We start from the raw sequence: 55888 nt of genomic DNA, 5'->3' as shown, positions 1-55888 counted from the left end.
AACGTCTGTTCGATGTGGGCGTCGGAGAAACCCCGGCCGAGGGCGGCCGTGGTCATGGGATCGGGAGGCGGTCCCGCTTCGGCCGCTATCGCCAGGGCGGCGCCGAGCGCGGTGCCCGAATCACCCGCTGCCGGTTGCACCCAGATGTCGTCGAACGGACCCTGGTCGAACAGCGCGGTATTCGCCACGCAGTTCAGCGCGACACCTCCGGCCATCGTGAGCTTGTCCGCCGAGGTGGCCGCGTGCAACCACCGGCACAGGTCGAGCATCACCTCCTGCAGGACCTGCTGGACCGAGGCGGCGAGGTCGGCGTGTTCGGGCCACATCGGCTCGTTCGGGGCACGCTTCGGCGCGTAGGCGTCCCAGTTGATCGGCTGCGTGCGAAAACCCCCGTCACCGGTGCTGAAGACCTTGTCGCGCAACCAGTCCACGAAGCGGGGCTGTCCGTACGAGGCCAAGGCCATCACCTTGTACTCGTCGCTGGAACGCGCGAAACCCAGGTGGGCGGTCAGTTCCTCGTACATCAACCCCAGTGAATGCGGAAGTTGTTGCGTAGCAAGGATATCCAGCTTGCCGTTGCGGTATTCACCCGCGAGCATCGACGTCGACTCGCCGCGCCCGTCCAGCGTCAGCACAGCGGCGTCTCCGAACGGCGCGGCGAGTCCGCATGACGCGGCGTGCGCTACGTGGTGCCGCACGAAACGGACCTTGTCCGGGTCGAGCCCGGGAAGCTCGGTCGCCAACAGGTACGGAGCTCGCTCGGCGTATCGGGTGCGCAGCGGTTCCCAGCTCGGGTCGAGGCCGTCGACGCTTTCGTCCACCTGCGCCGGATCGTAGGAGTAGCCGACGGCGTCGAGATCCGCCGCGGTGAGGCCCGCCTGGTCCAGACACCAGGCCGCGGCCTGTGCGGGCTGTTCCCAGGCCGAGAACGGCACCGGCCGCTTGCCGTGCTTGCGCCTGCTGAATCGTTCCTCTTCGGCGGCCGCGACTATTTTGCCGTCGACGACCAGTGCCGCTGCCGAATCGTGAAATATCGCATTGATTCCGAGAACGCGCATCGAACACCTCCACAGGTGTCGCAAGGCTTGTGCCGGCGAACTACCCGGCGTGTGATGGCATAAACCGCGTCCGCGCCCGCCGCTGCGCGAACCACGCCAATGTCCGGCGCAAACCCTCCTCCGGCGAGACGGTGGGTTCCCAGCCGAGCAACGCACGCGCGGAACCGATATCGGGACACCGCCGTCGCGGATCGTCGACCGGCATGTCGACAAACCGGATCGGCGAGTGCCCGCCACCGAGCCGCTGGATCAGCGCCGCGATCTCGTTCACCGTCATCTCCCGCGGATTCCCGATGTTCACCGGACCCCGATGGCCGGACTCGGCTAGCGCGAGCAGCCCGCGCACGGTGTCGTCGACATAGCAGATCGAGCGGGTCTGCTCGCCGTCGCCGGCGATGGTGAGCGGTTCCCCGGCCAGCACCTGCTCGATGAACGCGGGCACCATCCGGCCGTCGTCGGCACGCATGCCCGGCCCGTAGGTGTTGAAGATGCGGGCGATCGCCACATCGGCCCCGCGGTCGCGGTGATAGGCGGTGACCAAGGCCTCGGCGTACCGCTTCGCCTCGTCGTACACACTCCGTGGGCCGACGGGATTGACGTTGCCCCAATATGTTTCGCGCTGCGGATGTTCGGCCGGGTCGCCGTAGACCTCGCTGGTAGAGGCCAGCAGCAGCCGCGCTCCGCGGCGATCCGCCAGGTCCAGCGCCGCCGCGGTACCGTCCGCGCCGGCCCGCAGCGTCTGCACGCCGAGCCGGGCATAGTGGATCGGCGACGCGGGCGAGGCCAGATGCGCGACCAGACCGACGGGCCCGATATCGGGCAGTCCCCGCGTGACGTCGTGGGCGAGGAATCGGAAACCCGGATACTTCTCCAATTTCGCGATGTTGTCCGGATCTCCGGTGGAGAAGTTGTCCACGCCCACGACCGCGGTGCCTCGTTCGAGCAGCGCCGCGCACAGGTGCGCGCCGATGAATCCGGCGCACCCGGTCACGGCTGCCCGGCGAAAACGCGGCGCGCTCGTCATCGTCAGCCCTCGAACCGGGCCCAGTATCGGACTTCCCGGCACCGGCCGAGGAAGTCGGCCACCGATGCGCCCGCCGCGAGATCCATGACGCCGGCATCGAGTTCGCCGGTCAGTCCCGCGGCCGCGAACAGCGCGCCGGCATTGCGGTGGGCGATGAATTTGCCGTGTGCGTAAGCGTCGCTGACGAAGTCGCGCGCCGGCGGCACGGTGGCGAGTTCGGCGGCTCCGGCCTCAGACGCGAGAATCACGACCGCGTCGTAGAGCACCGAGGGTCCGCCGTCGATCTTCTGGTCCGCTTCGACAGTCTTGCCGTCCTTGGTAGTGACACCGCCGACCTTCGGTGCGACGATCTCGAGGATCGCCTTCTCCGCCTGCACCGCCTCACGTACCTCGGCCAATGCCTCGGCATCGACCCCGTCGGTGACCAGCACGCCGATCTTGCGCCCCGCGATGCTGTCCGGACCGTTGCGCACGATACTCAGCGCGGGCGAGGGCGCCAGATCGGTGATCGGCTCGCGGGCACAGCGAGCCGGTTCCGGAAGCTCCGCGAGGCCGAGCCCGTCGGCGACCGCCGTGGCCAGATCCTCGTGAACGTTGCGCAGCGCGGCGACGACCCGGGCACGGATCTCGACTCGATCGCATTTGCTCAGCTCGAAGACGAACGCCTCGACGATGTGCTGCTGCTCGATACTCGTCTGGCTCACGTAGAACTGACGAGCCTGGCTGTAATGGTCGGCGAAGCTTTCCGCGCGCAGCCGGCGTGTGGGACCGGATACAGTCTCGGGAACCGTCGTGAAGCCCCGTTCGGGGTCCTCGCGCGGGCCCTTGATCGCGTCGGGCCACGAATTGGGCTCGTAATTGGCCCGGCCCTTCGGATTGACCATGGCCATGTGGCCGTCCTGCTGGAACGTCGCGAACGGGCACTTCGGCGCGTTCACCGGCAGATGGGTGAAGTTGGGGCCGCCGAGCCGCTTCAGTTGGGTGTCGAGATACGAGAAGTTGCGGCCCTGCAGCAGTGGGTCGTTCGTGAAATCGATGCCCGGGATGATGTTCTGCGTGCAGAACGCCACCTGCTCGGTTTCGGCGAAGAAATTGTCGACGACCCGGTTCAGCACCAGCTTGCCGACCGGGCGCACCGGCACTTCCTCCTCCGGGATGATCTTCGTCGGATCGAGGATGTCGAAGGCGAAGCGATCGGCGAAGTCGTCGTCGAACAGCTGCATGCCCAATTCCCATTCCGGATAGTCACCGGACTGAATGGCATCCCAGAGATCGCGGCGGTGGAAATCGGGATCGGCGCCGTTGATCTTCAGCGCCTCGTTCCACACCACCGACTGCATGCCCTGCTTCGGCTTCCAATGAAATTTGACGAACGTGGAGCGGCCCTCGGCGTTCACCAGCCGGAAGGTGTGGACACCGAATCCCTCCATGAACCGGAACGAGCGCGGAATCGCTCGGTCGGACATGATCCACAGCAGCATGTGGGTCGATTCGGGAGTGAGCGAGACGAAGTCCCAGAAATTGTCGTGGGCCGTCTGAGCCTGCGGAAAGCCACGATCGGGCTCCTGTTTGGCGGCGTGGACCATATCCGGGAACTTGATGGGGTCCTGAATGAAGAAGACCGGGATATTGTTCCCGACCAGATCCCAATTGCCCTCGCGCGTATAGAGTTTCACCGCGAAACCACGGACGTCGCGAGCCAGATCGAACGAACCCTTGTTACCGGCCACCGTGGAGAATCGGACGAATGCCTCGGTCCGGCGACCGGCCTCCTGGAACGGATCGGCCCGGGTCAGATCGGACAGCGAATCGTAGTTCTCGAAATAGCCGTGCACGCCGAAACCGCGGGCATGAACCACCCGCTCCGGAATCCGCTCGTGGTCGAAGTGGAAGATCTTCTCGCGGAAGTGGAAGTCCTCCAGCAGCGCGGGCCCGCGCTCCCCCGCCCGCAATGTGTTCTGATCGTCTCCGACAACCACACCCTGCTGGGTGGTCAGCCGCACGTCCTCACCGGTTGCCTCCTGGTGAGTTTCGCCGCCGTTGCCCGGCCGACCTGCCACATCGTCCGTCATCTCCCGACCTCCTGCCGCTGTACGCCGAACCGCTCGGTCACCGAGCCGATACCCGCCCGGTCCGGAGACAAACGTTCGCTCGGCTACCGAAAGGGCCGTGCGGCGAACTTCGACGAGCAGACCCTCCGGCCCGCGACGGCGAGCGAAAGTCGTTGCAGTCCTTGAGATCCCGATCGCTCAACCAACGGCACAGCTCGGGCCGGTCCCGAGCAGGACAGCTGCGGGCGGCCTCGGCGTTCGATCCCGGTCTTCGGACGCGTTTCCCCTCCCCATCACGCGCACTACCCGAGCCGATCGCGACTATTCCTCGGCAAGTGACCGAAGACCCTATGAACGGCCGGCATTCTGTCCGTAGAAAAGGCTGCAGCGACATCGCAGGCGGTAGGGAGGAGTGACGCCGAGGGCGCCATGACCGAGCAGATGAAGAGATCGATCACCGCAACCGCGCTGTTGGCCGGAGCCGTCGTCCTGGCGGCGCCGGCGGTGGCTCCCGCCGATTCGCCCGGTCGGGTGGTGGGGCCCGGCACCTCGCTCGGCCTCTGCACGATCACCGCGGCCGGACACGACGCAGCGGGCAACGCGGTGGCGCTCACCGCCGGTCACTGCATGTTCAGCCCCGGGCAGAGCGTCGTCGCCCCCGCCATCGGCAGGATCGGGCACTACGCCAGCTGGACATCGAAATGGGCGCTGCTGCAATCGGATTCCACCAGCGACTGGGCCGTCATCGCACTGCGCCCCGGCATCGGCATCTCGACCGTGGCCCCGAACGGCGCCGTGATCGATCACGTCGGTGCGGTCCCGGCCCCCGGCAGCCGCCTCGACAAATACGGCAGCACCACCCGCTCCACCAGCGGCCAGGTCGATTCGGTCACCGACAATGTGATCCACACCTCCGTCCCGGGCCTCAACGGCGACAGCGGCTCCCCCGCCTACCAGGGCACGGGTCTGGTGGGCATCGACTCGCAGATCAACCCCACGACACCGGCCGGCCCGTTCTGGTTCTCCGGCATCGATGGTGTGCTGGCCGAGATCAACTCCCGTCCGGGGATCGTCGGCTACGGCTTCCGGATCGGCTGATCCGATGCGCCGCTCAGACAGATCAACGTCTGCTGACCGGTCGCGATCAGTGTGCGCCGATCGTCGCGGACCCCGAACACCTCCAGCCTGCACACGGTCAGCGTGCGCCCCGATTTGAGGACGACACCGACCGCTTCGAGGTGATCCCCCTCGGCCGGGGCGAGCAGATTGATCTTGTACTCCACTGTCAGCACCGAGGAGTCGTCGGGGAACAGCGTGTATGCCGCATATCCGCCGGCGCTGTCCGCGATGGCGCTGGTGGCGCCGGCATGCACATACCCGTGCTGCTGCGTCACCTCGGGCCGGTGCGGCAGTTCGATGTGCACCCGACCCGGACCGATATGGGCGAGCCGGGCGCCCAGATGACGCATCAGCCCCTGCCGCTCGAAACTCTCCCGGATGCGCGCCTGCACAGCGGGACTCGCCTGCTCGTATGCCGCCTCGTCCATCGATCTCCTCGTGAGCCCGTTCGCGGCGCACATCGTATCCCCGCGCCCTGCGACCGCCCGGCGGTGAGGATCCCGAATCGGACGGCCGCGTTCGCCCAGGCCAGGGCTCTCAGAACGAGAACAGCCCCTGGTCTGTGGTACGTTCCCACAGGCCAGGGGCCGTTTTCTGCTCCCCCATCTGGACTCGAACCAGAAACCTGCCGATTAACAGTCGGCTGCTCTGCCAATTGAGCTATAGGGGATTGCTCCGGTCAGCCCGTGCGGGCCGGCCGAGCACAAACTTTAGCTTATGTCCGGTCGGCTCCCCAAATCGGCCCGGGAGCTGGGGAAATGCGGAACGCAGCGGCGTGTCGGGGGCGGGCGGCACGGCCCCGACCGCGGTCTCCAACCAAAGTGTGCCGGTGGGGAATTCGAGAGCCCGGCGGTAAGGATCGGAAATTGTCGGTGGGGTCTGGCAAGGTGGTGCCGGATCGACAGTCCGACTCGATGTCGGGCAGGATGTACGGCGCGGACAGCTACTGGGAGGAGCCCGAAAGAATGCTGCGGTTGATCATCGGCGTCGCAGCCGGTTATGTGCTGGGGGCCAAGGCGGGGCGGGCTCGCTACGAGCAGATCAGCAAGACCACCCGTGCTGTCGCCGCCAGCCCGGTCACCCGCAAGCTGGTTCAGGCCAGCCGCCAGAAGCTGTCGGACCGCCTCAATACCCAGCCGCGGCTCGAACCCATGGAGCCGATCGACGAGCGCACCACCGTCCTCGTCCCCCAGGACCAGCTCCGCCGCTGAGCCACGATCCCGGTGACATGTCGCCCGACGTTTCCACCTGGCAGCGTGTCACCGGATCGTCCAACTACCGGCCGAGCCGATTTTTCCCGGGCTCCGCTTCGGCCCGCGAGCCCGCGCGTACCGCCGCGGCGATGTGGCGGGCGAGCAGGTGCGGCGCCTGCGCGTGCGCCAGATGCCCCTGCCCCGGTAGCCGGTCGATGCGGGCCTGCGGTAGCGCGCCGGCGATGCGGTCGAATGCGGTGCCGTAGGGTGCGGCGTTCGCGTTGAGTTCGCCCAGCAGCAGGGTGACAGGGACGCTCAGGGCTCGATACCGCCGCAGGTCCACCCGGTAGGCCTCGATTGCCGCGAGTTCCGTCGGCAGCGGCGCCGCCAGCGGGCGCAGCACCGCCCACACCGGCGATTCCCGCAGGGCGGCAACATATTCCGTAGAGAAGCCCGATACATCGGTGTTGACCAGCCGGACGGCCGCATCCAGATCACCGCGGTCGACGGCGGCGCGCAGCGCGGGAATCGCGGCGGGGGCGAAGGGCGCCGATACCGGTTCGTAGGCGATCACCGACCGCAGATCCGACCGCTCACAGGCCGCCTCCAGGGCGATCAGTCCGCCGTAGCTCCATCCGAACAGCTTCACCGCCGCGCCGAGGGCGTCGAGGATGTGGTGCAAGTCGTCGATCTCGGTCCGTACGGAGTAGTCGGCTCCCAGCGGGCCGCTCGGCACCCGTCCGCGGCGATTGATCGTCACCACCGGATTGGACAGTCCGAGCCGCTCCACGACGGGCCGCCAGGTGGCGGCATCGGACATGACCCCCGGAACGATCACCAGCGGCGGGCCGTCACGGTCGACGATCTCGGCGGTCAGTTCGGTCCCGGAGCGATGGAAAGAGATCGACCTCATTCCGAATGGAACGATCAGGCCACGTTGAAATCATCCGAGTTGCCCATGGCCTGGGTGAGCAGGCTCTTGCGGTACTGCTCGAGGGCGACCAGATCGCCGAACAGGGCCATGTAGTCGTCCGGCTGTTCGGTCGATGAGACCCGCTGCAGTTTCGACTTGAGCGTGGCGACCTGGCGCCCGACCCACGCCTCCTGCACCCGCGCCAGCACGCCGGAGATGAACCGGGGGATGTCGTCCATCGATTTGACCGGGAGCGGCTCGGCGGCCAGTTCGGAGACCAGCGCGCGCAGCATCAGATCGTCGGTGTGATCGGCGACGCGCGAAACCCATTCCGCGCCACCGAGTCCCGCTGCCGTGCCACCGGCGGCGGCGAGGGCGGCGCGCACGGCGGTGTAAGCGGGGTGGGTGAACGCTTCGGGCTCGAGACTGTCGAAGATCGGTCCCGCGGTCGCCGGATACTGCAGGGCGGCGGCGAGTACTTGCCGCTGCGGCAGCAGCACCGGATCACCCGGATTCGGGCGGGCGGCGGCCGACTCCGCGACCGCTGTCTCGGCGGCCGCTTCGCGGCCGGGCACGCCCTTCACCGGCTTACCGCGGCGGGCGTGGTCACCGACCCGTCGCACCACCAGCTGGATGTCGTCCCAGCCGACCCACCCGGCCAGTTTCGTGGCGTACGCCTTGCGCAGCGCGTTGTCCTTGATCTGCGCCACCACGGGCACCGCGCGCCGCAGCGCCTCCACCTGCCCCTCGGGGGTGTCGAGGTTGTGGTCGGCGAGCAGGCCGCGAATCACGAACTCGTACAACGGGACCCGCCGGGCCACCAGATCGCGGACCGCACCGTCGCCGGAACGCTGACGCAATTCACACGGGTCCTGCCCGTCGGGGGCGACCGCGATATACGTCTGCCCGGCCAGTTTCTGGTCACCGGAAAAGGCCTTCAGCGCCGCTGCCTGGCCGGCGGCATCACCGTCGAAGGTGTAGATGATCTCACCGCGCCAGAAATTGTCGTCCATCAGCAACCGGCGCAGCATCGACAGGTGCTCGTCGCCGAAGGCGGTGCCACAGGAGGCGACCGCGGTCGTCACACCCGCCAGATGCATGGCCATCACATCGGTGTAGCCCTCGACGACCACCGCCTGGTGGCTCTTGGCGATCTCCCGCTTGGCGTGGTCGAGCCCGAACAGCACCTGAGACTTCTTGTACAACACCGTTTCCGGCGTATTGATGTACTTGGCGGTCATCTGGTCGTCGTCGAACAGGCGCCGGGCGCCGAATCCGATGACGTCGCCGCTCAGATTCCGGATCGGCCACAGCAGCCGACGGTGGAACCGGTCGATCGGGCCGCGCCGGCCGGGCTTGGACAGCCCCGCCGCCTCCAGCTCCTTGATGTCGAAACCCTTGCGCAGCAGGTATTTCGTCAGTGTGTCCCAACCGGCCGGGGCGTAACCGCAGCCGAAATGCCGCGCGGCGCCTGCATCGAAATTGCGGTCGGTGAGATACTTGCGAGCCACCTCCGCGCCCGGTTCGCGCAGTTGCGCCTGATAGAACTCGTGCGCGGCCGCATTGGCGGCGACCAGCCGGGAACGGGTGCCGCGGTCGCGCTGCACCGAGGTTCCGCCGCCCTCGTAATTGATCTTGTAGCCGATCCGGTCGGCCAGTTGCTCGACCGCCTCGACGAATCCGACGTGGTCGATCTTCTGCAGAAACGCGAACACGTCGCCGCTCTCGCCACACCCGAAGCAATGGAAGTGGCTGTGGTTCGGCCGCACGTGGAACGACGGCGACTTCTCGTCGTGGAAGGGGCACAAGCCCTTCAGCGAGTCCGCACCGGCCCGCTTGAGCGACACATATTCACCGACGACATCCTCGATGCGTACGCGTTCACGTATTGCCGCGATATCGCGATCCGGAAGTCGACCTGCCACGAAATGCGAGTCTAGCCGCGTACCGGTCGGCCCACGCCGACGACCGGGGTCAGTGGGCCGCGATCCGTTCCAGCCTGCTCTCGGTGTAGGAGGCGATCTGGTCGACGATCACGCGCACGCGGGCGGTGTCGTCGGTGGCCGCCTCCCACCACGGCAGCAGGATCGGGTCGAGGCCCTGGGGGGCGCCGGCCAGCAGGCGGTCGGCCACGAATCGGACGCGCTCGCGCTGTTCGGCCTGGCGTTTGTGATGTTCGGGGTCCGACATCACGTACCGCAGGGCGACCGTTTTCAACAGCGCGACCTCCGCGGCCACCACGGCCGGCACCTCGAGGTCGGCGGCGTAGCGGCACAGCGACTGCCCGGTCCATGCGGCACGGGTCGCCTCGACCGCCGCGGTCGCGAACCGGCCGACCAGATCACTGGTCAGCCGCTTGAGCGCGACCGAGGCGCGCAGGGTGCCGTCGTAGCCGGCGGCCTCGGCGATCACCTGCAGCTGCGAGAGCCGCTGACCGGCCGCGATCAGATCGTCGGCGGACAGGTCGCGGTGCTGGCGCTGGCCCAGTTCGGCGAGGGCGGCCTGTTCGGCCGGATCGGCGAGCGCCCGCAGATCGATCCGGCCCGCGATGACGCCGTCCTCGACATCGTGCACCGAGTACGCCACATCATCGGACCAGTCCATGACCTGCGATTCCAGCGACTGCCGCCGCTCGGGCGCACCCTTGCGGACCCAGCTCAGCCGGTCCAGATCGGCGTCGTAGGCGCCGAACTTCGCACCGGAAGCCGTTCTGCCCCACGGATATTTGACGGTGGCGTCGAGGGCGGCGCGGGTCAGGTTGAGGCCGTAACTCTCCCCCGCCGCATCGAAGACCTTCGGCTCCAATCTCGTCAGAATCCGCAGATTCTGGGCGTTGCCCTCGAACCCGCCGTAGGCGTCGGCGAATTCGTCGAGGGCGCGTTCGCCGTTGTGGCCGTACGGCGGATGGCCGATGTCGTGAGCCAGCCCGGCCAGATCGACCAGGTCCGCGTCACAGCCCAGCCCCTCGGCGATGCTGCGCCCGATCTGGGCGACCTCCAGCGAGTGGGTCAGCCGGGTGCGCGGTGTGTCGCCGTCGCGGGGACCCATCACCTGGGTTTTGTCGGCAAGTCGCCGCAACGCCGCCGAATGCAGCACCCGCGCCCGGTCCCGCGCGAAGTCGCTGCGCCTCGCCGGTGCGGGCGACCACCGCAACCCCGCCGTCGGCGAGGTCTCGGACACCATGCGCTCGTGATCGCTGTCGACATACGGGCATTCGGGCATCGCGTCGAAACTCATGGGAGATACCGCCTGGTACGTTTCTCACTGCTCCGCGGTGTATTTGAAATCCGCGGAGAAGTGAGTGAGCTGATACCACAGCAGCGCACCGGTTTCGCGGGCGATGCCGTGGAATTGGGACTCCCGGGTGTAGACCGCCGGGCCGGTGCGCGTCGGCGCGGTCCACGCGTCCAGACCGGCGTCGCGGGCCATGGTGCGGGTGCGCAGCGAATGCCACGGATCGCTGACCAGCACCGCCGAGGACAGGTCGCGAGCCCGCATCGCGGAGGCGACCGCCTCGATACTCTGCAGCGTGTCCGATCCGGTCTCCACGGCCACTACCCGGTCGGCAGGCACGCCGCGATTCTTCAGGTAGTTCTTACCGGAGGCGGCCTCGGTGTAGTTGTCGCCCACCTGTTTGCCGCCGACCGTGATCACCAGCGGCGCAACACCTTTGGTGTACAGGTGATAGGCCTGGCCGAGCCGGGCCTCGAAAACCGAGGACGGGGTGCCGTCGTATTGCGCGGCGCCCAGCACCACGATCGCGTCGGCGCGGCTGTAGTCGTCGATCCGAGCCACCTGCCAGACCCGGAAAGCGGTGCCGCCGACGAGCACGACCCCGATGAGGACGGTGCCGGCGATCACCCGGCGCACCCAGCGCGCGACCGCCGATCCGCGCGGACGGCGCGGCGCGACGGGCGTGCGGGTCGGGGCGGGATGGGTGAGGGCCGAGGGCATTCCCCGAGTGTGCCAGTGCTCGGTCACGCCACGATTGCGGAGCGCCGGATCCTCACCGCTGCCGGACACCGGAACCGCTCACCAACCGCGTTGCCGCCACTGCGCGAGCTGCGGACGCTCGGCACCCAGGGTGGTGTCGTCGCCGTGGCCCGGGTAGACGACCGTATCGTCGCCGAAGCGGTCGAACACCTTGGTGGTGACGTCGCTGTAGAGGGAATCGAAATCCTCCGGGGAAGTGGTGCGCCCGACACCCCCGGGGAACAGGCAGTCGCCGGTGAACAGATGAGTGCGCCCGGAGCCGTCGGTGAGCGCCAGCGCGACCGAACCCGGGGTGTGTCCGCGCAGGTGGACGACCTCGAACTCCAGTTCACCGATCGAGACGGTGTCGCCGTCGGCCAGCAGCCGGTCCGGCCGCACCGGAAGCGGTTCGGCATCCAGGGCGTGGGCGGCGGTCGGTACGCCGGTGTCGGCGACCACCGCGCTCAAGGCCTGCCAGTGGTCGAAATGCTGATGGGTGGTGACGATCAGCCGCAGCCGCCCGGGCACCTCCTGGTCCAGCAGGGCCTGGATGCGTTCGGATTCGTTGGCGGCGTCGATCAGCACCGCGTCACCGGTGGCGGTGTCTTGCACCAGATAGACGTTGTTGTCCATACCGCCGACCGACATCTTGACGATCCGGGCGCCCGGCACATCGCGCTGCTGCGGATTCGAACCCGGCGCGACGTGGCCCGTATAGGGGATATCCAGCGTGATCACCCTGCCGATGGTAATCATCGGTTCCGACACGGGTCGGCCGGATCAACGCCCTTTACGCCGTGTCGGCGGATACATTCGTGCTATGCCGCCGGACTCGCGTCTTCGCCGATCACAGCCGCCGACGCTGCTCGCGGTGCTGCTGTCGATCGTGTTCGGGTTCGTGCTCGGCTGCTGCGGCCCGGCCGTCGCCGACGAGCCGATGCGGCTCAACGAATACGTCACCGATTCCGCCCAGGTTCTCGACGGTCCGCAGCGCGACACCGTGCGCTCGTCGGTGGACGCGCTCTACACCGCGCACCGGGAGCGGCTGTGGGTGGTCTACGTCCGCGATTTCGGTGGCGTGGATCCGCAGACCTGGGGTCAGCGCACGGCGACCGCGTCCGGATTCGGCGAGCGCGATGTGCTGCTGTCGATCGCGACCAGCGACCGCTCCTATGCCTTCACCGGTGCGCTCCCGCCCTCGGTGAGCGATGCGGAACTGAATTCGCTGCTCACCGATCAGGTGGAGCCGCGGCTGCACAACGGCCAGTGGGCCGAGGCCGCGGTGGCCGCGGCCGACGGATTGTCCACTGCCATGGGCGATTCCGGTGGTGTCGGGATCTGGCCGCTGATCGTGATCACTTTGATCGTGCTGGGTGTGATCGGCCTGGTGCTGGGCTATTCGCAGTTGCGGCGGCGGGCACGGGGGCGCGCCGAGGCCGACGCCGCCCGGGCGGTCGACCCGACCGATACCGCCGCGCTGGCCGGGCTCCGCCCGGATCTGCTCGAGGCTCGCTCGGCGCAGGTGCTGGTCGACACCGACAACGCGATCCGGGCCAGCGCCGAGGAACTGCGCCTGGCCACCGACGAATTCGGCACCACCGCGACCGCCCCGTTCGCCGCCGCGCTCGAGTCCGCGAAACAGGCGATGGCGCATGCCTTTTCGATTCGCCAGCGGCTCGACGACGAAATCCCGGAAACTCCTGATCAACGCCGCGATCTGCTGGTCGAGCTGATCACCACCTGTGGGCGGGCCGATGCCGAACTCGACGACAAGGTGGCCGAATTCGACGCTATGCGCAATTTGCTGATCGACGCCCCACAACGGCTGGACGCGCTGACTCGCGATGTGGTCGATCTCACCGTGCGCCTGCCGCGCTCGGAGGAGACGCTGCGGCGGCTGCTGGCCGCACAACCGGAATCGGTCACCGCGCCGGTGCGCGACAACGTGACGATGGCGCGGGAGCGAATCGGGTTCGCCGAGAACACGATCGAACAGGGCAGGCAGGCCGCGGCCGAGCCGGTCGGACGCCAGGGTGGGGTGGTCGCGGCGATTCGCGGCGCGGAGGCCGCGGTGACCGCCGCCCGTACCCTGCTCGACGCCGTGGACACCGCCGAGACCGATATCACCCAGGCGCGAGCCGGTCTGCCGGCGGCGATCGACGAACTGGGCCGTGACCTCGAGACCGCGCGGGGTCTGACCGAACACGGCGGCCCGGAATTGGCGGACGCGATGTCCGGCGCCCGCACCGCATGGGAGGCGGCCCGGACCACCGGGGACCGCGACCCGCTCGGCACGTTCCACCGCGCGGTCGCGGCCGATACCGCACTGGATCGCGCGGTCGCGGCGGCCGGTGAGCGCAAACTCGCCGCCGAACAACTGCGGCGCCGCCTGGACCAGGCCGTGATCGCCGCGCAGAGCCAGGTCCGGGCGGCCGCCGACTTCATCGACACGCGCCGCGGCGGTATCGACGCCGCGCCCCGCACGCGCCTGGCCGAAGCCCAGCGGAATCTGGATCGGGCGCAGCAGCTTTCGACCACCGACCCGCAGGCGGCACTGGACAGTGCGCAACAGGCCGCCGATCTGGCCACCCGCGCACTGCACGCCGCCGAGGCCGATGTGCGGGAGTGGCAGGCGCACCGGCCGGTGTCGGGGACCTCGCAGGCCGGCGCCGTATTGGGCGGAATTCTGATCGACAGTCTGCTGCGCGGCGCGGGCAGCGGCTATCGCGGCCGTTCGATGGGCGGATCCGGCTGGGGCCCCGCCTCTTTCGGGGGATCCGACAGTTCCCGCCGGATCAGCCGGGGCGGGCGGTTCTGATCCGGTCGTCTCACCGTGCCGGTGGTACGGCGTCACCGGTGCGGGTCGCGAGCCACTGCTGGAGTTCGATCAGGTTGCCCTCGGGGTCGCGCAGATAGGCGCAGCGGAGACGGCCGTCGTATTCGACTGGTTCGCCCGAGATTTCGGCGCCGCGCGCGGTGATCTCGGCGAGATAGGCGTCCAGATCGTCGACCCGCAGCGACACCATCGCCGCGTCGGCGGGCGGGACCGGCGCCACGTCGCTGCCCGACGGCGATCGCGGGCCGGCCTCGGACCGCAAGGTATCGCCCAGCGCCGCGGCCAGATTCGCGCGCTCGTGCAGAGCGAGCGTGCTACCCAGCTCGGGTTTGAAGGCCGCGTAGGGCGGGCGCGGGGCGTCGGTTTGCGGTGTGAGTCCGAGAATGTCGCGATAGAACGTCACGCAGCGGTCGAATTCGGACACGATCAGGCGGATCTGCGTCAGGTGCACATCGGCGAATCTACGCCCGCGGCAACCTGGGCCGCTCACAACCAGCCGAGGCGTTCGGCGGCGCGGACGGCCTCGGCGCGGGTGCGGGTGCCGGTCTTGCCGATCGCGGCCGACAGATGGTTGCGGACGGTCCCCTCGGACAGATGCAGGCGGCCCGCGATGACCGCCGCCGTCGATCCGTCGGCCGCGGCGGCGAGCACCTCGCGCTCGCGTGCGGTGAGCGGTGAGGTTCCCGCGGTGAGGGTTTCGGTGGCCAGCGCCGGATCCACCACCCGCAGGCCCATGTGCACGCGCCGCACCGCATCCGCCAATTCCCGTGCGGGCGTGTCCTTGACGACGAATCCACCGGCTCCGGCGTCGATGGCGCGGCGCAGATAGCCGGGCCGGCCGAACGTGGTCACCATCAGAATCCGGATGTCCGGGAATTCCGCGTGCAGACGCGCCGCGACCGAAATACCGTCCATTCCGGGCATTTCCACATCGAGCAGGACCACATCCGGTGTGGTGCGCCGCACCGCGTCGACAACCTCGTCACCCCGGCCCACCTCGGCTACCACCTCGAGGTCGGACTCCAGCCCCAGCAGTGCCGCCAATGCGCCCCGCACCAGCGCTTGGTCGTCGGCGAGCAGCAACCGGATCACCGCCGTCGCCCCCGCCGTGATTCACCGACCGACATCATCCATCGCACACCTGCGACCCTAATCCGGACGGCAGGCTCGCCGCCGCCCGACCGGCCGAACCTCGGCCGCGGTGGTGAAGTCCACGGCGATCACGGTTCCCCCGGAGGGAGGTGTGTCGACCGTGAACACACCGCCCGCGTCGCGCACCCGGTCGCGTAAGCCGCTCAGTCCCGAGCCGAAGACACTGCCGGACAGCCCTTTTCCGTCGTCGAAGATGTCGATCCGCGATTCGCTCACCCGTACCCGGCAGTGGCGGGCGCCGCTGTGGCGCACCACGTTCGTCACCGCCTCGCGCAGGACCCATCCGAAGATCACCGCGTATCGCCCGGGGAGTTCGGCCGGGTCCGGGAGCTCCGCCTCGATACCGGCGGCGCGCAGGGCCGTACGCGCGTTGACCAGTTCACTCGCGAGCGACACCTCGCGCAGGCCGCCCACCGTATCGCGCACCCCGGCCAGCGCCTCCCGGGCGAGTCGCTCCACATCGGCCATCTCCTGCCGGGCCCGGGACGGATCCGAATCGAGCAGCCGTTGCGCCAATTCGGTTTTGACGGTGATGACGGTCAGCGAGTGCCCCAGGATGTCGTGCACGTCGCGCGCCACCCGGTTGCGTTCCTGCACGATCGCGAGCTCGCCCTGCTGGCGGCGAGTCAGTTCCCGCAACTGGCCACGCCGCCGGCCGATTTCGCGACCGGTCCACATCACCACCGGAATGAAGGCGAAATACAGCGGGGCGCTGCCGTAATGCAGCGACAGGCCGATCAGCAGCGCGGCCGTACCCGCCACCACCGCACCGGATTTCGCGGTCGGAAGGACGAAGACGGCGGCGGCCGCGACGTAGATGGCGGTGCCCAGGCCGGTGACACCCAGCAGTACGGTCATCGCGGCGGCGAGCGCCGCCAGCGCGCCCACCACGAGCCATCGCGGCCACTCGTACGAGACCGGCAGCACCGCCTGTGCGTGTCCCTCGTCCCAGTCCGGTTGCCGGAACGGACCGAAGCACGAGGCCGTCAGCATCCAGAAGACCGCGAGGCATACCGCCGCCGCGACGGCCCGCATCCGGTGCCCGTCCTGCCATTGCGAGACGATCGGCGCGATCAGATAGAGCAGCCAGATCAATGCCAGCACCGCGCCGAAGAACAGGCGTCGATGCTGGATGGCGGTATGCGGGGCGGGTTCGCGGTCCATCCTGCGAACGATCCGGTCCAGCGCTCCGGATATCGGCCGGTCGACCGGAGGTACCCGCATCCGCACCCTCCGTCTCCTGCCCTGGCCGCCGCCGGATTCCGACGCTACCGCACCGTCCACCGAGGCGGACGGTGCGACGCGGCGGTCAGCGAGCGGTGTCACGCCGGAACAGAACCGCGGCTCCCAGGGCGAATACCGACGCCCACACCGCGATATTCAGCACGGCCAGTGCGGCGGAACCGGCACCGGTGTCGCCGAGCGGCAATCGGGCCAGGGTCGCGACGCCGTTGGTCGGGAAGACCTTCGACACCGTCTCGAACCAGCCGTGCAGCGGCATGAACAAGCCACCGGCGAACGACAGCAGCGCCAGGACCGGGCCGAGGATCTGCATCACATTCTCCGAGGGCAGCACATAGCCCATGAACAATCCGAAGGCCGCGAAGACCACCGAGGTCAGCCAGGCGATCAGGAAGCAGCCCACCCAGGCCGCCGTGGTCAGATGCGCGCCGGTCACCGCGCCGGCGACGAAAACGACGACGACCGAACACAATCCGAGCACCATCGCGCCGGCCACTTTGGTGGCGACGTAGGCGGCCGGGCGCAGCGGCGTGAGACGGAGTTGGCGTACCCAGCCGGCGGCGCGCTCCACCGCGACCATGGCGCCGCCGCTGGTGGTGGCCAGCATCGCCCCGTAGACGGCCATCGACACCATCACGTAGGCCGTGACATTCGCCGAGCCGTAGGTTTCGTTGCGGGAGGAGTTCTGGGCGCCGAAGATCACGAAGAACACCACGGGCATCACCAGCGCGAAGATGACGGTGCGGCGGTTGCGCAGCATGCGGCGCAGTTCGAGCAGCAGGAATCCCCAGCTGAATCCGCCGGCGCCCGGGCGGGCGGCATGCGATGCGGGCACGATCGTCGTAGTCATCTCAGTGGTCTCCGGTCAGTGCGAGGAAGGCGTCTTCGAGATTGCGGCCGGTGATTTCGATGTCGACGGCCGGTGTCCTGGTCAGCAGATAGCGGGCGACCGCGTCGGAGTCGTTGCCGTGCACCAGCACTCGATCACCGCGCTGTTCGACCCGGTCCACGCCGGCGAGGGCGAGCAGGCTCGCCGGATCGGCGTCGGGCAGCGTCGCCGAGACGGTGCGGCCGGAGGCCAGATTCTTCACCGACGCGGCACTGCCGTCGGCCACGACCCGCCCGCCACGCACCAGCACGATCCGGTCGGCGTAGGCGTCGGCCTCGTCGAGATAGTGGGTGGCGAAGACGACGGTGCGGCCGAGATCCGCGTCGGCGCGAATGGCGTTCCAGAAATCGCGGCGGCCCTCGACGTCCATACCGGTGGTCGGCTCGTCGAGGACCAGCAGATCCGGATCGGGCAGCAGCGCGAGCGCGAACCGCAGGCGCTGCTGCTGACCGCCGGAGCATTTGCCCACCATGCGGTCGGCGATGCCGTCGATTCCGGCACGGACGAGCACCTCCCGGGCGGGGCGCGGATTCCGATGCAGGGCCGCGACGACCCGCACCGTTTCGCCGACGGTGAGATCCGGGAGCAGACCACCCGACTGCAGAACGGCCGAAATCCGGCCCGCCGCAACCGCTTCCGCCGGCGTTGCGCCCAGCATGCGGACGGTTCCGGCGTCGGGCCGCAGCAGGCCGAGCATCATGTCGATACTGGTGGACTTCCCGGCACCGTTGGGTCCCAGGAAGGCGACCACCTCACCCGCGGTGACGGTCAGATCGAGTCCGTCGACCGCGCGGACGGGCCCGGCGGAGCTGCGGAAGGTTTTGGTCAATCCGCGAAGCTCGATCACCGGTGCGGCGGCGACCCGTTCCGCCGAACCGGATGTCATTGCTGATGTCATGGTTCCACTGTCGCGGGGAACCCGGCGCCGTACCTGGCCCGAGCGTCACGACTGTGCCATGACAGATGTCATGGCAGCAGGACGATCTTGCCCCGGGTGTGGCCGCGCTCGAGTTCGGTGAACGCCGCGCGCACCTCGCCGAGCGGATAGGTGGCGGCGATCGGAATCCGGACGGTCCCCGCGGCGGCCAGTTCGGCCAGTTGGGCGAGCACGTCGATGGTGTCGGCGGCCGCATTGCCCTCCGCCTTGACGCCGTACTTCTCCACGGCGGCGAAATCGATGATCGTATCGATGCGCTCGGGCTTCACGCCGAGATCGAGGGCGAGTTCGACGTAGCCGTTGCCGTGCGTATCGATGAAGGCGTCGATACCGCCCGGCGCCGCCTCCCGGATGCGCTCGGCGAGACCGTCACCGTATTCCACCGCGACCGCCCCCAGCTCGCGCAGATAGTCCTGGTTGTCCGGCCCGGCGATGCCGATCACCGTCACCTCGCGGGCCCGAAGCAGTTGCACCACAATGGATCCGACTCCACCGGCCGCGCCGGACACCGCGATGGTGTCGCCGGCCTCCGGACTCACGGCCCGCACGGCGGCGAAGGCGGTGGTGCCCGCGACGTACAGCGATCCGGCCACCTCCCACGACAGGCCCACCGGCTTGGGGGTGACCTGCTGGGCCGGCACCACCACCCGGGTGGCGTGGCTGGACCGCTTGTCGCTGAATCCGAGCACCTCGTCGCCGACGGCGATCCCGCTCACCCCGTCGCCGAGCGCGACGATGCGCCCGGCGAAATCGGTGCCCTCCCCCTCGGGAAAAGTGGCCGGCCACAGCTCGTGCAGCGAGCCGTTGCGGATCTTGGCCTCGCCCGGATTGATGCCCGCGGCCACCACCTCGACCGCGACCTGGCCGGGTCCGGGCTGCGGATCCGGCACCTCACGAACCTCGAGTACATCGATATCGCCGTAACGATCGAACTTGACCGCCTGCGCCATGATCAGGACCTTTCGTCGCACCGGTGGGCCGGGCCCGGCCGGACCGCACTCGGCCCGCCGAATCCCGGATTCTCAGTGCCCGGAACGACTCGGACCACCGCGTTATTTCCGCCGCTCCCACTTTTGCGCGCGATCAGCCCCGATGACGCCCGGGTCTTCGGTTATGTCCGAATTCGGTATACCCGGGCGCGGTGAACTCAGGCGCCGAGCAGGCGCTGGGCCAGGTAACCCTCCACCTGGTCGAGCGCGATCCGCTCCTGTGTCATCGAGTCCCGCTCGCGCACGGTGACCGCCTGATCCTCGAGCGTGTCGAAGTCGACGGTGATGCAGAACGGGGTGCCGATCTCGTCCTGGCGGCGGTAGCGGCGGCCGATCGCACCGGCGTCGTCGAAGTCGACGTTCCAGTTCTTCCGCAGTTGCGCGGCAAGGTCTTTCGCCTTCGGCGACAGATCGGCGTTGCGCGACAACGGAAGTACGGCGGCCTTCACCGGCGCGAGCCGGCGATCCAGGCGCAGCACGGTCCGCTTCTCCATGACGCCCTTGGCATTCGGCGCCTCGTCCTCGGTGTAGGCGTCGATCAGGAAGGCCATCAGCGAGCGGGTCAGGCCGGCCGCCGGTTCGATCACGTACGGCGTGTAGCGCTCGTTGGTGTTCTGGTCGAAGTAGCTCAGATCGGTGCCGGAATGCTTGGAGTGGGTCGACAGGTCGAAGTCGGTGCGGTTGGCGACACCCTCGAGCTCACCCCATTCGCTGCCCTGGAAGTGGAAGCGGTACTCGATATCGACCGTGCGGGTCGAATAGTGCGAGAGCTTCTCCTTCGGGTGCTCGTAGAGCCGCAGATTCTCCGGGTCGATGCCGAGGTCGGTGTACCAGGCCAACCGGGTGTCGATCCAGTACTGGTGCCACTGCTCGTCCTCACCCGGCTTGACGAAGAATTCCATCTCCATCTGCTCGAATTCGCGGGTGCGGAAGATGAAGTTGCCGGGGGTGATCTCGTTGCGGAAGCTCTTGCCGATCTGCGCGATACCGAACGGCGGCTTCTTGCGCGCGGTGGTCATCACGTTCGCGAAATTCACGAAGATGCCCTGCGCGGTCTCCGGGCGCAGGTAGTGCAGGCCCTCCTCGGACTCGATCGGCCCGAGGTAGGTCTTGAGCATCATGTTGAAATCGCGCGGTTCGGTCCACTTGCCGACCGTGCCGCAGTCCGGGCAGCCGACCAGATCCATGGACACCGAGTCCGGATCGTCGATCTTGTGCTTCTCGGCGTACGCCTCCTGCAGATGGTCCTGCCGGTGCCGCTTGTGGCAGTTCAGGCATTCGACCAGCGGGTCGTTGAAGACGCTGACGTGTCCGGAGGCCACCCACACCGGCCGCGGCAGGATGATCGCGGAGTCCAGGCCGACCACATCGTCGCGGCTGGTGACCATGGACCGCCACCACTGCTTCTTGATGTTCTCCTTGAGCTCCACGCCCAGCGGGCCGTAATCCCACGCCGACCGGGTCCCTCCGTAGATCTCGCCGCTGGGGTATACCAAGCCACGACGCTTGGCGAGGTTCGCGACGGTGTCGATCTTCGACTTGGGTGCCACGGTACGAGCTCTCCCTCTGGATGATGGGTGGAACGATTCGCCCCAGCCTAGCGACACCCCCGGGCGCACCGCGAAGCAGTATCGACGGCCCGCCTCCTTGACATGCGCACTTATGCATATCAATAATGGCATCGGTTTCCAATAAGGAGTTGGTTCGATGACCGCCGACAGCGGTGTCCCCGCGCGTCGAAGCCGCGTCGCCGTCGAGGCGCCCGCGCCGATCCCGCACGACCCGTATCCCTATCGCGCCCCGACCGCCCCCGCGGTCCCCGCCCGCACCACCCTCGACAACGCGGGTGAACTGCTGCGCGCGCTGGCCGCGCCGGTGCGGATCGCGATCGTGCTGCAGCTGCGGGAATCGCCGCGCTGTGTGCACGAGCTGGTCGACACGCTGGGCGTCACACAGCCCCTGGTCAGCCAGCATCTGCGCATTCTGAAGTCCGCGGGCGTGGTGCGCGGTGAACGCACCGGCCGTGAGGTGATCTACGAACTGGTCGACGACCATCTGGCACGCATCGTCGTCGACGCCGTCGCACACGCCGAGGAAGGATGACCGTGCCGGAGAAGACGGGCACCGCCGAGAAGACTGTCGGAATTCGCAGCACCCGCCAGCGCAGTGCGATCACCGCCCTGCTGGGCGATATCGAGGAATTCCGTTCGGCCCAGGAGCTGCACGACGAACTACGCCGCCGCGGGGAGGGCATCGGCCTGACCACCGTGTATCGCACGCTGCAGTCGCTCGCCGACGCCGGCAAGGTCGACGTATTGCGCACGGACACAGGCGAATCCGTGTACCGGCAGTGCTCCAAGGGCCACCATCACCACCTGGTCTGCCGCCAGTGCGGACGCACCGTCGAGGTGGAGGGTCCCACCGTGGAGGCCTGGGCCGCGGCCATCGCGGGCGAGCACGGCTTCACCGACATCAGCCACACCATGGAGGTGTTCGGCACCTGCCGCGACTGCGCCCACATCGGGCGCTGATCCGGTCGCCCCGCCGGTCAGGGCACCAGGCCCTGGCGGGCGCGGCCCGCGCCGGAGAGGACCAGCAGCAGCATCGTCGCCAGCGCGTCGTCGTCGAGGCCCGCCGCGGGGAAGGTGTAGCGCAGCAGCACGTCGGCCAGTTTTTCGTGGGCGATGATGGTCAGCGAGCCGAACTGCAGCGCGTTGTTGCGATCGGCTACCCGCTTGTGCAGTTGCGGCTTCAAGGGACGATCCCAGGCGAGGACGCAGGTCAGCGTGAGAACGTCCAGGCCGGGCGCCAGTGTGACACCGCGCAGCGAGCACAGCGCGCCCTCGAATTCGAAGCCGAGGGCGCCGCCGTCCTCCTCCCGCACGGCGACATCGCATTTCCGCAGGCAGGCGGCGGCTTGGGCCTGCAATTCCCGGGCGACGGTCAGATCGTTGCTCACTTCACGCCACCGAACCGGCGATCGCGCTTGGCGTACTCCACACAGGCCTCCCACAGGTCGCGGCGGTCGAAGTCGGGGAACAGGGTGTGCTGGAAGACGAATTCCGCATAGGCGGACTGCCAGATCAGAAAGTTCGAGCTGCGCAGCTCACCGGATGGCCGCAGGAACAGATCCACATCCGGCATATCCGGTTCGTCGAGATACTTCGCGAAGGTCGATTCGGTGATCTTCTCCGGATCCAGCTGTCCGGCCGCGACCTTCCGCGCGATTTCCCGTGCCGCGTCGGCGATTTCGGCGCGGCCGCCGTAGTTGACGCACATGGTCAGCGTCATCACGGTGTTGTCCTTGGTGAGCTCCTCGGCGATCTCCAACTCCTTGATCACGCTGCGCCACAGGCGCGGGCGGCGGCCCGCCCAGCGAACCCGCACCCCCATCTCGTGCATCTCGTCGCGGCGGCGCCGGATCACGTCGCGGTTGAAGCCCATCAGGAACTTGACCTCGTCCGGGCTGCGCCGCCAGTTCTCGGTCGAAAAGGCATAGGCGGAAAGCCATTTCACGCCGATCTCGATACACCCCTCGACGGTGTCCATCAGCACCGCCTCGCCGCGCTCGTGCCCGGCGGTGCGCGGCAGCCCCCGATCCTGGGCCCACCGGCCGTTGCCGTCCATCACCAGCGCCACATGCCGGGGCACGAATTCCAGCGGCAGCGCGGGCGGGGTGGCGCCCGACGGGTGCGGTGACGGCGGACGAATCGTGCGGGTGGTCTGGGAGCGGTTACCGATCACGCCACCTATCCTGCATCACCGCGCGCCGCCCGTGACCGGTGCCGTGGGAATTCAGCGCTTGACGCCGACCGCGGCCCAGATGCCGAACGCCTCGTCGGCCCACGCGAGCCGCTCCTCCGGGATGTAGAAGTCCGGATTCGGCTGCCAGCGATGCATCGGAACCACGCCGGGCTCGACGATCTCCAGTCCGTCGAAGAAGCGGGTGACCTCGGCCTTGTTGCGCAGGGCGACCTTCATTCCGGCCTGGGCGTAGACCGCCGCCACCTTCGCGAGCCGTTCCGGATTCACATCGCTGGAGGCGTGGGTGATGCTGAGGTACGACCCGGGCGCGAACGCGTCCATATAGGTGCGCACGATGTCGTAGGCGCCCTCCTCGTCGGTGACGAAATGCATGATCGCGGCCAGGTTGAGCGCCACCGGCCGAGACAGATCGATCACCGCGCGGAATGCCTCGGAGCCGAGGATCACGTCCGGATCGCGCACATCGGAGGGAATGTATTCGGTACGTCCCTCCTCCGAGCCGATCATCAGCGCGCGGGCATGCGCCAGCACCAGCGGGTCGTGGTCGACGTACACCACGCGACAGTGCGGGTCGACCGCCTGCACGGCGTTGTGCAGATTCGGTTCTGTCGGAATTCCGGTACCGATGTCGAGGAATTGCCGCACGCCGTTGCGCGCCGCGAAACGCGCTGCCCGATGGACGAATTCGCGATTGGCGCGTGCCGCCTGCGCGGTCTCGGGAAATACCTCCATCACCTTCGACGCGGCCTCGCGATCGGCCGGATAGTTGTCCTTGCCGCCGAGGTAGTAGTCGTACATCCGCGCCGAATGCGCCTTCTCCGTATCGAACTCGACCAGTTCGTGAGACATCGAAGCTTTCTCCGTAAGGTTGGGTGGGACCTCCGAGTGAAGTTACCTCGTCCGAGCCGCACGTAGGGCCCGCATTCCGGGAAACCTCTTGACCTGGAGTGCGCTCCAGGGCATAGCGTTCTCCCTCGGGAAGTCAGTCACTGACGAGGAGAACTCCATGGAGCTCGGGTTTCACATTCCTATCTTCGATATCGACGGCGGCACCCCCGCGATCGCGGGTGAGCTGGCGCGAGTAGGGCAGGCCGCGGAGGCGGCGGGCGCCACCTGGTTGTCGTTCATGGATCACTACTTCCAGATCGAGCCGACCGGCCTACCGGCCGAGGCGAACATGCTGGAGGGATACACCACGCTGGGATACCTTGCGGCACATACCAGCTCGATCGACCTCGGGCTGCTGGTCACCGGCGTGACCTATCGGCATCCGGGTCTGCTCGCCAAGATCGTCACCACCCTCGACGTGCTGTCGGGCGGCCGGGCCACGCTGGGTATCGGCGCCGCCTGGTTCGAGCGGGAGCATCGCGGGCTCGGGGTCGAGTTCCCGCCGCTGGCCGAACGGTTCGAGCGGCTGGAGGAGACGCTGCGGATCTGCGCGCAGATGTGGGATCCGGACAACAACGGGCCGTTCGAGGGCAAGTACTACCAGCTGGCCGAGACGCTGTGCTCACCGCAGCCGATCCATCGCCCGAACGTGCTGATCGGTGGCGGCGGCGAGAAGAAGACGCTGCGATTGGTCGCACAGTACGGCGACGCCTGCAATCTGTTCGGTACATCGCCGGAGGATGTGGCCCACAAGCTGGACGTGCTGCGCCGCCACTGCGACGATGTCGGCCGCGATTTCGACACCATCCGCACCACGATCATGGCCAACAATCCGCGCCCGAATCCGGATGTTCGCGATGAATTCGTCCGCAGCATGGCCGATTACGCGAAAGTGGGCATCGACGCGGTGCTGATCACCCCGACCACGAGCTCGCCGGCGGCATGGATCGAGGGCATGGCGCCGGCGGTCCCGCAGCTGGCCGACCTCGGGTAGGCGGCCGGGTTATCCCACCCGCGAGGCCGGCGGCTCCGCCGCTTCGTGCGGACGAGAGCGCTCGATCAACGGCAAGGTCCGCAGCTGCCGTTCCAGATGCCACTGCAGATGGGCGGCGGTGAGCCCGCTGGCCTGGCGGCGGACGGACTCGGCGACCGCGTCGAGTCCGGTCCAGTCCCCGCGATTGAGCGCACTCATCAATTCCAGGACCCCGACCGAGGGCGTGGCCGAGCCGGGCGGGCGGCAGTGGACGCAGACCGCTCCCCCGGCGGCCACGTGGAAGGCGCGGTGCGGGCCGGGGGTCGCGCACCGGGCACATTCGTCGAGGGCGGGCGCCCAGCCCGCGAAACCCATGGCGCGCAACAGGAATGCGTCGAGAATCAGTTCGTGCGGGCGCCGGCCGGCGGCGATCGCGCGCAGGGCGCCGGCGGTCAGGGTGTGCAGGCGGGGCGCGGGGGCGCGCTCCTCGCCGGCGAGGCGTTCGGCGGTTTCCAGCACCGCGCAGGCGGTGGTGTAGCGACCGTAGTCGGCGACGATATCGGCGGCGAACGCCTCCACGGTATGCACCTGCGTCACGGTGTCGAGGTTGCGTCCGGGATACAGCTGCACGTCGATATAGGCGAACGGTTCCAGCCGGGCGCCGAACTTCGACCGGGTGCGGCGCACACCCTTCGCCACCGCCCGGACCAGCCCGTGCTGACGGGTGAGCAGCGTGACGATGCGATCGGCCTCACCCAGTTTGTGCTGGCGCAGCACAATCGCCTGGTCCCGATACAACAACACGTTCACAGTCTCCCACGCCACCCCGACGTGGCCGCGCCCCCACGCCACTCGACCCGATCGGGCGATACGTTCCCGCCCCGGCCGAATGTAGCCGGCCACCGATTCGCCGGGCATCCGTCCCGCTCGGGTACACCAGGTCTGCGCGGCCTCTACACGCTGCGCGGCAGTCCCTCGGCATACAGCTGCGCGATGCGAGGCGCGTGAATTGTGCGCAGCATCAACGTGGTCCAGCCGGTGCGGATCGGGTCGATCGCGCCGCGGTCGGCCTCGACGAGCATGCGCTCGGGCCCCTGCAGTTCCATGGTGACGGCGGGGTGACCCAGCCAGACGTCGACCAACGCCTCCTGATTTCCCCAGATGACGAGGCGTTTTCTGCTCATCCCGATGGTTCCGCCGACGATGTTCTCCCAACTGGAGGAACCGTAGTGCAGTGGCGTCCGATAATTACGTCTGGCCAGCGATCCACTCACCGGGCCGAATACGACGATCCCTTCCGATTCCAGATCCGAACGCACTTGTGGCGGCAGCTCTTTCGAGCCGAACGCCCGGGACATCCACTTCACGCCAGGATCGTAGGCCCGTCTCACAATGTGCGTGCGCACACAGTTCGCCCGCTCCTGCGGAAATACCGGAATCGCACATTACAATTCGACTACGGCCGACCTGGGACTCCGATATGGACGGGTGACCAGCTTCGCGCCGGGTTTCGCGCGCGCCCCCGAGACGGAGATCACAGATGACGACGTCATCGATCGGAGCCGCACCGGTCGGACCGATCCCTCGTGGGAACGACGATCAGAATCCCAGCTTGCGCAGCTGTTTGGGGTCGCGCTGCCAGTCCTTGGCGACCTTCACGTGCAGATGCAGATAGATCCGGGTGCCCAGGATGTGCTCGATCTGCTTGCGCGCCGCGGTGCCGACCTCTTTGAGCCGGGCGCCGCGCTTGCCGATGATGATCGCCTTCTGACTCGGCCGCTCCACGTACAGCAGGGCATGCACGTCGAGCATGTCCTCGTGTTCCTCGCGCGGCATGATCTCCTCGATCACCACCGCCAGCGAATGCGGCAGTTCGTCGCGCACACCCTCCAGCGCCGCCTCGCGAATGAGTTCGGCCATCAGGGTTTCCTCGGGCTCGTCGGTCAGCTCCCCGTCGGGGTAGAACGCCGGGCCCTCCGGCATCTTGGAGGCGATCACATCGACGAGCAGTTCGACCTGCTCACCCTTGGCCGCCGACACCGGAACCACCTCGGCCTCGGGGCCCAGCAGTTGCGAGACCGCGAGCAGTTGCTCGGCGACCTGCGGCTTGTCCACCTTGTCGATCTTGGTGACCACGCCGAGCAGCGTCGTCTTCGGCGCCATCTGCTTGACCTGCTGGACGATCCAGCGGTCACCCGGGCCGATCTTCTCGTCGGCCGGAATGCACAGCGCGATCACGTCGACCTCGGAGTAGGTGTCGCGCACCAGATCGTTGAGGCGCTGCCCCAGCAGGGTGCGCGGCCGGTGCAGTCCGGGAGTGTCGACCAGGATCAGCTGGGCGTGGTCGCGGTGGACGATGCCGCGGATGGTGTGGCGGGTGGTCTGCGGCCGCGAAGACGTGATCGCGATCTTCTGGCCGACCACGGCGTTGGTGAGCGTGGATTTGCCGGTGTTGGGCCGGCCCACGAAACATACGAAGCCGGAACGGAATTCGCCCTCGCCGGGCTGCTGGACGCTCATCGCGCCGACTCGGTTCCGGCGGCGACGGTGCGGTAGCCGGCGCCCTTGCGATCGGTGACGATGACGACCGCCGACGCGCTCACCTCACGCACCGCGGCCACCCCCGGATCGGAATCCTGACCACCGACCAGCACCGCCGCCTCGAACCCCTCCGCACCGCTGGAGATCGCGGCCGCGACCGCCGCCTGCAGCGCGGACAGCGACAGCGCGTTCAGCTCCACCGTGCCCGCGGCGTAGGTGCGGCCGTCGGTATCGCGGACCGCCGCGCCCGCCACCCCGCCGGTGCGTCCCATCGCACCGCGCGCCAGCACCAGCAGTTTGCCGTCCTCGGCGTTCAAATCGGCGGTGTTCACATCGGCGGTTTCACCCTCGGTCATCGCCATCTCCGTTCTCGTATCTCGACGTCTCTTCCCGCCCCTGACGGTCGCCGCGCACAGCATCCGCGAGCGCGCCCGACATTTCGTCCGGTTCCTCCGCGCGGCGCGCGACGACGGTGTGCACCCGCACCCGGCCGCGGGTATCGGCGCCGCCCTCCCCCTGCAGCAGCAGCCCGTGCACGACGACCTCCGATCCCGGCAGCGGCACCCGGCCCAGCGTGTGGGCCAGCATGCCGCCGACGGTGTCGACGTCCTCCTCCTCGATCTCCAGGCCGAACAGCTCGCCCAGATCCTCGACCGGCAGCCGGGTGGAGACGCGGTAGACGCCCTCGCCCAACTCCTCCACCGGCGCGATCTCGTCGGTGTCGTATTCGTCGGCGATCTCACCGACGATCTCCTCGAGCACATCCTCGATGGTGACCAGCCCGGCGATTCCGCCGTATTCGTCGACCAGCAGCGCCATATGGTTACGGCGACGCTGCATCTCGTCGAGCAAGGCGTCGAGCGGTTTCGAATCGGGCACGAACACGGCCGGCCGCATCACCGCCCGCACCTGCACGCTGCGGCCCCGATCCGCATACGGCACAAGATCTTTCAGATAGACCACGCCGAGGATGTCGTCGACGTTCTCACCGATCACGGGAATGCGCGAGTGCCCGGACCGCACGGCCAGCGACATCGCCTGCGCCACCGCCTTGTCCGCCTCGATCCACACCATCTCGGTGCGCGGCACCATCACCGCGCGGGCCGCGGTGTCGCCGAGTTCGAACACCGACTGGATCATGCGGCGTTCCTCGGAGTCGACCACACCGCTCTGCTGCGCCATATCGACGATTTCACGCAGTTCCACTTCGGAAGCGAAGGGGCCGTTGCGAAATCCGCGACCGGGGGTGATGGCGTTACCGATCATGATCAGCAACCGGCTCACCGGTCCGAGCAGCGCCCCGATCGCCTGCAGCGGCAGCGCGGCCGCCAGCGAGATCGAATACGCGTGCTGGCGGCCCAGGGTGCGCGGGCCGACACCGATGACGACATAGTCGACGACGACCATGATCACCGCGGTCACGGCCAGCGCCCACCCCCAGCTGAGCACCTCGCTCAGCGCGGCGGCCAGCAGGACCGTCGCCGCGATCTCACAGGTCAGCCGCAGCAACACCATGAGGTTCACATAGCGCGGCCGGTCGATCGTGATCCGGGCCAGCCGGCGGGCGCCCGGACGGTCGGCGCGGACCAGATCGTCGACCCGCGCCGGCGAAACGGTCATCAACGCGGAATCGATCGCCGCGAAGACACCGCCGACCGGCACCAGCAGAATCGCCAGCAACAGTGGGATCAGCCAGTTCACGCTCTGCCCTCGGCCGCATGAGCTCGGGCCTGCGTGGTGACGCTGCGCTGCCGCCTCCGGCCCTGACCGCTCATGCTGTGTTCAACCGCCGCATGAGCTCGGGCCTGCGTGGTGACGCTGCGCTGCCGCCTCCGGCCCTGACCGCTCATGCGGGGTCCAGGGGGTCGCCCGGGGCTGTGAAACCGGTCTTCCCCAGCAGGCGGCGGTCGCGTTCGGCCAGTTCGGCGCGGCGGGCGGCCTCGCGCAGGCTTTCGTACCATTCGGCGAGCAGGCGGTTCTGCAGGCCGAACATCACCTTCTCCTCTTCCGGCTCGGCGTGGTCGTAGCCGAGCAGATGCAGCACCCCGTGGACGGTGAGCAGCGCCAGTTCGTGGTCGAGGGAATGGCCGGCCTTACCGGCCTGGGCGGCGGCGAATTCCGGGCAGAGCACGATGTCGCCGAGCATCGAGGGGCCCGGTTCGGCGCCGTCGGGACGGCCACCGGGTTCGAGTTCATCCATCGGGAACGACATCACGTCGGTGGGACCCGGCAGGTCCATCCACCGCATGTGCAGGTCGGCCATGGTGTCGAGATCGACGAGCACCATCGACAATTCGGCCGCCGGATGCACGTCCATCCGCTCGATCGCGAACCGCGCGACGCTGACCAGATCCGGTTCCGATACGTCGATGCCCGACTCGTTGGCGATCTCGATACTCACCCTGCCAGCCTAATGGGGGCCGCGCACGGCCTCACCACCACACCAGCGGCGAGCCGCTCAGGCAACTCAGCGGCGAGCCGCTCGGGCAACTCAGCGGCGAGCCGCCTTGTCCGCCGCGCGGCGCTGGGCTCGGTTGCCGCCCGGGTAGTGCCGCGCCACCTGCGGCCGGGCGTCGGACTCGTAGCGGTCGTAGGCGTCGACGATGTCCGAGACCAGCCGGTGGCGCACCACGTCGCTGGAGGTGAGCTCCGCGAAATGGATGTCGTCGATATCGGTGAGGATGTCGCTGACCACCCGCAGCCCGGATCGGGTGCCACCCGGCAGGTCGACCTGGGTGACGTCGCCGGTGACGACGATCTTCGAGCCGAAACCGAGCCGGGTCAGGAACATCTTCATCTGTTCCGGCGTGGTGTTCTGCGCCTCGTCCAGGATGATGAACGAGTCGTTGAGACTGCGTCCGCGCATATACGCCAGCGGCGCGACCTCGATCACTCCGGACGCCATCAGCTTCGGAATCGCCTCGGGGTCCATCATGTCGTGCAGGGCGTCGTAGAGCGGACGCAGATACGGGTCGATCTTCTCGTTCAGCGTGCCCGGCAGAAATCCCAGCCGCTCTCCTGCCTCCACCGCCGGACGGGTGAGGATGATGCGGGTGACCTGCTTGCTCTGCAGCGCCTGCACGGCCTTGGCGACCGCCAGATAGGTCTTACCGGTACCGGCCGGGCCGATGCCGAAGACGATCGTGTGCTCGTCGATGGCGTCGACATAGCGCTTCTGGTTCAGCGTCTTCGGGCGGATGGTCTTGCCGCGCCGGGCGATGATGTCCAGACTCAGCACCTCGGCCGGGGAATCGGAGGATCCCTCGGTCAGCATGGACACCGTATGCCGGACCGCTTCCGGGGTGACGACGCGATTGTGCGCGGTCAACGCTACGAGCTGCTCGACCACCCGCTCGGCCAGCGCCACGTCGGCGGCCTTACCGGTGAGGGTGACCGAATTCCCGCGCACGTGGATGTCGGCATCGAGCAGACCTTCGAGTTCACGCAGGTTCGCATCGGCGGAACCGAGGAATCCGAATACGGACTCCGGGGCCAGTTCGATGCTGGACCGCACCGTCCGGGCCGCTGGACCCGAACCGTTACCATTGCCGGGGGCGCCGGCTCCGATGCCGGTCGTGGGTGTTGTCGGGTCGCCGATATCGCCTGATGTTCGCAAAAGGGGCTATGGCCTGCTTTCCGGTCTCGAACGGATCCTCTCCTTTCCTCAAAGTCTATCGCGCGGCACCGACACCGCCCACTTATTTGATCTCCAGCCCCAGCTCAGAGGCCGCTCACCCGGAAGATGAGCGGTCGTCCCCGTTCGTTCACCGCCCGCTCCCGCGCGACCATTCGACGGCGAACTCGCGAAAGGTGCGCACCGCATCGCCCGGCACCGCGTCCGCCGACCAGATCAATCCGACCGCGCGGGCGGCACCCGGATCCGACAGCGGAACCAGCACCGGCCCGGGCTGCGGCCCCCGCACCGCGGGCTCCTCCAACGGCAGCAGCGCCACTCCGAGCCCCGCCGCCACCAGACCCGACACGGTCACCAGATCACTGGACTCCAGCGCGATCCGTGGCCGGAAATCCGCTGCGGCACAGAGCTCGTCGAGAATTCTGCGCATCCCGTAGCCGGTGGGCATGGCGATGAATTCGGCCTCCGCGGCCTCCGCCAGCCGAATCTGCCGCCGGCCCGCCAAGCGATGATCGACCGGAACCCCGAGGGCGAGGCGCTGCCGGAACAGCGTGCGCCAGCCCAGCCCGGGCAGCGCCGGTTCGGGCGAGGTCAGACCGAGATCCGCCGTACCGTCGAGCACCTCGGCGGCCACCACGTTGGCAGGTCCCTGATCGAGCCGGAACGTGATCCGCCCCGACACGCGCCGGAAGCCGGCGATCAGCTCCGGCACGACCCGCCCGCCGAAGGAATGGACGAACGCCAGCCGCACCGACCCCCGGGCCGGATTCGCCAGATCCGCGAGCGCCCGGCTCGCGGCGTCCAGTTCGGCCTGGGCGCGGCGGGCGTGTTCGTAGAAGATGCGCCCGGATTCGTTGAGCGTCAGCCGCTTACCGTGCCGATCGAACAACTGCGTGCCGAGTCGCTGTTCCAGCCGGGCGAGCATGCGCGACAGCGTGGGCTGGGCCAGATGCAGCCGATCGGCCGCCGCACCCACGCGTTCGAGTTCGGCGAGGGTCAGAAACCAGTGCAAATCGTCACTCGCCATCGGCAGGCTCCCCGCGCTCAGCTCAACTAATGCCTCAATTGCATCAACTTACCGATCATTATGCATTTCCTTTTCCAGCTGTGTGGAGCCACGGTGGAGGCATGACCAGCGCGACCGTGACCACCGCTCCCGTCCGGACGGCCGAGGAGGCGCGGCGCGAGCGGCGGATCACCCTCGCGCTGTTCGCGGCCGGCCTCACCACCTTCGGGTCGATGTACAGCGCGCAGGCGCTGCTGCCGAGCCTGTCGACGGCCTTCGGCGCCACGCCCGCGCACGCCGCACTGGCGGTATCGCTGACGACGGGTCTGCTGGCGGTGGCGATCGTGCCGGTGAGCGTGCTGTCGGGGCGGTACGGCCGCACCCGGGTGATGATCGCGTCCGCGGTGGCGACCAGCGTCATCGGTCTGCTGTTGCCCTTCAGCCCGAATCTGGACCTGATGCTGGCGGGGCGGGCCGTGCAGGGCATCGCCGTGGCCGGCGTGCCCGCGGTCGCGATGGCATATCTCGCCGAGGAGATCGGTTCGGCCGGATTGGGCACCGCGATGGGCATCTACGTCTCGGGCACCACCATCGGCGGCCTGGCCGGCCGGCTGATTCCCGCCTTCACCTTGGAGGTGGCGTCCTGGCGTTGGGGCGCAGCGATTTTCGCGGTGGGCGCCGCGCTGTGCACGGTGTGGTTCGTGCGGATGCTGCCACCCTCCCGATACTTCGTCGCGCGGCCCCTCGGCGTCGGCGCGCTGCTCGGCGACCTCGCCACGCATCTGCGCAACCGCGCGCTGCTGCCGCTGTTCGGGTTGGCCTTCCTGCTGATGGGCGGATTCGTCTCGGTGTACAACTTCCTCGGCTACCGGCTCATCCAGTCGCCGTTCGGTTTGTCCGCGGCCACCGCGGGTGCGGTCTTCCTGATGTATCTGTCGGGCACGGTCTCGTCGACCGCCGCGGGCCGGTTCGCCGATCGGCTCGGACGTTTCCCGGTGGTGGCGATCTCTCTCGCGACGATGAGTATCGGCCTGCTGCTGACCATTCCGGATCATCTGGCGATCCTGTTGCCGGGTCTGCTGTTGTTCACCGCGGGCTTCTTCGGCGCGCACGCCGTGGCCAGCGCGTGGGTCGGCGCCACGGCGACGGGTAATCGCGCGGCCGCGTCCTCGCTGTACCTGTTCGCCTATTACGTCGGCAGTTCGATCGTCGGCGCGTTGGCCGGGCTGGCCTACAGCTGGCACGGGTGGGCCGGATTGGCGCTGTACGTGGGAGTGCTGATCGTCGTGGCGGCGGGTCTGGTGGCGTGCCTCGGATTGCGGTTGCGAGCCGAGAGCTTCCGGTCCCGGCCCACCGCCGGCCCGTCCGAGATCGGAACTTCTGGCCCCGCCTGACGACCGCGCCGCACCGTGGAGCGCGGACGCCGGCCGGATCCGGGACCTACCAGCGCGGAGTCAAAGCCCCCAGCGCACCGAGCGCGACCGCCGCGGCGGTGGAGGTGCGCAACACCGTCGGCCCCAGGAGCGCGACGGTGGCACCCGCCGCGGTGAGCGCATCCAATTCCGAGTCGTCCAGACCGCCTTCGGGGCCCACGATCAGCACGATCGGCGCGGTCCGCGGGAACGCCAGCTCGGCGAATCGCGCCGTCGCGGATTCGTGCAGCGCGATCGCTATGCCGTTGTCCGCGACGGTTTTCCGGACCAGCTCGGCCACATCCGCGGTGCGATGCAGATCGGCGACCTCGGGGATGTAGGCCCGCCGCGACTGCCGGGCCGCCGTCCGGGCCGCCGCACGCCACTTGTCGACGCCCTTGCGCGCCTTGGCTTCCCAGTTCGCGACACACCGGGCGGCCTGCCACGGGACGATCGCGTCGGCGCCCGCCTCGGTCATCAATTCGACCGCGAGTTCGGAACGATCCGATTTGGGCAATGCCTGCACGACCGTCACCGCCGGCGACACGGACGGGGCGACCAGGCGGTCGAGCACCTTCAGATCCAGGCGATCCCGCCCGGTGGCCACGACCTCGGATTCGGCGAGCAGTCCCGCACCGTCGGAGAGCGTGATCGGCTCGCCGACCCGGATGCGGCGCACGGTCGCGGCGTGCCGGCCCTCGGGACCGTCGAGCACCGCGACCGCGCCGACCGGCGGTATCTCGTCGAGATAGAAAACCGTTGCGGCCACGGCGTTTTCAGCGACCGCTGAAGGAGGCCCGCAACCGTGCGAACAATCCGCTGTTGTGTTCGGATTGGGCCGAGAGCACCTCGGTGTGTTCGCCGTTGCGCATCGCCTGGTACTTGCGCAGCAGGTCGAACTGCTTGTTGTCCAGTTTGGTCGGGATCACGATGTCCAGGTGCGCGACCAGATCACCGCGCGCACTGGAACGCAGCTTGGGCATGCCGTGGGCGCGCAGCACCGACACCTCACCCGGCTGGGTGCCCGGCGGAATGGTCAGTTCGGTGGGCCCGTCCAGGATGGTGTCGATGACCACCGTGGTGCCGAGCGCGGCATCGACCATCGGTACCCGGATCGTGCAGTGCAGATCGTCGCCGTCGCGGACGAAGGTGTCGTGCGGCTGCTCCACGATCTCGACGTACAGATCACCGGCCGGTCCGCCGCCGGGGCCGATCTCGCCCTGTGCGGCCAGCCGCACCCGCATGCCGTTGGCCACACCCGCCGGAATCGGCGCGGCGATCTCGCGGCGGGCACGCACCCGGCCGTCGCCACCGCATTTGCGGCAGGGGTCGGGAATGGTCTCGCCCGTACCGCGACAGGTCGGGCACGGCCGAGACGTCATCACCTGTCCCAGGAAAGACCGCTGCACGGTCTGCACCTCACCCGCGCCGCCACAGGTTTCACAGCGCACCGGCTTGGAATTGCCGTTGGTGCCCGAGCCCTGGCACAGATCACAGAGCACCGCGGTGTCGACGGTGAGGTGTTTGGTGACACCGACCGCGCATTCGGCCAGCGACAACCGGGTCCGCAGCAGCGAATCCGCGCCCGGCTGCACCCGGCCGCGGGGTTTGCGCGAACTGGTGGCGTTCATACCGCCGAAGAAGGCCTCGAACACATCGCCCAGACCACCGAAACCGGCGCCGGAGAAGCCGCCGCCCGCGCCCGCCGATTCCATCGGGTCGCCGCCCATATCGACGATGCGGCGCTTCTCGGAGTCGGTGAGAACCTCGTAAGCGGTGGATACCTCGCGGAACCGCTCCTGCGCGTCCGGATCCGGGTTGACGTCGGGGTGCAGTTCCCGGGCCAGCTTGCGGTAGGCGCGTTTGATCTCCTGGTCGGACGCGTTGCGCCCGACGCCGAGGATTCCGTAGTAGTCCCGTGCCACTTGAGTCTCTAGTCCTGTTCCGAATGGGTGTCGTCCAGCATCCCTGCTCACAGCCGATGCTGCCATGTTCACTGTGGCCGACCGGCGAACCAGGTTGCCGGCCGGCGCGGATCCCGGTTACCGGGGCGGGCTCATCGTTCCGCGAGCACCTCACCGATATAACGGGCGACCGCGGCGACCGAGGCGATCGTGCCGGGGTAGTCCATCCGGGTCGGGCCGACCACTCCCATACCTCCCAGCACGGTACCCGGCATACCGTACCCGGTGGATACCACCGAGGTGCCGCGCATCTGCTCGACGCGGGTCTCCTCGCCGATCTGCACCGTCACCATGCCGGGCTGCTGCGCGGCGGCCAGAAGTTTCAACACCACCACCTGCTCCTCGAGCGCCTCGAGCACGGCACGCAGCGAACCCGGGAAACCGAAATCGCCGGCATTGCGGGTCAGGTTGGCCGTGCCGCCCAGCACCAGCCGCTCCTCCGGATGCTCCACCAGGGTTTCGACCAGAACGGTCGACACCCGGACCAGAACGTCGCGTAGCCGGGCGGGGGCGTTCTCCGGCAGCGCCGCGACGGCGCTCGAGGCAGCGGACAGACGCTTACCGTCCATCGCCTTGCCGAGCATGCCGCGCAGTGCGGCGAGATCCTCCTCGTCGATCACCGCACCCAGATCGACGAGCCGCTGATCGACCCGCCCGGTATCGGTGATCACGACCAGCAGCAGCCGGGCCGGATTGAGCGCCACGACCTCCAGGTGACGCACGGTCGACGCCGAGACCGTCGGGTACTGCACCATCGCGACCTGCCGGGTCAGCTGCGCCAGCAGCCGCACCCCGCGTCGCAGGACGTCGTCGAGATCGACGCCGCTTTCCAGGAATTCCATGATCGCGCGGCGCTCGGCATTGGACAGCGGCTTGACCTCGGCGATGTTGTCCACGAACTGGCGATAGCCCTTGTCGGTCGGGATGCGACCGGAGCTCGTGTGCGGCTGAGTGATGTATCCCTCGGCCTCGAGGACCGCCATGTCATTGCGCACGGTTGCGCTGGAGACGCCCAGATTGTGCTTGTCCACCAGCGTTTTCGACCCGATCGGCTCCTTGGTCGCGATGTAGTCCGCGACGATCGCGCGCAGGACCTCCAGCCGCCGCTTCTCGGTGCTCGACATCGGCCCCACCTCCTCGTTCGCCTTCGGGGTCCACGCGGCCGCACACGGGCAGCATCGACCACGCGGATTCCCGGTTGATCCGACACCAGTTTAGTTCCTGTGCTCACGAGTTCCCGCGTGTGAGGTCGCACAGTGATGCCGGGCCGGCGCCGGGGACCCGGTCGCGCAGCGGAACGGAGGTGGAGCCACGGAAGGCGCGGGCGAAGATGTCCGTCTCGCGCCCGCGGCGCGAACTCAGTCCGATTCGGCGACGAGTTTGCCTGCCGCCGCATCCAATCCGAGCATCGTCAGCAGCGACTGGCAGTCGTCGACTCCGGTCGAATGACTGGCCACCGCCCGGGCGGCGAGCGCGCCGCGCCGTGCGGCCTCGGCCTTCTCTGCGGCACGCGTTTCGGCGAACTCGCTCTGCTCGTGGACAAGTGTGATGTGGCGTGCCTGTGACATGGATCTCCTCAAGTTGCCTCGAACCCTACGCTGTCCGGACTCCCGCCCGGGCCGCAGCGCCGAATTCGGGGCGAAATAGACCGATTCACCGGGCCGCTACCGACCGACAGCCGGTCAGCCCAGCAGATCGCGGACCACTCCGTCGGCGAGCAGACGCCCACGGTCGGTCAACACCAACCGATCACGGTCGACAACGGCCAGTCCGTCGGCGACCACACGCTCACATGCCGCGCGGCCGTCGGTATCCAATTCCTCGACCGGGAGTCCGGAGCGCAGGCGTACGCCGAGCATCACGCGCTCGGTGTACCGCTCCGCGTCGGTCAGCGCCTCCCAGCCCGCGGCGGGCAGTCCGGCGCGGGCCGCGACGCGCTCGGCGTAGCGGCCCGGATGCTTCACGTTCCACCAGCGCACGCCGCCGAGGTGGCTGTGCGCGCCGGGGCCGGCGCCGAGCCAGTCGCCGCCGTCCCAGTAGCCGAGGTTGTGCCGGCAGCGCGCGGAAGACGTTGTGGCCCAGTTGGATACCTCGTACCAGCCGAATCCCGCGGCGGCAAGGCGGGCGTCGATGCGTTCGTAGCGGGCGGCGAGGGTGTCTTCGTCGGGGGCGGGGAGTTCGCCGCGGCGGACCTTGCGGGCCATGGCGGTGCCGTCCTCGACGATCAGGGAGTAGGCGGAGACGTGGTCGACGCCGGCGGAGAGGACCGCGTCCAGGCTGGCGTCGAGGTCGGCGTCGGATTCACCGGGCGTGCCGTAGATGAGGTCGAGGTTGACGTGGTCGAAACCGGCTGCCCGGGCCTCGCGGGCGGCCGCTACGGCACGTCCGGGGGTGTGGGTGCGGTCGAGAATGCGCAGAACGTGGCTCGCGGCCGATTGCATGCCGAGGGAGACGCGGGTGTAGCCGGCGGTTCGGATGCGCTCGAAGAACTGCGGGGAGGTGGACTCCGGATTCGATTCCGTGGTCACCTCCGCATCGGCGGCGAGGGAGAACTCGGCACGGATGGCGTCGAGGACATCGGCCAGGCCGTCGCCGCCCAGCAGCGACGGGGTGCCGCCGCCGACGAAGACCGTCGACACCGGCGGTTGCGCGCTCGGTAGTTCCGCGAAAGCCGCTGCCGCGGTGGTCAATTCGCCACGCAGGGCGTCGAGCCACGACTCCGGCGAGGCGGAGGAACCCAGCTCGCCCGCCGTATACGTGTTGAAATCGCAGTAGCCGCAGCGCGTCGCGCAGAACGGGACGTGCACGTAGATCCCGAACGGCCCGCCGCCGAAATCGCGCAGCGTCGGCGCGGCGGTGGTGTGTTCGGGAGCGGGTGCGGTCACCCCACCAGTGTGCCCGGTGCGGCGCAGTGACCGGCGGCACACCGGCTAGTCGATCGCTTCCGGCGCCGGTAGCCCGCGAGTTCGGTGCGAACGGGCGTAATTTCCGGGAGTGGTGCCGACGATTTCGGCGAACGCCGCGATGAAGCCGCTCGGATTCGCCCACCCGCAGGCGTGCGCGACATATGTCGCGTCGTGCCCCTCGGCGAGCAGGACGAGCGCGTGCGAGATGCGCAGTTGGGTGCGCCACTCGTAGAAGGTCATGCCGAGCTCGTCGTGGAACAGCCGGCTCAGCGTTCGCGCTCCCGCGCCGACCCTGCGCCCGAGTTCGGCCAGCGCGGTGTTGTCGCCGGGGTCGTCGTACAGAATCCGCGCGAGGGCCCGCAATCGGTCGTCGCGGGGTTGCGGCAGTTGCAGCGGCTGCTCGTGCGCTTCCCGCAGTTCGTCGACGAGCACCCGATGCAGCCGGGCGCGCGCACCGCGGTCGTGGTCGCGGGGCCCGGTGAGAGTGAGGAACACCTCGCGGGCCAGATCGGTGGCCCCGAATACCGCGGGGCGGTCCGGTAGCAGCCGGGCCGGGGCCGCCGGGAGAAAGACGATCCGCATGTCGGTTCGCCCGTGGGCGCGGTGCTGGTGCGTGAATCCGGCTGGGGTCCAGCCGATTCGGCTGGCCGGCACGATCGACGTCCCGCGTTCGGTGTGCACCGAGAGCACCCCGCGGGCGGCATACACCAGATGCCCGCGCGCATGCGCGTGGACCGAACTCGACGCTCCCGGCGCCCACTCGTGAACGCCCCCGGACGGCCACAGCCGCGACGGAGAAGCCGTCGCGGCAGGTTGGCGGTGAACGGGCATGAATCAGCATTCTATCGGTGGTCGGCCGCCCCGGTCGCCCACGACAGTGAACGCATGAGTGAGACGACGATGCGCACGGCGCGCTGGCGGCCTCGGGCGTCCTGTCCGGGGTGCGGCAGCGCGCGGCGCGGCTGCTGATTCGGGGCGGGACCTCGTCGGTGGGCATGGCGGCGATCGCCATCGCGGCAGCCGAGGGTATGGAGACCGCGGCCACGACCCGGCAGCCCGCGAAGGTGGACGCGGTCATCGCCGCCGTAGTCGCGGCCCACCGCCGGATGCAGAACGACGAGGCGACCGGAAAGCTCGTCATCGTGCCCTAGCCGACCCGTCGGCGTCCCGTGGGAAGGCCCCTGCGGCATCGCGATCGGCGAATCCGCTTGATCTATGACGCATCTCACAAATTAGGACGGCCGTCCAGGGAATTTCCCGCTTTTTTGCGGAGAATATGACCCACCGGTCGGAAAGACCCACCTGACATGGCACAATAACTTCCATGACCGGACTTGGAGTACGACTCGTGGCGCGCCGCCATGTCGACTTCAAGCGCGTCTGCAGCGCCAGTTGTCTGCCGGATCGCCTCCGGTAGCTCGGCCTCCCCTCTCCCCGGTTCCCGGCATCCGTCGCGATGCCCATCGGTCCGATTCGCTGAACTCCGAAGGCGCGAGCCAGCCCCTCCCGCCTGCCGCAAGGCCTGATCCATCTTCTTCAGGAGCGACCCTATGACGTCGAGTACCGACGCCGGTCCCAGCCCCGAGTCCGTTCGCGCGGATCGTGAACGCCTCGCCCGTGAGCGTCGTGCCCGGCCCCGCCCGGAGGCTTCCGGCCCGCGCGAACGCACCGGCAAGCCGGTCCGCCGCAAGTCCGAGGGCCAGTGGGCCCTCGGTTACCGGGAACCGCTGAACGCGAACGAGCAGAGCAAGAAGGACGACAATCCGCTCAACGTCCGTGCGCGCATCGAGAACATCTACGCCAAGGGCGGATTCGACTCGATCGACAAGAGCGATCTGCGCGGCCGCTTCCGCTGGTGGGGCCTCTACACCCAGCGTGAGCAGGGCTACGACGGCACCTGGACCGGTGACGAGAACATCGACCTGCTCGAGGCCAAGTACTTCATGATGCGCATCCGCTGCGATGGCGGCGCGCTCAACGTCGAGCAGGTGCGCACCCTCGGCCAGATCTCCACCGAGTTCGCCCGGGACACCGCCGATCTGTCCGACCGCGAGAATCTGCAGTACCACTGGATCGAGATCGAGAACGTCCCGGAGATCTGGCGGCGCATCGAGGCGGTCGGATTGCAGACCACCGAGGCCTGCGGCGACTGCCCGCGCGTGGTCCTCGGCTCCCCCCTGGCCGGTGAGTCGCTGGCCGAGGTCGTCGACGGCAGCTGGGCGGTCGAGGAGATCACCCGGCGCTACATCGGCAAGAAGGAGTACTCGAACCTCCCCCGCAAGTTCAAGACGGCGATCTCCGGCCAGCAGGATGTGGTCCACGAGATCAACGACGTGGCGTTCGTCGGCGTCGAACATCCCGAGCACGGCCCCGGTTTCGACCTGTGGGTCGGCGGCGGCCTGTCCACCAACCCCATGCTCGCGCAGCGAGTCGGTGCGTGGGTGCCGCTGGAGGAGGTGCCGGATGTGTGGGAAGCCGTCGTCTCGCTGTTCCGTGACTACGGTTACCGCCGACTGCGGACCAAGGCGCGGTTGAAGTTCCTCATCAAGGACTGGGGCATCGAGAAATTCAGAGAAGTTCTCGAGGAGAAGTACCTGCAGCGCAAGCTCATCGACGGTCCCGCGCCCGAGAAGCCGGCCCGGCCCATCGACCATGTGGGCGTGCAGCGGCTGCGCAACGGCCTCAACGCGATCGGCTTCTCCCCGATCGCCGGCCGTGTCTCGGGGACGATCCTGACCCAGGTCGCCGACGCCGTCGAACGGGTCGGCGCGGACCGGATCCGGTTCACTCCGTACCAGAAGGTCGTCGTACTCGACGTCCCCGACGACAAGGTCGAGGAACTGATCGCCGAACTGGAGCCGCTGGGCCTGCAGGCCCGGCCGTCGGCCTGGCGGCGAAACCTGCTGGCCTGCAGTGGTATCGAGTTCTGCAAACTCTCGTTCGTGGAGACGCGCAAGCGTTCGCAGGTCCTCGCGCCCGAACTCGACCAGCGCCTGGCCGATATCAACGCCCAGTTGGACGTGCCGGTCACGATCAACATCAACGGCTGCCCCAACTCCTGCGGCCGTTCGCAGATCGCCGATATCGGTTTCAAGGGCCAGCTCGTCGACGACGGCGACGGGAATCAGGTGGAGGGCTATCAGGTTCACCTCGGTGGCAGCCTCGGGCTCGACAGTGGCTTCGGCCGCAAGCTGCGCCAGCACAAGGTGACCAGCGAGGAGCTCGGCGACTACATCGAGCGTGTCGTCCGCAATTTCGTCAAGAACCGCAACGACGGTGAGCGGTTCGCGCAATGGGCTGTCCGCGCCGACGAGGCCGACCTTCGGTAACGGGAGATTCAGTATGGCAACCACTTTGGAAAAGCTGAGCGAAGCCGAGCTGCGCAGGATCGCCGAGGACGGCGCGGCGCAGCTGGGTCCGGACGCCTCGGCCACCGAGCTGCTGCAGTGGACCGAGGACACCTTCGGCTCGAGCTACATCGTCGCCTCGAATATGCAGGATGCGGTGCTGGTGCAACTGGCCGCGCAGGTGCGGCCCGGCGTCGAGGTCCTGTTCCTCGACACCGGCTACCACTTCGCCGAAACCATCGGCACCCGGGACGCGGTCGAAACCGTCTACGGCGTGAACATCCTCAACGTGCGGCCCGAACACACTGTCGCCGAACAGGATCAACTGCTGGGCAAGGATCTGTTCGCGCGCGACGCGGGTGAATGCTGCCGGCTGCGCAAGGTGGTGCCGCTGCAGAATTCGCTGGCCCCCTACAACGCGTGGGTGACCGGCATCCGGCGCGTGGAGGCCCCCACCCGGGCCAACGCCTCCCTGATCTCCTTCGACGAGGGCTTCGGCCTGGTGAAGATCAATCCGATCGCCGCCTGGTCCGACGACGAGATGGCCGCGTATATCGACCAGCACGGCATTCTCGTCAATCCCCTTGTCGAGGAGGGATATCCGTCCATCGGTTGCGCTCCGTGCACGCGGAAGCCGGAACCGGGATCCGATCCGCGAAGCGGCCGCTGGGCCGGCCTCGCCAAGACCGAATGCGGGTTGCACGCCTCATGACTTCAACGGTGACCGAGACACAATTCGATACCCTTGCCGCCCTCGAGAGCGAAGCCATCCACATTTTCCGTGAGGTGGCAGGCGAATTCGAGCGTCCGGTGATCCTGTTCTCCGGCGGGAAGGACTCCACGGTCCTGCTGCATCTGGCGCTCAAGGCCTTCTGGCCCGCGCCGCTGCCGTTCTCGCTGCTGCACGTGGACACCGGCCACAACCTCGACGAGGTGCTGGCCTTCCGCGACCACGTGGTCGAGAAGTACGGGCTGCGGCTGCACGTCGCCAGCGTCGAGGAGTATCTGGCCGACGGCCGGCTCACCGAGCGGCCCGACGGTATCCGCAACCCGCTGCAGACCGTGCCGCTGCTGGACGCCATCACCGAGAACCGCTTCGACGCGGTCTTCGGCGGCGGGCGGCGCGACGAGGAGCGGTCGCGGGCCAAGGAGCGGATCTTCTCGCTGCGCGACGCCTTCGGCCGCTGGGACCCGAAGCGGCAGCGCCCGGAACTGTGGAACCTGTACAACGGCCGGCACGCGCCCGGTGAGCACGTCCGGGTGTTCCCGCTGAGCAACTGGACCGAACTCGACATCTGGCGCTACATCGCGCGCGAGAACGTCGAACTCGCGACCATCTACTACGCGCACGAGCGGCCCGTGTATCAGCGCGACGGCATGTGGATGACCCCGGGCTCCTGGGGTGGTCCGCGTGAGGACGAGGAGCTGGTCGTCAAGTCGGTGCGTTACCGCACCGTCGGTGACGGATCCACCACCGGCGCAATACTTTCCGATGCCGCGACCAACGACGACATCCTCGCCGAGGTCGCCGCGTCGCGACTCACCGAACGTGGCGCGACCCGCGGCGACGACCGCGTCTCCGAGGCCGCCATGGAAGACCGCAAGCGAGAGGGTTACTTCTGATGAGCGAGTGGAGCTTGCGGAACGAGCAGACAACGCAGCCCGATCTCCTCCGTCTCGCCACCGCCGGCAGTGTCGACGACGGCAAGTCCACACTGGTCGGACGCCTGCTCTACGACACGAAATCGGTACTGGCCGACCAGATCGACGCCGTCACCCGGGCCTCGGTCGACAAGGGCCTGGCCACCCCCGATCTCTCGCTGCTGGTCGACGGGCTGCGCGCCGAACGCGAACAGGGCATCACCATCGATGTGGCCTACCGGTACTTCGCGACGCCGAAGCGGTCCTTCGTGCTCGCCGACACCCCGGGCCATGTGCAGTACACCCGCAACACCGTCTCGGGCGCGTCGACGGCACAGTTGGTGATCCTGCTGGTCGATGCCCGCAAGGGCGTCATCGAGCAGACCCGGCGCCACGCCGCCGTGATGGCGCTGCTGGGTGTGCCGAAGCTGGTGCTGGCGGTGAACAAGATCGATCTGGTCGACGACGCGGAAGCGGTGTTCGCGCAGATCGTGGCCGAGTTCACCGAGCTCACGAGCAAACTCGGCTGGGCCCCCGAGGACATCGTCGAGATCCCGGTCTCGGCGCTGCACGGTGACAACATCGCGTCGCGTTCGGAGAACACCCCGTTCTACGACGGTCCCTCCCTGATCGAGCATCTGGAGTCGGTGCCGGTCGATGCCGACAGCACCGGCCGCCATCAGGTCGGCCTGCGCTTCCCGGTCCAGTACGTGATCCGCCCGCGGACCGCGGAGTACCCGGACTACCGCGGGTATGCCGGACAGGTCGCCGCGGGCGTGGTGTCGAAGGGTGACGAGGTCGTGGTGCTGCCCTCCGGTATCCGGACCACGGTCGAGCGCATCGACACCGCCGACGGCGAACTGCCCTCCGCCCAGCCCGGTCGCAGTGTGACCCTGCTGCTCACCGATGATGTCGACATCTCCCGCGGCGACACCATCGTCGCGGCGGCCGACGCTCCCGAACCGATCGATGCGTTCGACGCCACCGTCTGCTGGCTCGGCGACAAGCCGCTGCGGCCCGGCGCCCGCCTGCTGCTCAAGCACGGCACCCGGACCACGCAGGCCATCGTCGGCGCGCTGATCGAGCGGTTCGACGAGCAGAACCTGGCCGCCGATCCGAATCCGGAGTCGTTGGCGCTCAACGATATCGGCCGCATCTCGGTGCGCGTCGCGGAGCCGATCGCGGCCGACGACTATCGGGTCAACCGGTACACGGGCAGCTTCCTGCTCATCGACCCGGCGGGCGGTAACACGCTGGCCGCGGGCCTGGTGGGCGACGTACTGACCTCGGTCGAGGTCGGCAGCTGAGATGGGTTCGGCCGGTGGGATGTTCGTGAACGGCGAGCGGTCGCTCGCCGGTGTCACCACCGGCCGCGCCCCGGCATTGATCGCGGTCGCACACGGCAGCCGTGATCCGCGATCCGCCGCGACGATGTCGGCCGTGGTCGCCGAGATCGCCGGACAACGTCCGGATGTCGACGTGCGCCTGGCATTCCTGGACCTGAACACGCCTTCGGTGGAACAGGTCATCGATGCCGTTGCGGCACAGGGACATACCGAGGCCGTTGTCGTCCCGTTGCTGCTGGGCAGCGCGTTTCACGCCCGGGTGGATCTGCCCGGCATGCTCGCGGCTGCCCGCCGTCGGCATCCGCTGCTGCGGATCACGCAGGCCGATGTGCTCGGAACCGACGAACGACTGGTGGCGGCGCTGCGGGACCGAGCGCTGCACGCGGGCGCCGACCGCGACGATGCCGAGCTGGGTATCGCGGTCGCAGCCGTCGGATCCTCGTCCGCGGCCGCCAACCGGATCACGGCCGAGGTCGCGGTGGCGCTCACGCACGGCACCCGCTGGCGGTCCGCGATCTGCTTCGCGACCACGCAGCCGTCGCTGAGCCGAGCGGTCTCGGATCTGCGCAGCCGGGGAGCCCGCCGGGTGATGGTCGCCCCGTGGTTCCTGGCCCCGGGCTTGCTCATCGATCGTCTCGCCGTCGCCGAACCCGGCCTCGTGCACGCACCTGCGATCGGGCCGCACCGGTTCCTCACCGAGGTCGCGCTCGAGCGTTATCGGGCCGCCGACCGGATGTCCCTCGATCTCACGGCCTGATTCCGCCTGCCCTTCCGGCAGTCTCGGTCACCCTGGTCCCGCCCGGTCCGGACCCACGTGGGTCGTGCCGGCTTCGCGGTTCATCCCGCGAACCAGCGCTCCAGCACCAGGGCCGCCCCGTCCTCACTGATATCGGCGGTCGTTTCGTCGGCGAGCTCGCGGATCGGGGGCACCGCGTTGCCCATGGCGACGGAATGCCCTGCCCAGGTCAGCATGTCGATATCGTTGTAGCCGTCGCCGATGGCCAGGGTCTGCTCGAGCGGGATGTCGAGGGCCAGGCGAAGTTGTTCCAGCGCCCAGCCTTTGGACACCCCCTGTTTGGAGGCCACCAGCCACGGTTCGTCCTCGCCGTGCACCCAACCGGCGCCGGGGAGGTCGAGTTCGCCGACGGCGTCGATCATTTCGTCGAGGCTGCCGCCGGGCCACCAGCCGTTCAGCCGCGTGGTGGGCTCCAGGCTCAGTTCGGCATCGTCGACGAAGCGGAATTCGCCGAGCCGGAAGCTGCCGGGGTAGTAGCCGGTGGCCCAGGTGCCCACCCCCACCTTCTCCACCGACAGCACCATATCGGGCAGCAGTGAACGCAGTGTCGCGACCGCGGGTTCCGGATCGAAGGTATGGACCGCCAATGGTTCCCAGTTCGAAATGTCCACGTGCACAGCGCCGTTCGAGCACAGCGCCTGGCCCTCCTCGAGTCCCAGCTCCTCCATCACGAGCCGGGTGGCGAGCAGGGTGCGGCCGGTCGTGATCACCACATGGGCGCCCGCGTCGACCGCGGCACGCACCGCCGCACGCACCCGCGGGCTCATCGGCGCGCCCGCCTGCAGGATGGTCCCGTCCACATCCAGGGCAATCAGTCGAGGACTGTTCACCCGGTCATTGTCACCGATCGTGCATCTGCGCTTACAGCCCCGCCGCCGTTACCCGGCGGTATGCCACTCCGACGACTAGATGACACATCAACTACAGGTCCGAATCCCGCCAGCTTTGCCGGTTTCGCGCGACTTGACTGGCACCTGTCACGAGATCGCGTGGCAGACAACGGATATGGAGAGGGCAGCAGAGATGGACACGACAGTGCACCACCGCTTCGAATCGAAGGTCGTACTGATCACCGGCGCCAGCAGCGGGGTCGGCGCGGCCGTGGCCCGGCGAGTGGCGGCGGAGGGCGCCGCGGTGGTGCTGGGCGCCCGGGGCAAGGAGGCCGGGGACCGGATCGCCGCGGATATCCGCGCCCAGGGCGGCCGGGCCGTCTTCGTCCCGACCGACGTCACCGTGGCCGAGGACGTGGATCGGCTCACCCACGCCGCGATCGACGAATTCGGCCGGCTGGACGCGGCCTTCAACAACGCCGGCGCGGTCAACTCCTTCGGCCCGGTGCAGGACATCGACGAAGCCGGTTGGCGCGCAGATCTGGAACTCAACCTCACCGGCGTGTACTTCGGCCTGCGGTCCCAGGTGCCGGCGCTGCTGGAGTCCGGCGGCGGGGCGATCCTCAACAACGCCTCCAACCTCGGTGTGGTCGGTATGGGCTCGGTCGCCCCCTACGTCGCTGCCAAACACGGCGTGGTCGGCCTGACCCGCGCGGTCGCGCTGGAGACGGCCACCGCGGGTGTGCGGGTCAACGCGCTGGTTTCGGGCGCGGTGGATACCCCGGCGTTCCGCGCGTCGATGGGTGCGACACCCGAAGGCGAGGCGGCGATCGCGGCGCTGCACCCGCTCGGCCGAATCGCCCACGCGGAGGAAATCGCCTCGCTGTGCGCCTACCTCCTCTCCGACGAGGCGAGCTTCGTCACCGGCGCGGCGGTCGCGGTCGACGGCGGGTTCACCGCTCGGTAACGCGGATCAGCGGTAGATGGCGGTGAGCTCGGCCGCCAGCGCGGCCAGCTCGCGCCGAATCGATTCGGGGGCAACGACTTCGAGGCGTCCCCCGAATCCGGCGAGCTGTTCGGCGATCGCGCGCGGCAGATGGGCGCTGATCCGCAGCCGCACCCGGCCGCCGTCGACCGGACCGTCCTCGGCGCAGTGCCGGCCCAGCCGATCGCGCAGGACCGGCACGATCTCGGGATCGGCGTGCACGATCGCCGACACCTCGCCGCGGCGATGTTCCATCTGTTCGACGATCTCCGACCACGCCTGCGCCAGATCGAAATCCGCCGGGACGTCGGCGACGCCGTCCCCGACGGTCACCTCGCTCATCCGGTCGACGCGATAGGTCCGGCGCCCCCGGTCGGTCCCGGCGATCAGATACCACACAGCGTCCTTGTCGACGACGCCCCAGGGATCGACGGCTCGCTCACGACCGGCCGGGCCGTAGCGAAATCGGACCGTCCGTCGCCGCGCGACGGCCTGTTGCAGCAACTCGACCTCCGCCGGTTCGGATCGCGGCCGCCGGCCCCAGCCGACCGGATCGATCAGCGTCGCACCCGAGGCGGCCAGGGCTTGTTCGCGGAACGTCTCCGGCAAGGCTCGCAGCAACTTTCGCAGCGCCGAGCGGGTGGCGGGCGAGCCCGAGGCCGCCGGACCGAGCAGCAGGAACAGCGCCCGCGCCTCGTCGGCCGTCATTCCGCTGAGGTCGGTCCGGGCACCACCGATCAGCGCCCAGCCCCCGCCCCGGCCGGGCTGCGGGTAGACGGGAACGCCTGCCGACGACAGCGCCTCGAGGTCGCGGCGTGCGGTCGCCACGGATACCTCGAGTTCCCTGGCGAGCTCGGCGGCGGTCACCCGGCCCCTCGCCTGCATGAGGAGCAGCGTGGCAATCAGACGGTCGGCGCGCATACGGCAATTCTGCCGAACAAAGTGCTCATTCGGTGAGCACTTTGACCGCGAGGATCGTATCGAAGACCGCAACGACCGAGGAGAGACCGATGCTGCGCGGAATGACGACCGTGTCCTACTATGCCGACGACCTGGCGGCCGCCAAGCGCTGGTACGGCGAATTGCTCGATACCACACCGTATTTCGAGGTTCCCGGCTATATCGAGTTCCGGATCGGCGACTACCGGCACGAACTCGGCATCATCGATCGCCGCTACTGCCCGGACCCCGCCCACGAACCCGGCGGCGCACTGCTGTACTGGCACGTCGACGATCTCGACGCCGCACTGCAGCGGCTCCGCGAACTCGGCGCGGCCGAACACCAACCTGTCACCGAACGCGGTCCGGGCTTCGTCACCGCCTCGGTGGTCGACCCCTTCGGCAATCTGCTCGGCATCATGTCCAACCAGCACTACCTCGACGTCCTGGACAGCCGTCGGGACTCGTCATCGCCGACTCGGCGCGATATCGGGGCCGAACCCTGTCGGTGAACCCGGTCAGTGCCCGAAACCGCCGAAACCACCGCTGTGGAAGCCGCCGCCCAGGCCACCCCCATGGAAGCCGCCACCGGGGGTGGCGCCGAGGCCGGGGTGGCTCGGCGCGACGGCTCCGGGGTGGGCGGGGGCGACCGGTGCGGGGTTCGTCCCGCCGGGGCGGGTAGCGCCGCCGGGAGGTGTGGCCGTGCTGCCCCCGAGGCCGGGAGTACGGGCGGTTCCGGCACCCGGGGCGGTATCGGAAGACGTTGTGCCCGGGGCAGACTGGGCGCCACCGGTCGGTGCGGAATCGGTGCCACCACCGGCGGGGGCGGAGGTGCCGGGCTTCGCGTTGTCCCCGGCGTTCGCAGTGCCGTTCGAATTGGCAGTGCCGTTCGAATTCGCGGAGTCGCTCGAATTCGCGGAGTCGCCCGAGTGGGAACCGTCGCCCGAATTCGTCGTACCACCGGCATCGGGTCCGGTGTCGGAGTTCGTGGCGTCGCCGGAGTGCGCCGGGCCCGAGTTCGCCGTCCCCGGTTTCGCCGGATCCGATTTCGTACCACTGGAGTTCGCGGAGTCGTCGGCGTGCGAGCCGTGCGTATCGGCGCTGTCGGAGTCCGAGCCCTGGGAGGATGCACTCGACCCCCCGGTCGCACCGGCCGAATTCGACTCGGCGGACGTGGTATCCGAGCCGTCACCGCTGTCCGCGGTGCCGCTCGAGTGCCCGGGCCGCGGAGTGGACGCGGCATCGCCGGTATGCGAATTCCCGGACGACGCATCGGGAGTCGCGGTCGTCTTGTCGGCGGGGACGGGGTTCGTGCCGGATGCGGGTGTACTCGAACCGTCCGGTTTCGGCGCCGGATTTCCGGGCTTCGACGAGTCCCCGGGTGTGGAGCCCCCGCCGGGCGGGGTGCCCTGATCACCGGATCCCGGCTGATCCGGATGTCCCGTGCCGGGCAGGTTGCCGGCCGCGGCGCCGGCGGCCAGGAGCGCCGCCGCGCCCGAGTTCACGAACGGCATGGGGTTGGTGAAACGCGCCGGATCGGAGTAGGTCCGGGCGCGAGGCGGCACGCAGGGCGTGACGGCGCCGTAGTCGCGCAGCGCGTTCTCGACCCGATCGGTCATGGCATGCGAAAAGTCGTGCGCCGCACCGGCGTAGCCGCGCATTCCGGGCAGCGAGGTGCCCATCAAAGTGTCGGCGCGGGCCGCCAGCGCAGCGAATCCGACACCGAAGCCGGCTGTCTGCGGCAGGTCGCCGACCTGTTCGCGCAACGCATCCACCGGGCCGGCCAGCGCGGGGGCGAATTCCATGATCGGGCCGTCGGTACCGAGCGGGCCACCGCCGATCATGGTCGCCGCCGACATGGCGAGAGCGGACACGACCGCGGCGGAGGATACGACCGCGGCGCCCCGGGCGTATCGCCCGGCGTTGCTGTTGCTCGTGGCGAATCGAGCCGAGGCGATGGCGGCTCCGGTCGCGACCGTATGCGCCGGATCCGGCGGGACGATCACCGGAGGACCCAACTCTGCCAGCACCTCCGCCACCTCGACCGGTCGCGCGGCGCCACCGATCAGTAGCACGCGATCGACGTCGTCGATGGTCACCCGCGCACGTTGCAGGCAATCGCGCACCACCCGAAGCGAATTGCGGACATGCCAGGCGCGCAGGCGGCGGGTGTCCTCGGCCGGCACCACCGTCGACACCGGTGCCGGCACGTCCGGAGCCAGCGTCCGTGCGTAGCGCGCCAGGACGGCGCCCAGCGGCCGGCCGCCGAAGGCATCGGATCGCAGGGCCGAGCCGAGCACTCCGCGCTGATTCCATTCGGCCTCGGTCCGGACCACCGCGACGTCCAGGTTGTTGGCGCCCAGGTCGTAGACGAGCGTGGAACAGCTTGCGGAAACACCGTATTCGCCGTCCAGCCATTCCACCGCGGCCACGGGTTCGGGCATCAGAATCACGTCGAAGGCGCCGCAGCGGTGCAGTGCGTACTGCAGCGAGGCGATCTGCCGGTCGGTGTAGCAGGCGGGATAGGTGAGGACCGGCCCGGCTTCGGGATCGCTGCCCTCGATCAGGCAGGTGGCGACCGAGGCGACCAGGTCGGCCGAGGACCGGATCCGGCCGCCCAGCGATACCGGCTCGCGCACGCGGGTGAGGTCGGCGAAATCCGTGACCACCGGCGCGAATCGAGGCACTCCGCCGACTCGGACATCGCCGGAGCGGTCGAAGGTGACCGCGGTGCGACGCACGCGGACCGCCGGCCGGCCGCGATCACCGGCAGTTGCCGCCCACACGGAATTCACTGTGCCGATGCTCATGCCGAAGCCAACCGTCATTGCCATCCCGTCAACGCACCGAGACCACGGCCCCAGGTGGTTCAACCATGTGGTCGCGGTCGTTTACCAAATAGCGAACACAGGTTAGCTGGTCGGTCTCGATCACGGAAACCGAATGGGCGGAAAAGCTTTCACACCCACCGCTCGATCGAGCAAAACACCTGATAGGCCGCAATATTCGGCAAAGTCGGAAGTTCGAATTCGGCTGCCGCACGAGAATAGCTGGCAAAACTGGCCATTTCACAGTTGATCGCGCGGAATACCGACCGGTTTTCTATGGAATTGCCGCAATGACATTCACGAGACCGAAATCCGTCCGGCCGTTCCGAATGACTGGATGGTTGCCGAAACGACGAATGCCCCGATCCGGGCGGATCGGGGCATTCGGTCGAAAGATCCGGCTCAGGCGCGAGCGAGCAGCTTTCGCTTCCACCACGGCTGGGCCGTGGCGCCGCCGCGCACCGCATCGGGGCGGCGGCGCTGGACCAGCCGATCGAAATCGGTGGCGTCGGCGGTGGGCCGGCGCAGACGCCCGGCGTTGAAGTCGTCGACCAACTGTCGCACCGTCTGCTGCGCGCAGGACTTGTTGGTGCCGATGAAGCCCGTCGGACCGCGCTTGATCCAGCCGGTCACATAGGTTCCCGGAACCACCGCGCCGCCGGCGGATTCGAGCACCCGGCCGTCGGCGTTCGGGATGACACCGGCGCGCTCGTCGAACGGCACCCCCGGCACGGCCACGCCGCGGTAACCCACCGAAGCCAGAACCAGTGCGGTATCCAGGGTTTCGGTGTCGTCTGTCGCGACAGCGCGGGTGATACCGGCCTCGTCGGTCACGAGTTCGTTGCGCACCAGCTCGATTCCGGTCACGCGGTCGGTGCCGACCAGCGCCACGGGCGAGGAGAGATAGCGGAAGACGATGCGCTTGCGCGCGCCCACCGGACGGTCGGCCACGCTGCGCAGCAGCTTCAGTTTCTGCTCGACCTTCTGCGGCATATCCGGAGTCGGTTCCGGCACATCACCTTCCACGACGATGTCGAGGTCGGATCCGAGCAGGCCCACGAATTCGGGGACGGTGAAGGCGGATTCGGCGGGACCGCGGCGGCCCACGATCACCACTTCCTCGATCTTGCTGTGCCGCAGTGCCGCCAGCGCCGCCGGCGACACCTCGGTGGCATCGAGCAGTTCGGGATCCATGGTGAGAATCCGGGCCACGTCGAGCGCGACATTGCCGTTGCCGACGATCACCGCGCGCCGCTGCGACAGATCGAAACTGCGCTGCGCGAAGTCGGGATGACCGTTGTACCACGCCACGAACTCGGTCGCGGACAGGCTGCCGGGCAGACCCTCGCCGGGGATACCGAGCTTGCGGTCGGAGGAGGCGCCCACGGCGTAGATCACCGCATCGAAATGGTCCAGCAGTTCGGCGTGCGAGATGTCCGCGCCCACCGCCACATTCAGGTACGACCCGAATCCGGGCTGCGCGGAGATCACATCGAACAACCGGCTCACCTGCCGGGTCCGGGTGTGGTCGGGCGCGACGCCGTGGCGTGCCAGGCCGTAGGGCACCGGCAACCGGTCGAAGACCGTCACCGCCACCTCGGGCTGGGTGAGCAGCTCGTCGGCGGCGTACATCGCCGAGGGACCCGAACCCACGATCGCGACGCGCATCGGGCCGCGATCGGTGTCCACCTCGGCGGCCGGCACCGGCTTGGCCAGCAGTGGACGCGGCCGCGCCTGGCGATAGAAATCGGCGTTGATCTCGATGAACGGCTTCTGCTCCGCGGTGAGCTTCTTCGAGGAGGTGATGGCGTCCACCGGACAGGCCGTGGCACAGGCGCCGCAGTCCACGCATGCCGCGGGGTCGACGTACAGCATCTCCGCCGTCAGAAAATCCGGTTCGTCGGGCGTGGGATGGATGCAGTTGACCGGGCATGCGTAGACGCAGGAGGCGTCGCTGCAGCACGACTGGGTGACTACATACGGCACTGTATGGCTACCCTTCAGGCGGCTTTGGTCTTGGCGCGCTGCGGCTCGGAGCGGTACCGGCTGGCCGGGCCGTCGATCTTCAGCAGCTTCCAGACGTTCTTCGAGATCGGGTTCATCAGGCCCAGCTCCTTGGCCAGGGCCCGCACGTCGATGAAGTAGTCGGCGAAGGTCTGCTGCGCCTCGGCGGAGCCGTAGAACAGTTCCTTGCGCACGTCCTCGGGAATGTCGAATTCCTTGAAGAAGGACTTCGGCGGGGTCGCGATGGACCGGCCGAGGATCCACATCACGATCGGCATGGCCAGCGACAGCACGAACTTCGCGGCCGGATTCGACTCCGGCACATGCTTCTTCAAGAATTCGTGCGCGAAGGAGATGTGGCGCGCCTCCTCGGCGACGTGAATCGCCATGACGCCGCGCATGATCGGATGCACTTCCTCGCCGGAGCGCAGGATCTGCTTCTGGATGTGGTCGATCGGCTCCTCACCGGCGAGCACCGCCATGAAGAACAGATTCGGGAACCGGGCGGCGACCGGCGCGGCGATGTAGCGAAACTTACGGACCAGCGGGCCCATCCCCGGCACATCGATGCCGATCCGGTTGACCATCTCCTGGAACATCAGGGTGTGGTTGTGCTCCTCGATCATCTCGTGGGAGCAGTACCGGAATTCGGGCGAGCCGTTGGGCAGGCTGAAGTTGTGCGTGACCATGCCGCTGATCAGGATCGACTCGAACTGCAAGCCGACCTTGGCGACATTGGCCTGACGGTACTTGCCGATGGCGATCTTCTGCTCGTCCGACAGCGCCTGGTACCAGGGGTGACGTCCCAGCGGGTCGGCGGATTCCGGAAGGATCCACCGCTTCTCGCCGGCGGTCGCGGCGAAGTCGGGGTTGTCCCAATCGATGTCGGTGAACGGATCGAAGTGCTTGTTGACCGAACCCTCGGACAGCAGGAGCAGCTTCTGGGCGTATTCCATGGCCTCGGCGACCACAGGGTCTACTTCCGGCGTCGCGGCAACGGACATCGTCGTCACAGCCTCTCCATCTCGCATGGGTAACTGTTTCCCATAGTTACACCTATAGCGGCGGAGGTCAACACCGGCGACCGGCCATGCCGGGCACCATCGCGCAACCTCGCCGATAGTCCGCCGAATTCCCAGCTCAGTGGCAACGGAAACAGCATTACCGGGAAGTACTGTGCGGGGCGTCACATCGAAGGGAAGGCCGTCACCACCCACGCTCGAGGCGGGTCGGACGTGTCGGCACCCACATGGCAATTCATCCCATGTCCCCGCTAAGCTACAACTTGTGTCTAAGACGTATTCGGCCGCGGAGCGCGCCTATCGGGAGATCAAGGAGCGCATCCTGACCGGGGCACTGCCCGGCGGAGAGCTGATCAGCGAGGGTGAGATCGCGACCGATCTGGGCACCTCGCGCACTCCGGTCCGGGAGGCGTTCCTGCGGTTGGAGACCGAGGGCTGGATGCGGCTGTATCCCAAACGCGGCGCGCTGGTGGTACCTATTCCCGCACATGAGGCCGAACACGTCGCACATGCCCGCTATGTCGTGGAGACCGCGGCGGTGCGCGCCCTCACCGCCGACGAGCGGCCGGCGCTGATCGACGCCCTGCGCGAATCACTGACCCGCCAGCGCGAACTCCTCGCGAACCTCGCCGTGTCCGACGGCCGGGCGCTGTCGCACTTCGCCACCGAGGACACCGACTTCCATCGCGGCTATGTCGTCGCCGCGGGCAACCCGCTGCTCACCGGGTTCTACGACTCGCTGCGCGAACGCCAGCGGCGGATGAACAGCGTCGCCCTGCACCGCGCGCCGATGAATACCGCCCGCATCGTGGAACAGCATGCGCAGCTGACCGATCTGATCGCCGCCGGCGATACCGCGGGCTTCGATACCGCACTGGCCGAACACCTTTCGGGTGTGCACCAGCTCGAACTGAGAGGACTGTGATGACCGCGCCGACCGCCGTCGACATCCGCCCGGCACGGGTCGCCACCACCCCGCGCGTGTGGTGGGGCGTGGCCGCGGCGGTCTTCGCGATCGCCTGGGGCGGAAACGAATTCACCCCGCTGCTGGTGATGTACAAGAACGACGGCCTGCCGGTCACCACGGTCGATCTGTTGCTGTTCGAATACGTCCTGGGCATCGTGCCGGCGCTGCTGATCGGCGGGCCGCTGTCGGATCGCTACGGCAGGCAGCGGCTGATGCGGCCCGCACCGCTGATCACCGCGGTCGGATCGACGCTGCTGGCCTTCGGTTTCGGCGTGGTGCCGATGTTGTCGATCGGGCGCGTGCTGTGCGGAGTCGGTCTCGGTCTGGCGATGGCCGTGGGCAGCAGTTGGTTGAAGGAGCTGTCGCAGCCGCCGTTCGGGCCCGTGTCGGCTCCCGGCACCGGCGCTCGCCGCTCGGCGATGAGCCTCACCGGCGGTTTCGCCATCGGAGCCGGCGTGGCCGGGGTGCTGGCGCAGTGGGGGCCGTGGCCCGCGACCCTGGCCTATCTCATCAATGTGGCACTGTGCGTGATCGCGGCCGTCTGGGTGCAGCGCGCACCGGAAACAGTCGCACCGCAACCGATTCGCAAGCCACTGCGTGAGGATCTGCGGATTCCGGCGGCCGGCCACCGGCGTTTCCGCCGCATCGCACTGCCGCTGGCGCTGTGGCTGTTCACCTCCGCCGCGACCGCCTACGCAATCCTGCCGACGCTGGCCGCC

Annotated in this window: 56 protein-coding genes and 1 tRNA gene (2 of these 57 running past the window's edge); 18 read left to right on the top strand and 39 right to left on the bottom strand. The window is 68.4% G+C overall.

The annotated features are described in order from the left end of the window. The 3 genes in view from ACPCUW_RS11460 to ACPCUW_RS11450 are tightly spaced (at most 40 nt apart) and all read right to left on the bottom strand, a layout consistent with a single transcriptional unit that may run on beyond the window. A protein-coding gene (locus ACPCUW_RS11460; protein ID WP_423424679.1) for a carbamoyltransferase crosses the window boundary here: on the bottom strand, positions 1 to 1058 show its 5' portion. The gene continues 565 nt to the left of window position 1, outside the view; only the first 1058 of its 1623 coding nucleotides appear in the window; its start codon is at positions 1056 to 1058; its stop codon lies beyond the left edge, outside the window. Between the two features lie 40 nt (positions 1059 to 1098). Beyond that, complete coding sequence (locus tag ACPCUW_RS11455; protein WP_423424677.1) at positions 1099 to 2082, bottom strand: NAD-dependent epimerase/dehydratase family protein; 984 nt, start codon at positions 2080 to 2082, stop codon at positions 1099 to 1101. Between the two features lie 2 nt (positions 2083 to 2084). Further along, the gene (locus tag ACPCUW_RS11450; protein ID WP_423424676.1) at positions 2085 to 4154 is read right to left on the bottom strand and encodes a catalase; all 2070 of its coding nucleotides are present in this window, start codon (positions 4152 to 4154) and stop codon (positions 2085 to 2087) included. Between the two features lie 408 nt (positions 4155 to 4562). On the opposite strand from ACPCUW_RS11450, the gene ACPCUW_RS11445 reads away from it, so the two are divergent. Next, positions 4563 to 5231: a hypothetical protein gene (locus tag ACPCUW_RS11445; protein WP_423424674.1), complete on the top strand. Its 669-nt coding sequence runs from the start codon at positions 4563 to 4565 to the stop codon at positions 5229 to 5231. Here the strand turns inward: ACPCUW_RS11445 and ACPCUW_RS11440 are convergent. Next, positions 5210 to 5680: a PaaI family thioesterase gene (locus tag ACPCUW_RS11440; RefSeq protein ID WP_063014639.1), complete on the bottom strand. Its 471-nt coding sequence runs from the start codon at positions 5678 to 5680 to the stop codon at positions 5210 to 5212. The genes ACPCUW_RS11445 and ACPCUW_RS11440 overlap by 22 nt on opposite strands. Positions 5681 to 5849: 169 nt before the next feature. Beyond that, positions 5850 to 5922: transfer RNA gene (locus tag ACPCUW_RS11435), tRNA-Asn, on the bottom strand. 295 nt (positions 5923 to 6217) lie between these two features. Here ACPCUW_RS11435 and ACPCUW_RS11430 point away from each other — a divergent pair. Next, entirely contained in the window at positions 6218 to 6463 is a 246-nt protein-coding gene (locus ACPCUW_RS11430; RefSeq protein WP_036499775.1) for a hypothetical protein, read from the top strand. A gap of 64 nt (positions 6464 to 6527) precedes the next feature. Here the strand turns inward: ACPCUW_RS11430 and ACPCUW_RS11425 are convergent, their stop codons facing one another. The 5 genes from ACPCUW_RS11425 to ACPCUW_RS11405 form a co-directional block, all read right to left on the bottom strand. Beyond that, positions 6528 to 7358, bottom strand: a complete 831-nt coding sequence (locus ACPCUW_RS11425; RefSeq protein WP_423424672.1) for an alpha/beta fold hydrolase — start codon at positions 7356 to 7358, stop codon at positions 6528 to 6530. A gap of 14 nt (positions 7359 to 7372) precedes the next feature. Beyond that, entirely contained in the window at positions 7373 to 9283 is a 1911-nt protein-coding gene (gene dnaG / locus ACPCUW_RS11420) for a DNA primase (RefSeq protein WP_423424670.1), read from the bottom strand. 49 nt (positions 9284 to 9332) lie between these two features. Beyond that, positions 9333 to 10595 carry a deoxyguanosinetriphosphate triphosphohydrolase gene (locus tag ACPCUW_RS11415; RefSeq protein ID WP_423424669.1) on the bottom strand — a complete coding sequence of 421 codons (1263 nt, stop codon included), beginning with the start codon at positions 10593 to 10595 and terminating at the stop codon, positions 9333 to 9335. A gap of 24 nt (positions 10596 to 10619) precedes the next feature. Further along, the gene (locus ACPCUW_RS11410; RefSeq protein ID WP_030512880.1) at positions 10620 to 11312 is read right to left on the bottom strand and encodes a YdcF family protein; all 693 of its coding nucleotides are present in this window, start codon (positions 11310 to 11312) and stop codon (positions 10620 to 10622) included. A gap of 78 nt (positions 11313 to 11390) precedes the next feature. Then, positions 11391 to 12086: an MBL fold metallo-hydrolase gene (locus tag ACPCUW_RS11405; protein WP_030512879.1), complete on the bottom strand. Its 696-nt coding sequence runs from the start codon at positions 12084 to 12086 to the stop codon at positions 11391 to 11393. Positions 12087 to 12150: 64 nt separating this feature from the next. Between ACPCUW_RS11405 and ACPCUW_RS11400 the strand changes: the two genes are divergently transcribed. After that, positions 12151 to 14148: a TPM domain-containing protein gene (locus ACPCUW_RS11400; protein WP_423424667.1), complete on the top strand. Its 1998-nt coding sequence runs from the start codon at positions 12151 to 12153 to the stop codon at positions 14146 to 14148. Between the two features lie 10 nt (positions 14149 to 14158). Here ACPCUW_RS11400 and ACPCUW_RS11395 read toward each other — a convergent pair whose 3' ends face one another. The 7 genes from ACPCUW_RS11395 to ACPCUW_RS11365 form a co-directional block, all read right to left on the bottom strand. After that, positions 14159 to 14617, bottom strand: a complete 459-nt coding sequence (locus ACPCUW_RS11395; RefSeq protein WP_423424666.1) for a VOC family protein — start codon at positions 14615 to 14617, stop codon at positions 14159 to 14161. A gap of 35 nt (positions 14618 to 14652) precedes the next feature. Then, positions 14653 to 15258, bottom strand: a complete 606-nt coding sequence (locus tag ACPCUW_RS11390; protein ID WP_305778951.1) for a response regulator transcription factor — start codon at positions 15256 to 15258, stop codon at positions 14653 to 14655. Between the two features lie 57 nt (positions 15259 to 15315). Continuing rightward, positions 15316 to 16482, bottom strand: a complete 1167-nt coding sequence (locus ACPCUW_RS11385; RefSeq protein WP_423424663.1) for a sensor histidine kinase — start codon at positions 16480 to 16482, stop codon at positions 15316 to 15318. Positions 16483 to 16627: 145 nt separating this feature from the next. Continuing rightward, positions 16628 to 17410, bottom strand: coding sequence for an ABC transporter permease (locus ACPCUW_RS11380; protein WP_305778953.1), 783 nt, complete (start codon positions 17408 to 17410; stop codon positions 16628 to 16630). Position 17411: 1 nt separating this feature from the next. Next, the gene (locus ACPCUW_RS11375) at positions 17412 to 18347 is read right to left on the bottom strand and encodes an ABC transporter ATP-binding protein (protein ID WP_423424661.1); all 936 of its coding nucleotides are present in this window, start codon (positions 18345 to 18347) and stop codon (positions 17412 to 17414) included. Between the two features lie 68 nt (positions 18348 to 18415). After that, complete coding sequence (locus ACPCUW_RS11370; RefSeq protein ID WP_423424660.1) at positions 18416 to 19336, bottom strand: NADP-dependent oxidoreductase; 921 nt, start codon at positions 19334 to 19336, stop codon at positions 18416 to 18418. 197 nt (positions 19337 to 19533) lie between these two features. After that, positions 19534 to 20925, bottom strand: coding sequence for a glycine--tRNA ligase (locus ACPCUW_RS11365; RefSeq protein ID WP_423424658.1), 1392 nt, complete (start codon positions 20923 to 20925; stop codon positions 19534 to 19536). A 157-nt stretch (positions 20926 to 21082) separates the two neighbouring features. Here ACPCUW_RS11365 and ACPCUW_RS11360 point away from each other — a divergent pair, with 157 nt between their 5' ends. After that, the gene (locus ACPCUW_RS11360) at positions 21083 to 21478 is read left to right on the top strand and encodes an ArsR/SmtB family transcription factor (protein ID WP_227462942.1); all 396 of its coding nucleotides are present in this window, start codon (positions 21083 to 21085) and stop codon (positions 21476 to 21478) included. Further along, the gene (locus ACPCUW_RS11355) at positions 21475 to 21906 is read left to right on the top strand and encodes a Fur family transcriptional regulator (RefSeq protein ID WP_104364756.1); all 432 of its coding nucleotides are present in this window, start codon (positions 21475 to 21477) and stop codon (positions 21904 to 21906) included. Before ACPCUW_RS11360 ends, ACPCUW_RS11355 begins: the two co-directional genes overlap by 4 nt. A 17-nt stretch (positions 21907 to 21923) precedes the next feature. Here the strand turns inward: ACPCUW_RS11355 and ACPCUW_RS11350 are convergent, their stop codons facing one another. Genes ACPCUW_RS11350 through ACPCUW_RS11340 form a run of 3 tightly spaced genes read right to left on the bottom strand, consistent with a single transcriptional unit; the run spans position 21924 to position 23989 of the window. Further along, positions 21924 to 22322, bottom strand: coding sequence for a hypothetical protein (locus ACPCUW_RS11350; protein WP_082857032.1), 399 nt, complete (start codon positions 22320 to 22322; stop codon positions 21924 to 21926). Between the two features lie 8 nt (positions 22323 to 22330). Then, positions 22331 to 23119, bottom strand: coding sequence for an isoprenyl transferase (locus ACPCUW_RS11345; RefSeq protein ID WP_423424657.1), 789 nt, complete (start codon positions 23117 to 23119; stop codon positions 22331 to 22333). A gap of 51 nt (positions 23120 to 23170) precedes the next feature. Next, a complete protein-coding gene (locus tag ACPCUW_RS11340; RefSeq protein WP_064908032.1) occupies positions 23171 to 23989 on the bottom strand; it encodes an SAM-dependent methyltransferase in 819 nt (272 codons plus the stop codon). A 157-nt stretch (positions 23990 to 24146) separates the two neighbouring features. Here ACPCUW_RS11340 and ACPCUW_RS11335 point away from each other — a divergent pair, with 157 nt between their 5' ends. Further along, on the top strand, positions 24147 to 25022 hold the full coding sequence (locus ACPCUW_RS11335) for an LLM class F420-dependent oxidoreductase (RefSeq protein ID WP_290049206.1): 876 nt from the start codon (positions 24147 to 24149) through the stop codon (positions 25020 to 25022). Positions 25023 to 25031: 9 nt separating this feature from the next. Here ACPCUW_RS11335 and recO read toward each other — a convergent pair whose 3' ends face one another. The 8 genes from recO to ACPCUW_RS11295 all read right to left on the bottom strand — a co-directional run bounded on the left by recO (position 25032) and on the right by ACPCUW_RS11295 (position 32203). Continuing rightward, the gene (recO, locus tag ACPCUW_RS11330) at positions 25032 to 25805 is read right to left on the bottom strand and encodes a DNA repair protein RecO (RefSeq protein ID WP_063014617.1); all 774 of its coding nucleotides are present in this window, start codon (positions 25803 to 25805) and stop codon (positions 25032 to 25034) included. 149 nt (positions 25806 to 25954) lie between these two features. Then, positions 25955 to 26368 (bottom strand): hypothetical protein, encoded by a 414-nt coding sequence (locus ACPCUW_RS11325; RefSeq protein WP_143859879.1) that lies wholly within the window; start codon positions 26366 to 26368, stop codon positions 25955 to 25957. Positions 26369 to 26600: 232 nt separating this feature from the next. Beyond that, entirely contained in the window at positions 26601 to 27521 is a 921-nt protein-coding gene (gene era / locus ACPCUW_RS11320) for a GTPase Era (protein WP_064902709.1), read from the bottom strand. Next, the gene (locus ACPCUW_RS11315) at positions 27518 to 27898 is read right to left on the bottom strand and encodes a cytidine deaminase (RefSeq protein ID WP_423424654.1); all 381 of its coding nucleotides are present in this window, start codon (positions 27896 to 27898) and stop codon (positions 27518 to 27520) included. Before ACPCUW_RS11315 ends, era begins: the two co-directional genes overlap by 4 nt. Next, a complete protein-coding gene (locus ACPCUW_RS11310; protein WP_063025488.1) occupies positions 27885 to 29243 on the bottom strand; it encodes a hemolysin family protein in 1359 nt (452 codons plus the stop codon). The genes ACPCUW_RS11315 and ACPCUW_RS11310 overlap by 14 nt, the downstream gene beginning before the upstream one ends. 145 nt (positions 29244 to 29388) lie before the next feature. Next, a complete protein-coding gene (ybeY, locus tag ACPCUW_RS11305) occupies positions 29389 to 29943 on the bottom strand; it encodes an rRNA maturation RNase YbeY (RefSeq protein ID WP_030512859.1) in 555 nt (184 codons plus the stop codon). Between the two features lie 90 nt (positions 29944 to 30033). After that, complete coding sequence (locus ACPCUW_RS11300; protein ID WP_063014712.1) at positions 30034 to 31110, bottom strand: PhoH family protein; 1077 nt, start codon at positions 31108 to 31110, stop codon at positions 30034 to 30036. Positions 31111 to 31306: 196 nt separating this feature from the next. Then, the gene (locus ACPCUW_RS11295; protein ID WP_104394166.1) at positions 31307 to 32203 is read right to left on the bottom strand and encodes a LysR family transcriptional regulator; all 897 of its coding nucleotides are present in this window, start codon (positions 32201 to 32203) and stop codon (positions 31307 to 31309) included. Positions 32204 to 32304: 101 nt separating this feature from the next. Between ACPCUW_RS11295 and ACPCUW_RS11290 the strand changes: the two genes are divergently transcribed. Continuing rightward, positions 32305 to 33576: an MFS transporter gene (locus ACPCUW_RS11290; protein ID WP_423424652.1), complete on the top strand. Its 1272-nt coding sequence runs from the start codon at positions 32305 to 32307 to the stop codon at positions 33574 to 33576. A gap of 46 nt (positions 33577 to 33622) precedes the next feature. On the opposite strand, the gene ACPCUW_RS11285 is transcribed toward ACPCUW_RS11290, so the two are convergent. From ACPCUW_RS11285 to ACPCUW_RS11260, 6 genes are all read right to left on the bottom strand, one after another. Further along, positions 33623 to 34363: a 16S rRNA (uracil(1498)-N(3))-methyltransferase gene (locus tag ACPCUW_RS11285; RefSeq protein WP_423424651.1), complete on the bottom strand. Its 741-nt coding sequence runs from the start codon at positions 34361 to 34363 to the stop codon at positions 33623 to 33625. Between the two features lie 7 nt (positions 34364 to 34370). After that, positions 34371 to 35519, bottom strand: a complete 1149-nt coding sequence (gene dnaJ / locus ACPCUW_RS11280) for a molecular chaperone DnaJ (protein ID WP_030512854.1) — start codon at positions 35517 to 35519, stop codon at positions 34371 to 34373. Between the two features lie 131 nt (positions 35520 to 35650). Next, the gene (gene hrcA, locus ACPCUW_RS11275; protein WP_218401268.1) at positions 35651 to 36682 is read right to left on the bottom strand and encodes a heat-inducible transcriptional repressor HrcA; all 1032 of its coding nucleotides are present in this window, start codon (positions 36680 to 36682) and stop codon (positions 35651 to 35653) included. Positions 36683 to 36916: 234 nt separating this feature from the next. Next, positions 36917 to 37126 carry a hypothetical protein gene (locus ACPCUW_RS11270; protein WP_030512852.1) on the bottom strand — a complete coding sequence of 70 codons (210 nt, stop codon included), beginning with the start codon at positions 37124 to 37126 and terminating at the stop codon, positions 36917 to 36919. 114 nt (positions 37127 to 37240) lie between these two features. After that, on the bottom strand, positions 37241 to 38443 hold the full coding sequence (gene hemW / locus ACPCUW_RS11265; protein WP_423424648.1) for a radical SAM family heme chaperone HemW: 1203 nt from the start codon (positions 38441 to 38443) through the stop codon (positions 37241 to 37243). A gap of 45 nt (positions 38444 to 38488) precedes the next feature. Further along, the gene (locus ACPCUW_RS11260) at positions 38489 to 39295 is read right to left on the bottom strand and encodes an AraC family transcriptional regulator (protein ID WP_423424646.1); all 807 of its coding nucleotides are present in this window, start codon (positions 39293 to 39295) and stop codon (positions 38489 to 38491) included. A gap of 110 nt (positions 39296 to 39405) precedes the next feature. Here ACPCUW_RS11260 and ACPCUW_RS11255 point away from each other — a divergent pair, with 110 nt between their 5' ends. The 7 genes from ACPCUW_RS11255 (at position 39406) to ACPCUW_RS11225 (ending at position 45555) form a co-directional block, all read left to right on the top strand. After that, complete coding sequence (locus tag ACPCUW_RS11255) at positions 39406 to 39615, top strand: hypothetical protein (RefSeq protein ID WP_305778964.1); 210 nt, start codon at positions 39406 to 39408, stop codon at positions 39613 to 39615. 173 nt (positions 39616 to 39788) lie between these two features. Further along, positions 39789 to 39881: an Ms4527A family Cys-rich leader peptide gene (locus ACPCUW_RS11250; RefSeq protein ID WP_368854180.1), complete on the top strand. Its 93-nt coding sequence runs from the start codon at positions 39789 to 39791 to the stop codon at positions 39879 to 39881. A gap of 133 nt (positions 39882 to 40014) precedes the next feature. Continuing rightward, positions 40015 to 41793 (top strand): nitrite/sulfite reductase, encoded by a 1779-nt coding sequence (locus ACPCUW_RS11245; RefSeq protein WP_423424644.1) that lies wholly within the window; start codon positions 40015 to 40017, stop codon positions 41791 to 41793. 13 nt (positions 41794 to 41806) lie between these two features. After that, on the top strand, positions 41807 to 42523 hold the full coding sequence (locus ACPCUW_RS11240) for a phosphoadenylyl-sulfate reductase (RefSeq protein WP_423424643.1): 717 nt from the start codon (positions 41807 to 41809) through the stop codon (positions 42521 to 42523). Continuing rightward, positions 42502 to 43434 (top strand): sulfate adenylyltransferase subunit CysD, encoded by a 933-nt coding sequence (gene cysD, locus ACPCUW_RS11235; RefSeq protein WP_104364755.1) that lies wholly within the window; start codon positions 42502 to 42504, stop codon positions 43432 to 43434. The genes ACPCUW_RS11240 and cysD overlap by 22 nt, the downstream gene beginning before the upstream one ends. Then, on the top strand, positions 43434 to 44759 hold the full coding sequence (locus ACPCUW_RS11230; protein WP_423424641.1) for a sulfate adenylyltransferase subunit 1: 1326 nt from the start codon (positions 43434 to 43436) through the stop codon (positions 44757 to 44759). The genes cysD and ACPCUW_RS11230 overlap by 1 nt, the downstream gene beginning before the upstream one ends. Positions 44760 to 44778: 19 nt before the next feature. Next, positions 44779 to 45555 (top strand): sirohydrochlorin chelatase, encoded by a 777-nt coding sequence (locus tag ACPCUW_RS11225; protein ID WP_064902729.1) that lies wholly within the window; start codon positions 44779 to 44781, stop codon positions 45553 to 45555. An 80-nt stretch (positions 45556 to 45635) separates the two neighbouring features. Here the strand turns inward: ACPCUW_RS11225 and ACPCUW_RS11220 are convergent, their stop codons facing one another. Further along, on the bottom strand, positions 45636 to 46424 hold the full coding sequence (locus ACPCUW_RS11220; RefSeq protein WP_305778968.1) for an HAD family hydrolase: 789 nt from the start codon (positions 46422 to 46424) through the stop codon (positions 45636 to 45638). Between the two features lie 193 nt (positions 46425 to 46617). Here ACPCUW_RS11220 and ACPCUW_RS11215 point away from each other — a divergent pair, with 193 nt between their 5' ends. After that, complete coding sequence (locus ACPCUW_RS11215; protein WP_305778969.1) at positions 46618 to 47391, top strand: SDR family NAD(P)-dependent oxidoreductase; 774 nt, start codon at positions 46618 to 46620, stop codon at positions 47389 to 47391. Positions 47392 to 47397: 6 nt separating this feature from the next. Here the strand turns inward: ACPCUW_RS11215 and ACPCUW_RS11210 are convergent, their stop codons facing one another. Then, entirely contained in the window at positions 47398 to 48330 is a 933-nt protein-coding gene (locus ACPCUW_RS11210; RefSeq protein WP_305778970.1) for a helix-turn-helix transcriptional regulator, read from the bottom strand. 89 nt (positions 48331 to 48419) lie between these two features. Here ACPCUW_RS11210 and ACPCUW_RS11205 point away from each other — a divergent pair, with 89 nt between their 5' ends. Beyond that, positions 48420 to 48860: a VOC family protein gene (locus tag ACPCUW_RS11205; protein ID WP_423424638.1), complete on the top strand. Its 441-nt coding sequence runs from the start codon at positions 48420 to 48422 to the stop codon at positions 48858 to 48860. A 6-nt stretch (positions 48861 to 48866) separates the two neighbouring features. On the opposite strand, the gene ACPCUW_RS11200 is transcribed toward ACPCUW_RS11205, so the two are convergent. The 3 genes from ACPCUW_RS11200 to ACPCUW_RS11190 form a co-directional block, all read right to left on the bottom strand. Beyond that, positions 48867 to 51158 carry an Hsp70 family protein gene (locus ACPCUW_RS11200; protein ID WP_305778971.1) on the bottom strand — a complete coding sequence of 764 codons (2292 nt, stop codon included), beginning with the start codon at positions 51156 to 51158 and terminating at the stop codon, positions 48867 to 48869. 420 nt (positions 51159 to 51578) lie between these two features. Continuing rightward, complete coding sequence (locus ACPCUW_RS11195) at positions 51579 to 53162, bottom strand: FAD-dependent oxidoreductase (protein ID WP_305778972.1); 1584 nt, start codon at positions 53160 to 53162, stop codon at positions 51579 to 51581. A gap of 14 nt (positions 53163 to 53176) precedes the next feature. Then, on the bottom strand, positions 53177 to 54184 hold the full coding sequence (locus ACPCUW_RS11190) for an AurF N-oxygenase family protein (RefSeq protein WP_305779250.1): 1008 nt from the start codon (positions 54182 to 54184) through the stop codon (positions 53177 to 53179). A gap of 283 nt (positions 54185 to 54467) precedes the next feature. Between ACPCUW_RS11190 and ACPCUW_RS11185 the strand changes: the two genes are divergently transcribed. Both ACPCUW_RS11185 and ACPCUW_RS11180 read left to right on the top strand, forming a co-directional pair. Continuing rightward, positions 54468 to 55127, top strand: coding sequence for a GntR family transcriptional regulator (locus tag ACPCUW_RS11185; RefSeq protein ID WP_305778973.1), 660 nt, complete (start codon positions 54468 to 54470; stop codon positions 55125 to 55127). Next, a protein-coding gene (locus tag ACPCUW_RS11180; protein ID WP_423424635.1) for an MFS transporter crosses the window boundary here: on the top strand, positions 55127 to 55888 show its 5' portion. It continues 504 nt past the right edge of the window; the window shows 762 of its 1266 coding nt (coding positions 1-762); its start codon is at positions 55127 to 55129; its stop codon lies off the right edge, out of view. The genes ACPCUW_RS11185 and ACPCUW_RS11180 overlap by 1 nt, the downstream gene beginning before the upstream one ends.

This window comes from Nocardia sp. AB354, from assembly GCF_049538315.1.
GTDB classification, from domain to species: Bacteria; Actinomycetota; Actinomycetes; order Mycobacteriales; family Mycobacteriaceae; genus Nocardia; species Nocardia nova.
Note: the sequence above shows the minus strand (reverse complement) of the source record. Positions and strands in the feature narration are given on the sequence as shown.

What these genes read in the sequence shown, in the direction of transcription:
- ACPCUW_RS11455 (WP_423424677.1), bottom strand. Translation starts at nt 2,082, where the DNA reads ATGACGAGCGCGCCGCGTTTTCGCCGGGCAGCCGTGACCGGGTGCGCC.
- ACPCUW_RS11450 (WP_423424676.1), bottom strand. Translation starts at nt 4,154, where the DNA reads ATGACGGACGATGTGGCAGGTCGGCCGGGCAACGGCGGCGAAACTCAC.
- ACPCUW_RS11445 (WP_423424674.1), top strand. Translation starts at nt 4,563, where the DNA reads ATGACCGAGCAGATGAAGAGATCGATCACCGCAACCGCGCTGTTGGCC.
- ACPCUW_RS11440 (WP_063014639.1), bottom strand. Translation starts at nt 5,680, where the DNA reads ATGGACGAGGCGGCATACGAGCAGGCGAGTCCCGCTGTGCAGGCGCGC.
- ACPCUW_RS11430 (WP_036499775.1), top strand. Translation starts at nt 6,218, where the DNA reads ATGCTGCGGTTGATCATCGGCGTCGCAGCCGGTTATGTGCTGGGGGCC.
- ACPCUW_RS11425 (WP_423424672.1), bottom strand. Translation starts at nt 7,358, where the DNA reads ATGAGGTCGATCTCTTTCCATCGCTCCGGGACCGAACTGACCGCCGAG.
- ACPCUW_RS11415 (WP_423424669.1), bottom strand. Translation starts at nt 10,595, where the DNA reads ATGAGTTTCGACGCGATGCCCGAATGCCCGTATGTCGACAGCGATCAC.
- ACPCUW_RS11410 (WP_030512880.1), bottom strand. Translation starts at nt 11,312, where the DNA reads ATGCCCTCGGCCCTCACCCATCCCGCCCCGACCCGCACGCCCGTCGCG.
- ACPCUW_RS11405 (WP_030512879.1), bottom strand. Translation starts at nt 12,086, where the DNA reads ATGATTACCATCGGCAGGGTGATCACGCTGGATATCCCCTATACGGGC.
- ACPCUW_RS11400 (WP_423424667.1), top strand. Translation starts at nt 12,151, where the DNA reads ATGCCGCCGGACTCGCGTCTTCGCCGATCACAGCCGCCGACGCTGCTC.
- ACPCUW_RS11385 (WP_423424663.1), bottom strand. Translation starts at nt 16,482, where the DNA reads ATGGACCGCGAACCCGCCCCGCATACCGCCATCCAGCATCGACGCCTG.
- ACPCUW_RS11380 (WP_305778953.1), bottom strand. Translation starts at nt 17,410, where the DNA reads ATGACTACGACGATCGTGCCCGCATCGCATGCCGCCCGCCCGGGCGCC.
- ACPCUW_RS11375 (WP_423424661.1), bottom strand. Translation starts at nt 18,347, where the DNA reads ATGACATCAGCAATGACATCCGGTTCGGCGGAACGGGTCGCCGCCGCA.
- ACPCUW_RS11370 (WP_423424660.1), bottom strand. Translation starts at nt 19,336, where the DNA reads ATGGCGCAGGCGGTCAAGTTCGATCGTTACGGCGATATCGATGTACTC.
- ACPCUW_RS11360 (WP_227462942.1), top strand. Translation starts at nt 21,083, where the DNA reads ATGACCGCCGACAGCGGTGTCCCCGCGCGTCGAAGCCGCGTCGCCGTC.
- ACPCUW_RS11355 (WP_104364756.1), top strand. Translation starts at nt 21,475, where the DNA reads ATGACCGTGCCGGAGAAGACGGGCACCGCCGAGAAGACTGTCGGAATT.
- ACPCUW_RS11340 (WP_064908032.1), bottom strand. Translation starts at nt 23,989, where the DNA reads ATGTCTCACGAACTGGTCGAGTTCGATACGGAGAAGGCGCATTCGGCG.
- ACPCUW_RS11335 (WP_290049206.1), top strand. Translation starts at nt 24,147, where the DNA reads ATGGAGCTCGGGTTTCACATTCCTATCTTCGATATCGACGGCGGCACC.
- era (WP_064902709.1), bottom strand. Translation starts at nt 27,521, where the DNA reads ATGAGCGTCCAGCAGCCCGGCGAGGGCGAATTCCGTTCCGGCTTCGTA.
- ACPCUW_RS11315 (WP_423424654.1), bottom strand. Translation starts at nt 27,898, where the DNA reads ATGACCGAGGGTGAAACCGCCGATGTGAACACCGCCGATTTGAACGCC.
- ACPCUW_RS11295 (WP_104394166.1), bottom strand. Translation starts at nt 32,203, where the DNA reads ATGGCGAGTGACGATTTGCACTGGTTTCTGACCCTCGCCGAACTCGAA.
- ACPCUW_RS11290 (WP_423424652.1), top strand. Translation starts at nt 32,305, where the DNA reads ATGACCAGCGCGACCGTGACCACCGCTCCCGTCCGGACGGCCGAGGAG.
- hrcA (WP_218401268.1), bottom strand. Translation starts at nt 36,682, where the DNA reads ATGTCGAGCACCGAGAAGCGGCGGCTGGAGGTCCTGCGCGCGATCGTC.
- ACPCUW_RS11270 (WP_030512852.1), bottom strand. Translation starts at nt 37,126, where the DNA reads ATGTCACAGGCACGCCACATCACACTTGTCCACGAGCAGAGCGAGTTC.
- ACPCUW_RS11260 (WP_423424646.1), bottom strand. Translation starts at nt 39,295, where the DNA reads ATGCCCGTTCACCGCCAACCTGCCGCGACGGCTTCTCCGTCGCGGCTG.
- ACPCUW_RS11250 (WP_368854180.1), top strand. Translation starts at nt 39,789, where the DNA reads ATGACCGGACTTGGAGTACGACTCGTGGCGCGCCGCCATGTCGACTTC.
- ACPCUW_RS11245 (WP_423424644.1), top strand. Translation starts at nt 40,015, where the DNA reads ATGACGTCGAGTACCGACGCCGGTCCCAGCCCCGAGTCCGTTCGCGCG.
- ACPCUW_RS11240 (WP_423424643.1), top strand. Translation starts at nt 41,807, where the DNA reads ATGGCAACCACTTTGGAAAAGCTGAGCGAAGCCGAGCTGCGCAGGATC.
- cysD (WP_104364755.1), top strand. Translation starts at nt 42,502, where the DNA reads ATGCGGGTTGCACGCCTCATGACTTCAACGGTGACCGAGACACAATTC.
- ACPCUW_RS11230 (WP_423424641.1), top strand. Translation starts at nt 43,434, where the DNA reads ATGAGCGAGTGGAGCTTGCGGAACGAGCAGACAACGCAGCCCGATCTC.
- ACPCUW_RS11225 (WP_064902729.1), top strand. Translation starts at nt 44,779, where the DNA reads ATGTTCGTGAACGGCGAGCGGTCGCTCGCCGGTGTCACCACCGGCCGC.
- ACPCUW_RS11215 (WP_305778969.1), top strand. Translation starts at nt 46,618, where the DNA reads ATGGACACGACAGTGCACCACCGCTTCGAATCGAAGGTCGTACTGATC.
- ACPCUW_RS11210 (WP_305778970.1), bottom strand. Translation starts at nt 48,330, where the DNA reads ATGCGCGCCGACCGTCTGATTGCCACGCTGCTCCTCATGCAGGCGAGG.
- ACPCUW_RS11205 (WP_423424638.1), top strand. Translation starts at nt 48,420, where the DNA reads ATGCTGCGCGGAATGACGACCGTGTCCTACTATGCCGACGACCTGGCG.
- ACPCUW_RS11200 (WP_305778971.1), bottom strand. Translation starts at nt 51,158, where the DNA reads ATGAGCATCGGCACAGTGAATTCCGTGTGGGCGGCAACTGCCGGTGAT.
- ACPCUW_RS11190 (WP_305779250.1), bottom strand. Translation starts at nt 54,184, where the DNA reads ATGTCCGTTGCCGCGACGCCGGAAGTAGACCCTGTGGTCGCCGAGGCC.